Raw genomic sequence first — 56,122 nt, forward strand, 5'->3', positions numbered from 1 at the left:
CGCGGCGAAGTGGTCTGCACGGTGAGCTTCGGCAAGGACGGCGAGAGCGTGGAGGGGCGCGGAGCGTCGTTGCGCATCGCGTTGCTGCGCGCGTTCGTGCGGCAGGCGTTCGGCGATACCGTGGATGACGAATTCATGCGCCGGCCGCAATCGTTGCTGGGGACGCGTGCGGAGGCGATTGGCGAGTCGAGCGCGGTGGCGTCGGTGGAAGATGTGCCGGCGCCGGAGAAGCATATCGGCGATATCGGTTCGATTCCGCGCGTCTGATTGCACGGTCCCGATGCGGGCCGGTTCGAGCGACCGTTTGAGCGGCGAAAACAAAAAGGGCCTTCCGTCTGGAAGGCCCTTCTAAAATGGCGCGGCTGGCAGGATTCGAACCCACGACCCCTTGGTTCGTAGCCAAGTACTCTATCCAACTGAGCTACAGCCGCACGCAAAACGGTACTGCTTCATGTGACTTCAATGCGCTTATGGTCAAGCGCGTGATGTTTTCCTTGATTGACGCGACCGCCAATAATGAAAACATCAGGAAAAAGTGGCGCGGCTGGCAGGATTCGAACCCACGACCCCTTGGTTCGTAGCCAAGTACTCTATCCAACTGAGCTACAGCCGCACGCAGAAGCGGAATTATAGCCAAGCTAATCCAAAAATGGAAGGCTTAATGGGCAAATTCCCGGTTTCCTTCGTAGGAGATGCATGTTCCGCATGGTAACTTGATGTTTTGAAAGCGTGTGTCATCTCGAAACTGGATCTGGATTCGCATCATGAACAAGGCATTTGTCAAAGAGTCGGACGACAGCGACGACGATCTCGAAACCGCGCACCCGGACGTCCCGGCAGGCACGAAGAACTACATCACGCCGCAAGGGCATCAGCGCCTGCGTGACGAGCTCCTGCAACTGCTCGACAACGAGCGTCCCGAGGTGGTCAAGCTGTTATCGTGGGCGGCATCGAACGGCGATCGTTCGGAGAACGGCGACTATATCTACGGCAAGCGGCGCCTGCGCGAGATCGACCGGCGCATCCGTTTCCTGACCAAACGGCTGGACGCAGCGGAAGTGGTGGACAGCAGCAAGCAGGAGAACGTGGACCAGGTGTTCTTCGGCGCGACCGTCGATTACGCCGGCGACGACGGTGAAGTGAAGACAGTGACGATTGCCGGCGTGGACGAGGTGGATCTCGAGCGCGGCTGGGTGAGCTGGATCTCGCCGATGGCGCGTGCGCTGTTGAAGGCGAAGATCGGCGACACGGTCGCGCTGCATACGCCCGCGGGCGTGCGGCAGATCGACATTCTCGACGTGCGCTATCCGCGCTGAGGCGCGTGTGCCGTCCGGTTCAGGACCGCTGCCTGAACCCAGAACGCAAAAAAAGCCGCTCCGAAGAGCGGCTTTTCTACAGCAGTACAGCCGGTGACGCTTAGAAGCGGTGACGCACGCCAACCGTTGCCGAAACCTGGTTCGACGACGACGACATACCCACGCCATTGATCGTCGCGCCGATGGGCAGGCCATCGTCGTCGGTCATGTGCTGGTATTCGCCTTGCAGGTACACGTCCGTACGCTTCGACAGCGCGTAGGCCGTTTGCAGGCTGAACTGATGGAACTTCGGCTTTTCGCCGGCGATACGGCTGTCCGTGTACGTGTACGCGCCTGCGACCGACAGAGCCGGCGTCAGGTTGTAACGGCCGTTGACTTCGTAGTTCGTGAAGCGAACGTGGCTGTCGCCAAGGTTGATGTTGCCTGCGTTCGTTGCGACGTTGTTCAGCGACGTTGCGTTGTCCAGCATCGTCTGCGTGAACACGAAGCCGACCGTTGCCGGGCCGAACGCGTAGTTGATGCCGCCGCCGAAGATGCGTTGACGGCCAGCCGTGAACGGCGAGTTGTCGCTGCCGACTGCGCCAGCGATGTTGTTCGTCGCCGAACCGACGTTGTTCAGTTGCATGTACGCGCCAGCAACGTTCAACGGACCGTAGTTGTACGATGCGCCGACGCTGTAAGCACGGTTATCCGCAAAGCCGCCTGCCTCGTTCGAGAAGCCGTACATCGCGCCCAGCTTGAAGCCGGCGTAGTTGGCGCTCGTGTACTTGATCGAGTTGTTGACGCGGAACGTGTTGTCCAGGTTGTCGTTGTCGAACGGGTGGGCGAACTGCGTGCCGCCGTATTGCGTGCCGGTCAGCGCCAGCGGGCCGACGAAGTCGACGACGGAGTCATACTGACGGCCGAGCGTCACGGCACCGAACTGCGTGCTCGACAGACCGACGTATGCCTGACGGCCGAACTCGCGACCACCTTGGCCGTTCGTGCCGTTCATGATGTTGAAGCCGTTCTCCAACGTGAAGATTGCCTTCAGGCCGCCGCCGAGGTCTTCAGCACCGCGCAGGCCCCAACGGCTGCCGTTGACCGAACCGCTCGTCGCCTTGAAGTTGCTGTGGCCCGTGCCGCCGGCCGTCGTCACGTTGTTGTTCGTGTAGGTGATGCCGGCATCGATCAGGCCATACAGCGTGACGCTGCTTTGCGCATGGGCGGCAGTAGCAAAAACGCCCGTCAGGGCGGCGACCATGAGAGTCTTTTTCATCTTTGTAACTCCGAGAGCAGATTGGGCCCAGGACCCAGCTTTGAGGAAACCTCGTTCCGGCGCGCTGCGAGAGGGCGCGGCCAGAAGAGCTATGCATCGGCAGCCGACACATTTGTTTCCGGACCAGACGAAGTGTAAAGAACGGTGTCACATTGCGTATTCTTCGATTTCCGCAATAAACCATTCTTCCTCGCGCAATGATCGGAAATTCGCTTATTCCTGTTTATTTACAAGGGTTTATGCGCGAATGAAGTCGTAAGGGCTAAAGTGTCAACCGATTGGCGTTGCGCATGAACGACACAAATTGACGCGCAGAAGCAACAGGTCATTTCCGAATTTGGATTGTTGAGAAATCTGAAAGAGAAGTTTGTGATTTATGCAGGTAATTTGTGCGAGGCGCATCGCTATACTGAGTGCTCTGCTTTCCGAAGCAGACTTTTTCGTTGACGGAAAAAGATCTCCAAACTTTGTCAGCGCGACTTCCCAGTCGCGCTTTTTTTTACTGTGCGTCTTTGAAGGCTTGCATGGCGGGTCGTCGCGGGGGCTTGTCCCGTGGGCCTCTCGACGGGGCGTTGATGTTGGGACGGAGAACTCTGCCGGCTGATATCGAGACAAAATTTCCTCTTATCCACGTATTGATCCGGTCAAAGCTTCCAGTCGGCTGATTGCTTAAAACCGATCTTCGTAGGCACGCCTGCCTCATTAATCCTGGATAAAAGCAGATGATTCGGGCGTGGAGAATCCGGCAAGGAATTGCGGCTCTTATCTGGTGATATGTCTTTGTCGAGGAGTCTGGCATTATCTCGTTATTATTCATTAAGCCGAATTGCCATCTGATTTGATTCGCGGATTAAACGAAATGCGATCTGAAATGCAAGGTCAGAGCTTTATAAAGCGGTGTTTCTAGATACCACGGTTTGAAACAAAGAGAATAAGCGGCTTAAGAGACGCATCTGAATCACGTTGGCGGGCGGCACGTTGACCTTGCTGAGGCAGGACGTCCGTGAGGCCGCGGCCCTGCAGGCTGAGGTCCCGCGCGGAGCGCGGCCTCGGCGCGGGCCTCAGCACCCCAGAACCTTCGAGAGCCCGTTTCCACTCGTTATTCGGTCAGCTTGATTGCGGGTTTGCCTCTATTGCCAGCTGATTTATGAAATGGTGATGAATGTTTTGCTTTTCACTGCGGCATTCATCACGCGCCTCAATTACGGCATCGCAAAACGCGGGAAGCGCTTAATTGTCGAATGACATAGGTGCACGGCCAAGGCCAGCCGATGCCCTGCGTTAGAATGGGCAATTCATCCTTTATTTCGCGCCTGCCTGGTCTCGTCAGGCGCACCGCTTTCCGCCGTCCATGATGCACTCCGATTCATCCCGCTTCACGCTCCCGGCCGAACCCATCGTTTTCGTCGATCTCGAGACGACAGGCGGTACCTTCGGCGTCGACCGCATCACGGAGATCGGCATCGTCGAAGTGGGTCCGCAAGGCGTTTCGCAATGGACCTCGCTGGTCAATCCGCAGCGCTCCATTCCCGCGTTCGTCCAGCAGCTGACCGGCATCAACGACGCCATGGTGCGGAACGCGCCCACGTTCGACCAACTGGCCACGAACCTGCTCGAACGGATGAGCGGACGACTCTTCATCGCGCACAACGCCCATTTCGATCACGGTTTTCTCAAAGGCGAGTTCAAGCGCGTCGGACTCCGGTTCGTGCCGGACGTCCTCTGCACAGTGCAGCTCTCACGGGCGGTGTATCCGTCGGAAGCCCGCCACGGTCTCGACGCACTGGTGCAACGCCATGCGCTCGTGCCGTCGGCGCGTCACCGCGCGCTCGCCGACGCCGATCTGCTCTGGCAATTCTGGCAACACCTGCATCGCGCGCACGCGCCCGAGGTCATGCAGGCGCATCTCGAGCGGGTCACGCGCCGGTTCCAGCTTGCGGCGCACATCGACGAGGACACGATCGAGCGCATTCCCGCCGGCTGCGGCGCCTATGTATTCCACGGCGACGACGACGCACCGTTGTACGTCGGCCGAAGCGTACGGTTGCGGCAACGCGTGCGTTCGCATCTGGTCGGGCCGAAGCGCTCGGCGAAGGACTTGCGGCTGGCGTCGCTCGTGCGCCGTGTCGAATACAAGGCGACGGGCGGCGAAATCGGCGCAATGCTTTCCGAAGCACAATGGATCGCGGCTTTGCGGCCGGCTCACAATCGGGTGCCGAAGCCGCGCTCCGGTGAAGCGCGCGGCGCACCCTGGCCGTATGCGGGTGCGATTGCCGTCGAGGAGCGCGACGCCGAGTCGGGACGACGCGTTTGGCATGTCGTGAATCGATGGCAATACCTTGGCTCGGCTGACTCGCTGGACGCAGCGGCTGCGTTGTCGGCGGGCGTCGCGGCGCTTGGCTTCGAATTGACGACCTACCGGATTTTGAGTGAACGCCTCGCACGCGGTCTGCCCGTGACGCCGCTCGACATCCGCCCGCTCGCCGCCGCGTTCTGATCTTCAGTCGACCCCAGCGGTCAACCCACCGCGCCCAGCCCGCCGCTTGCGCAGACATGCGATAGCGCGCGCTCGAGCGGTGCATCCATCGCGGCGTCGTAGCGTGTCAGATGCTTCCATCGCGCGACGCTTTCCGCGAGCCGGACGGGGCAATCGTCCGTGTGCCGAAGCGGTTCGACGTGCGCCAGCGCCGCAATAAGCGAGCGCGTGAGCTGATCGAGCTTCGGGCGCGTGTCCCTCGCGAGATCCGGCGGCGTGCCTTCCGGCGCGGCCTTAAGCTTGCGCCAGTTGGCGAACAGGGCGTTCTGGACGTCCTTGCTCGCTTCGATCTGATCGCGAAAGAAGGCGCGCGCGAATTCAGGATCGACCTGCGCGGCACGCGCTTTCTCTTCGACTTGCTTGAGCAGCGCTTCTTCGCGCGGCGCGTCGGTGATCGCATCGTGATGCGCCCACTTCCAGCGCGCGACCGGTTCCGCCAGCGCGAGACGCTGCGAAACCAATGCGATGACATTGGTGAAGGCGGACTCGTCGCCATCGGCGTGGGCGCTGCCAGGTGCGGCAAGCGCAAGTGCGCACGCAAAAGCGGCGGGAACGAGAAGGGAGAGGGTCGGGCGACGGCGCATCGGCATGAACGAGCAAAAGCGCCAGAATAGCGTACCGCCGACCGGGATCAACAGAGAGGAAGAGGAGGAGTGTCCTGAACAGGCGAGCCGGCATGTGCCGCTCGCCCAAGCATCAACGACGTGGGGAGACCTGGCGCGAGCCACAACCGGACGCGAACGCCCGCCTGCACCGCGCGCGGCGGTCTGTCATTCCCACGACGACTGCGTGATCCAGTGCATCTTTCCTATTTCGACTGGGCAGCGTTGCGCTGTTCGTCGAAAAAAGCCCTGACATGCTCAGGCAATTCGGTCGCGAGAAATTCGACGGCCACCGGATCCTGATCCGGACAAAACACCTTGTCGGGCGTCGGGATTTTCGTCGGTTTTGCGTCCATGATCTCTCTCCTCGATGACTACACTCAAATGCGCCAACCTGATTGATGCGGCTGTTGCGCCGCCGCACACAAGCAGCAGTTAAAACTCGAAATCCTCTCAAAATGCGTTATCGGATGGCTGCCGATTCAACTTGAATCCAATCGATACGGCTAAAGCACAACGCATGATCGTTCGTGTTGCAAAGGGTGGTCCATCGGTAATGCATACTCGCCCTTAAAATCCGGTGCCGCAAAAACTGCGCATTTCAAACCTGCGGCGATATCGCTGTCAGCCGCATGGCGCCTTGCTTGCCGATCCCGCCGGCTCAACCCTTGTCCGACTGTAGCGTTTCCTCTATGGATATAACGATACCGGGAAACCTGCGTTGACGCTCGATGGTGCAGAGCGGAAAATAGCGTGTTGTTGTACGAAGCCGCACATAAAAAGCGAATCAGACGCGCACTCGGACTGAACGTGAAATCGCAAAGGAAGATTCAGCGAAAGACGCGCACGGTCTGAAGTCGGTCGAGCGCACTCGCGAACAACTTCAGGCAATCGTGGCATAGACGTGCTGCACGTGCATCCACCCACTCGTGGGGGTGAAAACGAGTGCAGATGGAGAACCACCGGATAAAGCAAAAAACCCGCGTCACTTGCGTGAACGCGGGTTTTTTTACTGCTGATCTTTTTGGTGCCGGAAAGAGGAATCGAACCCCCGACCTTCGCATTACGAATGCGCTGCTCTACCGTCTGAGCTATTCCGGCATCAGAGAAACAAGATTATAGCGACCGTTTTCTCGATTTGGCAATAGCTCGAATCAAATTTTCTTTTCGTGATGGTAGCGGGTGACGCGATCCACTTCGCTCTTCGAACCGAGGAACACCGCGACGCGCTGATGCAGGCTCGTCGGGACGATATCGAGAATGCGCTGTTCACCATTGGTGGCCGCGCCGCCGGCCTGCTCGACGATGAACGCCATCGGATTGGCTTCGTACATCAGGCGCAGCTTGCCGGGCTTGGACGGGTCGCGCTTGTCGGCCGGGTACATGAAGATGCCGCCGCGGCTCAGGATGCGATGCACGTCCGCGACCATCGAAGCGATCCAGCGCATGTTGAAATCTTCCTTGCGCGCGCCTTCCTTGCCCTCGGTCAGCTCGCCGACATAGCGCTGCACCGGCTCATACCAGTGCCGGCTGTTCGATGCGTTGATCGCGTATTCGCGCGTCTCGACCGGAATCGTCATGTCGCGCTGCGTGAGCACCCACGAGCCGAGTTCGCGATCGAGCGTGAAGCAGTTCACGCCATGGCCGGTCGTCAGCACGAGCACGGTTTGCGGACCGTACACCGCATAGCCGGCCGCGACTTGTTGCGAGCCCGGCTGCATGAACGCCTGTTCGCTCGGTTCCACGCCATCTGGGCAGCGCAGCACCGAAAAGATCGTGCCGATCGACACGTTCACGTCGATGTTGGACGAGCCGTCGAGCGGATCGAAGGTCAGCAGATAGTTGCCCTTCGGATAGCGATTGGGGATTGGGAAGATCTTTTCCATTTCTTCCGATGCCATCGCGGCCAGATTGCCGCCCCATTCGTTGGCTTCGAGCAGGATTTCGTTCGACAGCACGTCGAGCTTCTTCTGCACTTCGCCTTGGACATTCTCGCTGCCGGCGGAGCCGAGCGCTTCGCCGAGGGCGCCCTTGCTCACGTGATAGCCGATCTGCTTGCAGGCCCGCGCCACGACTTCGAGCAGCAGACGCAGGTCGGCGGGCAGATTCTGGTGTTCGCGCTGCTGCTCGATCAGATACTTCGTGAGCGTGGTACGGCTGGAAATGGCGGACATGCGAGGCTCCGTGAGCGTTAGACGAATATTTGCGATTCTAACCGCTCGACCCCGTCGCACCGTATGACAACGCCGGTGTCCATCGGCCAGAAACGAGCAAGGCCGCCGCGCGCCAGGCGGCGCACGACGGCCTTCAGTGAGTCACCGCCCGTCACCCAGCGGCAAAAAACCGTGCCGAAACAGCGCTCAAGCGGCGAGCGCCTTCTCCACGACCTCGCGCACATCGCGCGATTTCGCCTTCGCCGCCACTTCGCTCAGCGCGGCATGCATCTTTTCGCGCAACTGCGGCGTGAAGCGGCGCCACAACTCCAGCCCGCGCGCCAAACGGGCGGCGACCTGCGGATTGAGCGCATCGAGGGCGATCACCTGTTCGGCCCAGAAGGCGTAGCCGGAGCCGTCGGCGGCATGGAACTGCGCCGGATTGCCGCTGCAGAAGCTGAAGATCAGCGAACGCGCGCGGTTCGGGTTCTTGAGCGTGAACGCCTGGTGCTGCATCAGCTTGCGCACGATCTCGATCACGTTGCGGTCCGGTCCGCCACGCTGCGTTGCCTGGAGCGCAAACCACTTGTCGATGACGAGCGCCTCCTTCTCGAAGCGGCGATAGAAGTCGGCCAGCGCGGCGTCGGCGACGGTCGCGTCCGCGCCCTGCGTCGCGCTCGCGAGCAGCAGGGCGGCGAGGGCGGCGGAGCGGTCGGTCATGTTGTTGGCGCTGTCGTACTGCGCCTGCGCAAGGCGGACGGCGTCGGCGGGGTCGTCGAGCTGGCTCAGGTAGGCGAGGGCGAGGTTCCGGAGCCCGCGCTTGCCCGCGTCTTCCGGCACCGGACGGTACTTGCCGGGCGTGCGGTTCGCTTCATACGTCGCGAGCCACTTGTCGCGCAGCTGCGTGGCCAGCCGCCGGCTCATGAAGACGCGCGCCGCGTGCACGGCAGCCGGATCCGACACCGCCATCTGTTCGGCCAGGTAGCTTTCCGACGGCAGCATCAGCGCGAGTTCGCGGAAGGCCGGCGTGAGGGTGGTGTCGTCGAGCAACTGGGCGAATGCTGCAATCACCGCATTGTCGATGGACAGCGCCTCGCCCTGCGCCGCGCGCCCGGCGAGCGCCAGCAGTTCGCGCGTCGCGAGCCGCTGGCCGGCTTCCCAGCGATTGAACGGATCGCTGTCATGCGCGAGCAGGAAGGCGAGTTCCTCGTTCGAATAGTCGTATTCGACGATCACCGGCGCCGAGAAATTGCGCAGCAACGAAGGCAGCGGCGCCTCGCTGACATCGACAAACGTAAAGGACTGCTCGCGCTGGGTGAATTCGAGCACGCGCGTCGTGCCATTCGGCTCCTTCTCGCCTTCCAGACGCAGCGGCAGATCGGCGCCGTTGCGGCCGATCAGGCCGACCGAGAACGGAATCAGCAGCGGACCCTTCTGGGTTTCGCGCGCGGCTTCGGACGCCTCGCCGTAGCCTTGCTTGAGCGACAGCGTATAGCGCTTGCCGGCGGCATCGTAATGCGCGCGCACCGAGACGCGCGGCGTGCCCGCCTGGCTGTACCAGCGCTCGAACTGGGCGAGATCGCGATGATTCGCATCGGCCAGCGCCTGACGGAAATCGTCGCAGGTCACGGCCTGGCCGTCGAAACGCTTGAAATACAGATCCATGCCGCGGCGGAAGCCGTCGCGCCCGAACAGCGTCTGGTACATCCGCACGACTTCCGAACCTTTCTCGTAGACGGTCATCGTGTAGAAGTTGTTGATCTCGACGTAGCTCTCCGGACGCACCGGGTGGGCCATCGGGCCCGCGTCCTCGGCGAACTGCATCTGGCGCAGCACGCGCACATCCTCGATGCGCTTGGTGGCGCGCGCCGCGGCGCTGGCCGCGCCGTCGGCGTCGCCGGCGGCCATGTCGGCGGAGAATTCCTGGTCGCGGAACACGGTCAGGCCTTCCTTCAGGCTCAACTGGAACCAGTCGCGGCAGGTCACGCGGTTGCCCGTCCAGTTGTGAAAGTACTCATGGCCGACCACGGCCTCGATGTTCGAGAAATCGGTGTCGGTGGCGGTTTCCGGGTTGGCCAGCACGTACTTCGTGTTGAAGATGTTGAGGCCTTTGTTTTCCATCGCGCCCATGTTGAAGTCGCTCACCGCGACGATCATGAAGCGGTCCAGATCCAGTTCCAGCCCGAAGCGCTTTTCGTCCCAGCGGATGGAATGGATCAGCGAGTCCATCGCGTGGCGGGTCTTGTCGAGATCCTGCGGTTCGACCCAGACCTGCAGCAGCTTGTCCTTCCCGGATCCCGACTGGATGCGCTCCTCGATGCACACCAGCTTGCCGGCCACCAGCGCGAACAGGTAGCTCGGCTTCTTGAACGGATCTTCCCATTGCGCGAAATGGCGGCCATCCGGCAGATCGCCCTCGGCGATCAGGTTGCCGTTCGACAGCAGCACCGGATACGCGGTCTTGTCGGCGCGCAGCGTGACGGTGTAGGTGGCCATCACGTCCGGACGGTCGAGGAAATACGTAATGCGGCGAAAGCCCTCGGCTTCGCACTGCGTGAAGAAGTTGCCGCTGGAGACATAAAGTCCGGAGAGCGTCGTGTTCTCAGCCGGATTGCAGATGCTCTCGATGCTAAGCTCGAAAGCATCGGACGGCAGACCGCCGAGCGACAGTCCCGCCGCGTGAACCCGGGCATCCGCGTGCGCCGCGCCGTTGACCGTCGCGCTGACGAATTCCAGTTGCTCGCCCATGAGTTCGAGCCGTGCGGCCGGTCCGGCGGCGGCTGCGTCGGGATTGCGGCGCAGCTTCATCGTGTTCCTGACCACGGTGCGCGACGGCGCGAGATCGAACTCGAGCGCGACGGACTCGATCAGGAAGGCGGGTGGCGTATAGTCCTCGCGGCGGATCACTGCGGAAGCGGTCGTGGTAGACATGGCAGGGTCTTCATGTTTGGATTGAACGGCGGCGCCGGCGTCCCGGGTGTGAACGCAGAACGCAGCACGCACGAAGGTCGAACGCACCAACGCGCGCGCGGCTGGTCGAACCATTGTACAAGCCGCCCGAGGATCGTGAACCGGGCGGCATGACGCGTCGCAAACCCCCACAAAACAAGGAGGCTTCCGGTTTGCCCGGAGGCTGCAAACAAACCGGAATGGGTGCTGGAACCCAGTGAGGACGACCATGAACGCGTTTTTCAGATGGACGCTGATACTCGCGGCAACCTGGCTCGCGGGCTGCACGACCTACGTGCAGACCCAGGTGACCGCCTTCTCCGACTGGAGCGGCAACGACACGACCCGCACCTACGCATTCGCCCGCAAGGACGAGCAGCGCAACAGCATCGAACAGACGACGTATGAGACGCTCGTTGCGATGGAGCTCTCCAAGTACAACTTCCGCCAGGTGCCCGAGGCGAGCGCGAACTACCAAGTGGCGATTGCCTACTCGGTCCGCGGCGACACGATGACCGTGCGTCAGCCGGTCTTCTACGATCCGTGGATGTACGGCGGCCCCTGGGGTGGGCCATGGGGCGGGCCGTGGGGCGGCTGGGGACCGGGCTGGGGCGGCTATGGTCCCTGGGGTCCGACAGGCTATGTCGACCAGACCTATCCGGTGTACATCCACGCGCTGCAGATCCGCATGACCGACCGCCAGACCGGCCGTGAAGCCTACAAGGTTACGGCAGTCAACTCGACGGGCGACCCCTCCCTGTACCAGGCCATGCCTTATCTCGTCCGCAGCGCGCTCGCCGATTTCCCGCTCGGCAACGGCACGGTGCGTACCGTTACGCTGCCGATGGGCAAGGACGGCATGCTGAACGAGACGGCGTCCTCGACGAGCTCGAACGAGCGCACGGTCCCGCCGCCCTCTCCTGCACCGGCGCAGAAGACGGTGGAATGATCGCGTGTCCGAAGCAGCAGCCCGGCTGCACGGGCTGCATTTCTGGCGCCGGAAAATTTTGCCGCATGCAACAATGCCCGGCATTGTCGAAAGTGAAAGTCGAACTTTCAGAATCGCCCGCCGGCCTTGACTAAACAGGGAGTTATCGCTGGAAACGACGCCCCGCAATATATGCAGGTTCGCCGAATTAGCGATATATTCCCGGGATGACAAAATCGTGTCCGCCCAATCCCAAAGCCGTTCCTGAGCCCGCCACCTGGGACGCACGGCTTGCCCGACGCCTCGTCACGCCGCTCGTCGGCACACCCGTCACGCCCAACCATCTGACCACGCTGCGCCTCGCGATCGGTCTGGCCGGTGCCTGGTATCTGTCGCTCGGCGAGTTCTGGTTGTGTTCGCTTGGCGCCGCGCTGATCGCGCTGTCGAATCTCGTCGATCACACCGACGGCGAACTCGCCCGCATCAGCGGACAGTCGAGCAAGATCGGCCACCTGTACGACCTCGCGTGCGACGCGCTCGTCACCGTGCTGCTGTTTCTCGGCATCGGCTTCTATGTGGCCGTGCATCATCCGTCCATGCTCGTGCCGGCCCAGTGGCTCGGCGGCCTCGCGGGGGTGGCCGTCGCGCTGATCTTCTTTCTGCGCATGCGCATCGAGTCGATGATCGGCAAGTCCGGCACCAAACAGGCCTCCATGGCAGGCTTCGAGACCGAAGACGTGCTTTATCTGCTGCCGGTCGTCACCCTTCTGAACGGCATGACGCCTTTCCTGATTGCCGCGGCCATCGGCGCGCCGCTGTTTGCCGTCTATGTGGCGGTGGACTATCAGCGCGTCGCCGCGAAACAGCGGCGCGCGCAGGCGTCGCCCGCCAAGGACGGCAACGACTTCCAGGCGGTGAGATGAGCGCAACGGCTTTTCCGGACAACACGGCGGCGCAGCCCGCCGCGGCGGCAACGGTGTCGCGGCGCGACATCGACGCGACGATGAAAACGCGCCTCGCCGCGCTGCCCACCACCGCGCTGCGCGACGAGTATGGCCAGCAGGGTTCGTTTCTGTACATCGAAGACTTCCTGCCGCGCGACTTCACCGAGCGCCTGATCGCCGCCGTGCATGCGGTGACGCCGGCCGTGAACCGCAACTACCTGCCGGGGCACAAGGCGGGCGGCAGCGTGAGCCGCCATACGCTCGACCAGCTCGCGCCGTTCATCGCGGAGCTGTACCGCTCGGAAGCGCTGATCGGATGGCTGGAGTCGATCACCGGCGACAAGCTGCAGGTCTCGCCGCCCGACGACGCCCACGCCTACGCGCTGTATTTCTACACGCGCCCGGGCGATCACATCGGCTGGCATTACGACACGTCGTATTACGAAGGCCGGCGCTACACCTTGCTGCTCGGCGTGATCGACGACTCCACCTGCGCGCTCGAATACGAACTGCACACGAAGACGCCCGGCGTCCCGGACCAGCCGGGTGCGGTGCGTTATCCGCCGGGCGCGTTCGTGTTCTTCGACGGCGACAAGCTGCGCCACCGCGTCACGCCGCTCGGCGAGAACCAGATGCGCGTGTCGCTGACCTTCGAATACGTGACGAATCCGTCGATGCGGCCGTTCCAACGCTTCATCTCGAACATGAAGGATTCGATCGCGTACTTCGGATTCCGCCAGGTCTTCCGCCGCAAGGGCGGCAAGAACGGATCCGCATGAGTCGCGCCGGTACCTTCCTGCTGTCGGCCGGCGTGGTGTTGTTCATCGCGCTGCTCGGCTGGCAAGGCTTCGGTTCCGTGGCGGCGACGCTCGCCGCGGCCGGCTGGGGCCTGGTCGCCGTGGCCGCGTTTCACTTCATCCCGCTGTTCATCGACGCAGGCGCGATCAGCGTGCTGTTCCCGGCGCACGAGCGCAGCGTGGCGCTGCGTGAAGCGCTGCTGGCGCGCTGGGCCGGCGAATCGGTCAACAGCCTGATGCCGGCGGGCCAGATCGGCGGCCCGATGCTGATGGTCCGCTACCTCGCGCAGCGCGGCATGCGCGCGCGCGATGCCGCCGCCGTCATCACCGTCAGCACCACCATGCAGACGGTCGCGCAACTGCTGTTCGCGCTGGTCGGCGTCGTGCTGCTGACCGGCTACGCGACGGGCGGATCGTCGTCGAGCGTGACGATTGCCGTGCTCGCGGTGATCGGCGTGATCGGCCTGATGATCTTCGGCTTCTATCTGGCGCAGCGGCGCGGACTGTTCGGCCGCGCGATGCGCTTCGCCTCCGGCATCGCCGCGAAGTTCTCCGCCAAGCGCGACTGGTCGTCGCTCGTCACGCGCGCCGAAGCCGTCGATGCCGCCGTCCACGAGCTCTATCGCGAGCGCCGCAAGGTGGCGTCGAGCTTCGGGCTGAGCCTGCTTGGCTGGTTCGCCGGCACGGGTGAAGTGTGGTTCGCGCTGCATCTGCTCGGCCATCCGGTCGGCTGGACCGAGGCGCTGATGCTCGAAAGTCTCGGCCAGGCGATCCGCGGCGCGGCCTTCGCCATTCCGGGTTCGCTCGGCGTGCAGGAGGGCGGCTATCTGCTGCTCGCGCGCCTGGTCGGCCTGCCGCCCGAGGCGGCGCTCGCGTTGTCGCTCGTCAAGCGCGCGCGGGAGTTGCTGCTCGGCGTGCCGGGCATCGTCTACTTGCATTTCGTTGAAAAAGGCTGGCAGCGCCGCCGACTCGCGCGCGTGCCGGATATCGACTGAACACCCTCGAAGGGAACAACAACCATGCGCGCAATTATTCTTGCGGCCGGGATGGGTCTGCGCCTCGTGCAGCCCGAAGGCCAGCAGAAGCCCAAGTGCTTGCTGCGTTTCGGCGACGCCTCGCTGCTCGAACGCCATCTGCATTTCCTGAAAGCCGCCGGCGTGACTGAAGTGGTCTTCGTGACCGGCTTCAAGAGCGAGCAGATCGAAGCGGAACTCGCGTCGATCGACTGGAAGCCAGCGAGCGAAGTCGTCGTCAACGATGAATTCACGCTCGGCAGCGTGCTGTCCGTGCATACCGCGCGCGAAGCCATGACGCGCGGCGGCGACGTCCTGCTGATGGACGCCGACGTGCTCTACGACGAGCGCATTTTCGCGCCGCTGGTGGCGGGCGCGAGCGTGAACCGCCTGCTGATCGACCGCGACTTCGAAGCCGGCGACGAGCCGGTGAAGCTGTGCGTCGAAAACGGCGTGCCGGTGGAATTGCGCAAGCAGGTGGCGGCGGGCTTGCAGTACGACACGATCGGTGAATCGGTCGGCTTCTTCCGCTTCGACCACGCGACGGCCACGCGCCTCGCCGAGATCTGCGCCGACTACGTCGCGACCGGCCGCGCGAAGCTGCCGCACGAGGAAGCGGTGCGCGACCTGCTGCTGGAACAGTCCCACGTGTTCGACATCGCCGACGTGACCGGCGCACCGTGGATCGAAATCGATTTTCAGAACGACGTGAAGCGCGCGGCCGACGAAGTCCTGCCGCAACTCAACGCGCTGCATCAGTTTGCCGGAGCCTCCCAACAATGAACGCACCTACCCAAATTCCCGTCGGCTATTCGCGCACGCTGCGCCTGCGCGAGATGCTGCAAAGCAACCGCCTCGAATTCCTGATGGAAGCCCACAACGGCATTTCGGCGCGCATCGCGAAGGAAGCCGGCTTCAAGGCGATCTGGGGCTCGGGCCTGTCGATCTCCGCGCAGTTCGGCGTGCGCGACAACAACGAAGCGAGCTGGACCCAGGTGGTCGACAACCTCGAGTTCATGGCGGACGCGAGCGACCTGCCCATCCTGCTCGACGGCGACACCGGCTACGGCAACTTCAACAACGTGCGGCGCCTGGTGAAGAAGCTGGAGCAGCGCGGCATCGCGGGCGTATGCATCGAAGACAAGCAGTTTCCGAAGACCAACAGCTTCATCAATGGCGAAGCGCAGCCGCTCGCCGACATCGATGAATTCTGCGGCAAGATCAAGGCCGGCAAGGATTCGCAGAGCGATCCGAACTTCTCGATCGTCGCGCGTGTGGAAGCGCTGATCGCGGGCTGGGGCATGGAAGAAGCGCTGAAGCGCGCCGAGGCGTATCGCCAGGCGGGCGCGGACGCCATCCTGATCCACAGCAAGCTCTCCAAGCCGGACGAAATCCTCACGTTCGCGCGCGAGTGGGCGGGGCGCGGTCCGCTCGTCATCGTGCCGACGAAGTACTACAGCACGCCGACCGACGCGTTCCGCCAGGCCGGCATCAGCTGCGTGATCTGGGCGAACCATCTGATCCGCGGCGCGGTTTCGGCGATGCAGGCGATCGCGAAGGAAATCCACGACAGCGAGACGCTCGTCAACGTCGAAGACCGCATCGCGGCGGTCAACGAAATTTTCCGTTTGCAGGACGCGGACGAATACTCGGCCGCCGAGAACATCTATCTGAGCGCGGCAAACGAAAAGCGCAGCGCGGTGGTGCTGGCTGCAAGCCGCGGCGCGGGCCTCGAAGCGCTCACCGAAGAACGTCCCAAGGTGATGCTGCCGGTGGCGGGCAAGCCGCTGCTGCGCCATCTGGTCGAAGCGTTCAAGAAGGAGCGCATCAACGACATCACCGTGGTGGGCGGTTATCGCGCCGACGCCATCGAGAAGGGCGGCGTGCGTCTGGTCGTCAACGAGCGGCATGCGTCGACGGGCGAACTCGCGTCGCTGGCGTGCGCCGCTGAGCACTTGAACGGCGACACCGTCATTTCCTACGGCGACCTGCTGTTCCGCAGCTATATCCTGCGCGATCTGGTGGAGTCGGACAGCGACTTCTGCGTGGTCGTCGATTCGTCGCAGGCGCCGCAGGCAGGTGAGTCCGCCACCGACTTCGTGTACTGCTCGACCGGCGACGACCGCGCGCTGTTCGGCCAGAAAGTGTGGCTGGAAAGCGTGGTCGGCGCGGGACAGAACGCGCAGCCGGGCCGCGCGCCGCAGGGCCGCTGGATGGGTCTCATCAACGTGCGCGCGGGCGCCCGGGAGCGCCTGCTCGCCGCGCTCGGCGAACTGCAGCAGCGGCCGGACTTCGACACCCTCGACATGGCCGCGCTGCTCAACGCGCTGCTGGCGGCGGGCCAGAAGATCGAAGTGCAATACGTGCACGGCCACTGGCGCGGTGTGAACGATCTCGACGACTTCCGCCGCGCGGGCGATTTCGCGCACGGCCAGACGCCGATCGGTACGGACGGCCTGGACAGCACGGAGCGCGCGCGTGATTGAGGCCGCCCAGTTCGTCGAGGCCGCGCGCGCACGCGGTTTCGACTGGTATGCGGGCGTGCCGTGCTCGTATCTCACGCCCTTCATCAACTACGTGCTCCAGGACGCGTCGCTGCATTACGTGTCGGCGGCGAACGAAGGCGATGCGGTCGCGCTGATCGCGGGCGTCGCGCTCGGCGGCGGCTCCGGTGAAACGAAGCGCCGCGGCATCGCGATGATGCAGAACTCCGGTCTCGGCAACGCGGTCAGCCCGCTGACGTCGCTCACCTGGACCTTCCGTCTGCCGCAGTTGCTGATCGTCACGTGGCGCGGCCAGCCCGGCGTGCACGACGAGCCTCAGCACGCGCTGATGGGTCCGATCACGCCGCAGATGCTCGACACCATGGAAATCCCATGGGAACTGTTCCCGACGGAAGCAGAGCAGATCGGCCCGGCGCTCGACCGCGCGACCGAGTACATGGACCGCACCGGCCGTCCCTATGCGCTCGTCATGCAGAAGGGCAGTGTCGCGCCGTACGAACTGAAGACGAGCGGTCTCTCGGGCCTGCGCGCCCATGACGCGCCGGCGCAGGTCGCGCGTTTCGCCGGCGAGCGCGTCACGCGCCACGCCGCGCTGCAACGGGTGATCGCGCATACGCCGCAGGACTCGACCGTCGTGCTGGCTTCGACCGGCTTCTGCGGCCGCGAACTCTACGCGATCGACGACCGCGAGAACCAGCTGTATCTGGTCGGCTCGATGGGCTGCGTCACGCCGATGGCGCTCGGTCTCGCGCTGTCGCGGCCGGATCTGACCGTCGTGGCCATCGACGGCGACGGCGCCGCGCTGATGCGCATGGGCGTCTTCGCGACGCTCGGCGCCTATGGGCCGAAGAACCTCGTGCACCTGCTGCTCGACAACGGCGCGCACGAATCGACCGGCGGGCAGGCGACCGTGTCGCGCGGCGTCGATTTCGCGTCGGTCGCGTCGGCATGCGGCTATGCGCTCGCGCTCGACGGCGACGACATCGGCGTGATCGACCGGCTGTTCGACGCGCAAAATGTTGATGGCGCCCGCTTCGCGCGCCTGTCGATCACCACCGGAACGCCCGCCGACCTGCCGCGTCCGAAGGTCACGCCCGAGGACGTGCGCGCCCGCTTGCAACACCACATTGGAGGCCGTTGATGCTTTTGCTGAATCCGGGTCCTGTCACGCTGAGCGAACGCGTGCGCAAGAGCCTGCTGCAAACCGACCTGTGCCATCGCGAGCCGGAATTCTTCGATCTGCAGGATGAGGCGCGCCGTCGTCTCGTCGCTGCCTACGAACTGGATCCGGCCGTATGGAGCGCCGTGCTGATGACGGGCTCGGGCACCGCTGCCGTCGAAAGCATGATCGCGGGGCTTGTGCCGGAAGGCGGGCGGCTGCTGATCGTGGAGAACGGCGTCTACGGCGAACGCATCGCGCAGATCGCGCAGCAATACGGCATCGAGCATGAAGTCGTGAAGCACGAGTGGATGCAGGCGCCGGACATCGGCGCGATCATCCGCCTGCTCGACAGCAAGACCTTCACGAATCTCGCCATCATCCATCACGAGACCACGACTGGCCGTCTCAACGCGCTCGACCAGTTGTCGCGCGCATGTGCCGAGCGCGGTGTCGGCCTGTTGCTGGATGCGGTGAGCAGCTTCGGCGCCGAGGCCATCGATTTCGACGGCGGCGGCATCGCCGCGATCGCCGCGACGGCCAACAAGTGCCTGCACGGCGTGCCGGGCGCAGCCTTCGTCATCGCGCGCCGGACCGCGCTGGCGCAGGCCGCGAGCCGCACGTACTACCTCGGCATCGCGCGCCTCGCCAAGCTCCAGGATCAGCGCAACACGCCGTTCACGCCGTCGGTTCACGCGTACTACGCGTTGGTCGAGGCCCTGCGCGAGTTCGAGGAAGAAGGCGGCTGGCGCGCGCGGCATCAGCGTTACGCGAGGCTCGCGGAGCAGGTCCGCGCAGGGCTGGCGGCGCTCGGCATCGAGAGCGCGCTGACGCCGGAAGAGTCGTCGGTGGTGTTGCGGGCGTACCGGCTGCCACAGGGCGTCACGTACGAAACGCTGCACGACGCGCTGAAGGCCAAGGGCTTCGTGATCTATGCGGGGCAGGGCGGTTTGTCGAAGGAACTGTTCCGCATCTCGACGATGGGCGCGCTCGATACGGCCGACATGGACCGGCTGATCTCGTCCTTCGTGGAACTGTTGCGCTGAGCGCTGCGTTCCCGGCGATTATTGCTTGCAGAAGATCGCCGTGATGAAAGGCGCGACGTGGTGCACCACTGCGTCGCTGCCTGCCTCGCGCACCTTTTGCGCGACTTCCTCGTCGCCGCCCCAGACGACCGCGCCATACGCCGCGTCGCCGATCGGCTCGCCCTTGCCCTGCTTGAAGAGCGGGTCGTCCTTCTGATACGCCACCAGCGCGTAGACCTTGAAGCCATAGGCCGTCAGCGTCGCGCCTTTCACGGCGCGGAAGGCGTTGATCGAGTTCGACTCGATCCGCATCGGCTTCTTCTCCAGCAGATTGTCGTCCTGCAGCGGCGCGATGAAATCGTGCGGCGTCGACTTGCAATCGAGTTGCGCTTCGAGGGCACGCGCATGGGCGAATGCGCTGAACGAGGCCAGCGCCAGCGATAGCGCAAACGGTGTGATGCGGGCGGCGAGCTTCTTCATGGCGGCGCGGGATCGTGACAGGCTGCACTTTAACGAGAATGCAATAAAAGTGCTTGGACTGTCGAGAGCGCGCGTGACCACACGCCTGGTTCAAACGCGCAACTATTGATACGACATGGTGAAGGTCGCCAGGCCGGCGACCTTTCCTGGCGTGATCGGATTCGCAGTGCGGATGTATCGCACGTTCAACGGGATCGTCATCGGGCCGCCGTTCGCCGTGCCGGCCGACCATTGATTGTTGTTGCCGGCCGCGCTGGAATCGGGCCCGTAAGCGATGGGCGTCGTGCCATTGAGGATCTGCATGCCCACGCCGGATGCCGTCGATCCGCTCCCCAGCGTGAGCACGTTCGACGTATTGGACGGCGTGGTGGCATCGGTCAGGGTGAGATTGACCCGCGTGCCGGCCGAGCAGTTCAGCCCGAGCGCGAACGAGGTGTTGCCCGCCACGGCGCCGCTGCCCGAAAGGCTGGACGGTGAAACGGATGGCAGGGTGACGCCCACGGACGGCGTAGTGATGCTGCAGCCGCGAGCGGTGATGGATGTCGCCCCGCTTGGCGTAATGACCCGAAACGCGTAGCGTCCATTCATGCCGACGTAGAAGTATCCGACCACGTTGGGGCTTCCGGGTCCGGTCGGATTCAGACTGAGCACGCCGGCCTTGACGGGCCCTGTCACGACGAGCTTGACCGTGACCATGACCTGCGAAGGAAAGTAATTGGCGCCCGAATTGTTGGGTAGCGACGGACCGTCGATGGCGGTGTCCATCGTGGCGGTTCCGCTGAGGCCGCCGCCCGATATCGACGACGTATATCCGATGCCCGGCACTGAGGTCGAGCCTGTTCGATTCGGCTGAACGGGACCGGTGATGAGTTGCCAGAAAACGGTGCCGCCATTGCCGCAGTTATCGCTATAGGTGGCGCCGGCGGTGTTCGGGATCGGCCCGCTTACGGTGGCGATGACCGTGCCGACCGGCGCGTTGGCGGGAACGCTGATGGTTGCCGGAAAAGAAACGGATGCGTCTGGAAAGGTTGTAGACGGCGCACAGGCATGCGCGCATTCGGCGCCGATGAGCATGCTGAACATGGCAATAATCGCCGCGGCGAACTTGCGCGCCGTCAGGCTATTGGAACGGCCTTGGCCGAGTACGTGGAACAGCCTGAGTAAATCTTCGGTCTCGATAACTGAAAGCACAGGGGGTCTTCCGGCGAAGCAACGCCTTTTTGTGTTCAACAAGAAAGCGCTGCCAGGCAAGCTCGATACAGCCACCCCTTTTGATGCTGCCCGTCAGGCTTCCACGCAGCCCGAATGTTAAGAAACCGAAACGTTGTCCGCCATCGTACTAATCCGAATGATGCGGACGTTGTCAGGAATGCGCGTCGAGGGCCGCCGTTGCGGCAACGATCTGCGTGAAGCCGCTCTACGCAGCCTTGTCGAGGATGACCGTCTTGCGCCCGTCGCGCGCATGCACGCGCTTGCCGGCGGCATGCGTCTCGAAGACCGCGCGGTCGTCGCCGAGCAGCGCGAACGCGAACAGCAACTCCTCGAGCGACTCGGTGCGCGACGTGCGGCGCGCGAGAAGCGGCGTCGCGTTCGGATCGAGCACGACGAAGTCCGCCTCGCTGCCGGGCGCGAGCGTGCCGATCCGGTCGTCGAGTTCGAGCGCCTGCGCCGCGCCGGTCGTCGCGAGCCAGAACATGCGCGTCGCGGTCAGGTGATGGCCGGTCAGGCGCGCGATCTTGTGCGCGGCGCCCATCGTCTGGAGCATCGAGAACGACGTACCGCCGCCGACGTCCGTTGCCATCGCCACCGGCATGTTGGCTGCGCCGGCCTTCTCGAAGTCGAACAGGCCGCTGCCGAGGAACAGGTTCGATGTCGGGCAGTGCGACGCCACCGCGCCGGTCTCCGCCATGCGTTCGCGGTCGCGGTCGTCGAGATGGATGCAGTGGCCATACACCGAACGGCGGCGCAGCAGCCCGTAGTGATCGTAGATGTCGAGATAGCTCCGATGCCCCGGGAACAGGCTCTCGACCCATTTGATCTCGTCGATGTTTTCCGCCACGTGCGTCTGGATGAACACGTCCTGATGCTGCTGCGCCAGCGCGCCGCACGCTTCGAGCTGCGCTTCCGTCGAAGTCGGCGCGAAACGCGGCGTCAGCGCGTATTGCTGACGGCCGCGTCCGTGCCAGCGCGCGATCAGTTCGGCGCTGTCGTCGTAGCCGGACTGCGCGGTGTCGCGCAGGAACTCGGGACAGTTGCGGTCCATCAGCACCTTGCCCGCGACCATGCGCAGGTCGCGCGACTCGCTTTCCGTGAAGAAGGCCTCGGCGGATTGCTTGTGCACCGTGCAGTACACCAGCGCCGTGGTCGTGCCGCAGGCGAGCAGCTCGTCGAGGAAGAAACTCGCCGTCTCGCGTGCGAGCGCCGGATTCTCGAAGCCGCGTTCGGTCGGGAATGTGTAGGTGTTGAGCCAGGGCAACAGGCCCGGCGCCGGCGACGCGATCATGTCCGTCTGCGGATAGTGAATGTGCGAGTCGATGAAACCCGGCACGATCAGTTTGTCGCGCATCGTGTGGACGATCGCGTCGGCGGCCAGCTGGCCGCGCAGCGACGCATACGCGCCCGCCGCGACCACTTTGCCGTCTTCGACGATCAACAGGCCGTCGGCCTCATACACCGCGCCGTCGGCGGCATGCGCGGGATCTTCCCGGAAAGTCAGCAACTGGGCGCGCCAGGCGGTCTGAGTCATGATGCAACGTCTCCGTTTCTGTGAAGGGACTACAACTGCGAAAGCAGAACCAGGGCAAAGGCCGCGATGATCCACATCGCCGGCTTGACTTCCCGCGCGCGGCCCGTCGCTGTCTTCAGCACGACGAACGCGAGGAAGCCGTACGCGACGCCATCCGTGATCGAATAGGTCAGCGGGATCAGGATCATCGCGAGGAAGGCGGGAATGGCTTCGTCGAACCGCTGCCATTCAATCTTCGTGATCGCTTCCATCATGAACACGCCGACGAGCACGAGCGCGGGCGCGGTGGCGATGGCCGGAATCAGCGACAGCAGCGGCGAGAGGAACAGGAACGGCAGGAAGCACAGGCCGGCCACGACCGCTACCAGCCCGGTGCGCCCGCCCGCCGAAATGCCCGCCGCCGATTCGATATACGCGTTCGCCGGACTAGTGCCGAGCGGCGCGGACACGAGCGCCGAGAACGAGTCGACCATCATCGACTGGCGGATGTTGCGCGGATTGCCGTCCTGGTCGTAGAGCTTGCCGGCTTCGGAGATCGCCATGAAGGTGGAGAGCGCGTCGAAGAACGACGTGAACAGCATCACGAAGATGAACGGCCAGTAGATGAGCTTCAGCGATCCCATCAGGTCGAGCTGGCCGATGGCCGAGAAATCCGGCGCGGCGAACAGGCCGTTCCAGTTGACGAGCGTTTTCGTCGCGATGGCGGCGGGCCAGTAGGCGGTGCCGTCGCCCCACCAGCGGCCGATCGGCAGTGCGATGAGCGTCGTGAACACGATGCCCAGCATCAGCGCGCCCGTGACATTGCGCGCGACCAGGATGGTGGTGACCGCGAGCCCGATCAGGAACGTGATGACGACCGGATTCAGCGATGCCGAATGCACGATCGTGACCGGATCGCTCACCACGAACTTCGCGTTGACGAGGCCGATCAGGCTGATGAACAGCCCGATCCCGCACGACACCGCATGCCGCAGGTTGGCCGGAATCGCATCGACGACGAGCTTGCGCGCGTTGAAGGCCGCGAGCACCGCGAAGATCACGCCGGACCAGAACACGCAGCCGAGCGCGGTCTGCCACGGCATCTTGCCGCCGTGCACCATGACGAAGGCGAACAGCGCGTTCATGCCCATGCCGGGCGCGACGAGCACCGGATTGCGCGCATACAGGCCCATCGCGCAGCTGCCGAGGAAGCTGACGATGACGGTCGCCGTGAGCGCCGCCGGAAACGGCACGCCCGCCTGCGAGAGGATGCCCGGATTGACGACGATGATGTACATCGCCGTGAGGAAGGTCGTGATGCCCGCGACGACTTCGGTCTTCACGCGCGAGCCCGCCGCGCGCACGCCGAAGAAGCGTTCGATGGCGGTCATGTCCCGGTTGGACGTTGCGGTCGTGTCCATGGGCTCACTGCTTCCAGTAGGCATCGAGGCGCGCGATCATGTCGGCGCGCTGCGCATCCGTCACGAACGACGCTTCCAGGCTGTTGCGCAGCAGCGTGTAGACCTCGTGATCGTCGAGCTTCAGTGCATCGACAATCGCGAAGTAGTTCGCGTTGACGTAGCCGCCGAAGTACGCGGGATCGTCGGAATTGATCATCACGGCGACGCCCTGATCGAGCAGGTCCTTCAGCGTGTGCCTGGTCATGTCGTCGAACACGCACAGCTTGAGGTTCGACAGCGGACACACGGTCAGCGCAATGCGCGCATCCGCGAGACGGGCGACCAATGCCGCGTCCTCGATGCTGCGCACGCCGTGATCGACGCGGTCCACTTTCAGCAGATCGAGCGCCTCGTAGACGTAGGACGGCGGACCTTCCTCGCCCGCGTGCGCGACGAGTTTCAGGCCGCGCTCGCGCGCCTTGGCGAACACGCGCTCGAACTTCGACGGCGGATGACCGCGTTCCGATGAATCGAGTCCCACGCCGATCAGCCGGTGCGCGTACCGGTCGAACAGCGGCAGCGCGCTTTCATACGTGGCGAGCGCATCTTCTTCGGGCAGATGGCGCAGGAAACACAGGATCAGCTTCGAGGTGAGGCCGCGCTTCTCGGCATCGGCGAGCGCGCGCTCAATGCCGGCCACCACCGTTTCGATCGGCACGCCGCGTTCGGTGTGCGTCTGCGGATCGAAGAAGATCTCCGTGTGCGTGACGTGATCGGCCAGCGCGCGTTCGACATAGGCGGCCGTCATGTCGTAGAAGTCCTGCTCGTGCAGCAGCACGCTCGCGCCGGCGTAGTAGATGTCGAGGAACGATTGCAGGTCGGTGAAGGCGTAGGCGGCGCGCAGTGCGTCGATGGAGTCGTACGCGAGCGGCACGCCGTTGCGCTGCGCGAGCGCGAAGATCAGCTCGGGTTCGAGCGAGCCTTCGATGTGGATATGCAGCTCGGCCTTGGGCGCGTGCGCGATCTTGTCGGCGAATGTGGGATTCATGGGCTGTTATGGGTTGGGGCTTGTCTTGCGTCCGGGCTCAGACGCTCTGTTGCGACGACGCACGCGCCTGCGTGTTGGCTTCGACCGCTTGCAGCAGCTGGGCGGCTGCTGCGACCGCGATCACCTCGGGCGCCTTGTCGACGATGCCGTCGATGCCGATCGGACACACCATCCGCGCAATGCGCGCCGGGTCGATGCCGCGCGCCACGAGCCGGTGCTCGAACTGCTTCTTCTTCGTGAACGAGCCGATCATGCCGAAGAACGCGAAGTCGCCGCGCCGCAGGATGCACTCCGCCAGCGCCAGATCCACCGTGTGGTTGTGCGTCATCACGAGGTAGTACGCGTTGGCCGGTGCGCGGTCGATGGCTTCGTCGGGGGCGTCGTTTGGCTCGATCGTCACGTTGTCCGGCACGAACTGCGGCGCGGGAAACGCGGCGTCGCGCTCGTCGACCCAGGTCACGTGGCAGGGCAAGGTGGCGAGCACGCGCACGAGCGCCGCGCCCACATGCCCCGCGCCGAACAGCACGACCTGGAAGTCGCGCGGCGCGATGGTCTCGGTCAGCAGCGGTCCGCTCTCGGCGAAACCGGCGCCGTCCCACAGCAGGCAGTCGGCGTCGGCGTCGGCCGCTTCGGGATCGGACAGCATGACGGCATCGGGCTGCGGCGCGAACGAAATGCTGCGCACCGTCGAGAGACCTTGCGCGGTGCGCTTCGCGAGCGTGGTCACCCAGTTCAGGTCGGCGACGTCGAGCCGCTCGAAAGCCAGCACCACCGCGCCGCCGCAGCACTGGCCGAGACTCGGCCCGAGCGCGAAGCGTTCGAGCCGGCGCATGTGCGGACGGCGCATGCCTTCCTTCAGGACTTGCCGGGCGGTCTCGATGGCCTTCCATTCGAGATGACCGCCGCCGATGGTGTAGCGCGCATCCTCGCGCGTGACGATCATCTTCGTGCCTGGCTCGCGCGGCGCGGAGCCTTCGACACGCGCGACCGTCACGAGCACGACGGCATCGCCGTGCGCGAGCAGGTGTTGCAGGTCGTTGAGCCAAACTTGCATCGATGGAGCTCCGGGAAAGGTGTCAGGGTGGCGTGAGGGTGAATCGTCGCAATCCGTAGTTTATCGGGATGGCTCGATGCGCCCACGCGCACGCGGAGACTGCCGGGTGCCGGACGTGCAAGGGCCGGGTGGATGCCGTGCGTGAAAAGACGTGACAGGGGATGCGGATGGTGTGCTTTGTCATGATCAGAAAGACATTGCGGACCCGGCGCGCGTTACGCGGTTGTCGTTCGTTTCGGGGCTGACCGGAAAAAACACGGCTTGCCGGGGCAGAACGGACTGCGCGCACGTAGATCGCCATCCAGACCCGACCTTAGCATCGCAATATCAAAAAAATATTGCCGGCCCCGTATCAAGGGTATGCGGTCGGACTGATGCGTGGCGGAAAAAACGGAGTGGAGCGGGGAGACGGGCGGCGCGAATGCCCCGCCCGGGACAACGAACGGCGGTGGCGGCAGGAATTACCGCGCGGTCGCGCGCAGCTTGCGCTTGAACCGCAGGCTCGCCAGCACCAGCACGAAGATGATCGCGAAGGCGATCAGCGACCATTGCGGCAGCGAGAGGCCGAGGATCGGCGGATACGGGGTTTCGCACAGGCCCGCGACCTTGAACACCTGCGGCAGCCACTGCGCGGGCGGCAGGCTGTCGACGACCGGTTGCAGCGCGTCGAAACCGCAGCTGAAGCCCGGATGCGATTGCACATACACATGCCGCGCGGCCGTGGCGAGCCCGCCGAGCGCCGACAGCGCGACCAGCGTCTCCAGCAGCGCGATGCCGCGCCAGTTGTTGAAGCCCGCGCCGAGGAACGCGAAGACGGCGATCAGCACGAAGAAATAGCGCTGGATGATGCACAGTGGGCAAGGATCCTCGCCGTGATAGAACTGCAGATACAGCGCGCCGCCGACCAGCCCGAGACTGACGAGCCCCAGCAGCACCAGCAGGCGCCGCTCACGCCGCATGACGCGGTCGCCCTGATGCATCGAGAAGTGATGTAAAGAGTTGTTCATTGTTCCGCAACGATTCGAGAAGGAAGTGCCTGAGTTGCGCCGCTTGACGGTGAATTCTAGCGCGAACGCCGCACCCGCGACGACGCGCCGCCGCTTCAGCGCGTCGTGTCGAGTACGGCTTCGACTGCGCGCCCGATGGACAGCAACGCGTCGTCGGCGTTCGGCGCGCCAGCCAGCATCAGGCCGACGGGCGCGTCGCCGCGCGGGTGACACGGCAGCGACAGGCCGCAGGCATCGAGGAAATTGAAGGTGGTCGGATTGCGCAGGATGAGCGCGTTGGTCCGCGTGAAGAGGTCGTCGTCGGCGTCCAGGTCGGCAATGCGCGGCGGCAGCACCGGCACGGTCGGGCAGATGATGGCGTCGAAACGCTGCCAGAGCGTCGTGCGCGCTTCCTCGATCATCGCGGCGCGGGCCTCGCACAGGTCGATGTAATCGGCGGCGCTTGCCGCTTCGGCGCGCTTCAGGCGGGCCAGCACGCGCGGATCGTAATCCGCGCCGCGTTCGGCCATCAGCTTCCGGTGCCAGGCAAAGGCTTCGATCGCGACCAGCGGATAACGGTTGATCTCCGGCAGCCGGTCGAGCGGCGCGAAACGCACGTCTTCGACCACCGCGCCCGCCGCCGCCAGATGATCGATGGCCGCGGCGACCGCGCCGGCGACCGGCGCCTCGACGCCGTCCGTCACGTAGTTCGTCAGCACGCCGAGGCGCACGCCATCGAGCGGACGGGCGGCGGGCACGCCGGGCTCGCGGCCCGCGAGAATGCGGTCCACCAGCGCGCAGCAGGCCACCGAGACGCCGATCGGTCCGAACGAATCGAGTGTGCGGGAGAGCGGAATGCCGCCTTGCTTCGGGATGCGGCTGGCGGTGGGCTTGAAGCCGGTGATGCCGCACAGCGCCGACGGAATGCGGATCGAGCCGCCGGTGTCGGTGCCGAGCGCGACGGCCGCCATGCCGTCCGCGACCGAGGCCGCCGCCCCCGACGACGAGCCGCCCGCGATGCGCGCATCGCCCGGCACGTCGGCGCGCCACGGCGAATGCGGCGTGCCGTAGTGCGGGTTGAGCCCGAGGCCCGAGAACGCGAACTCGCTCATGTTGGTGCGGCCGATCAGCACCGCGCCCGCGCGGCGCAGGCGGGCGACCGCCACGGCGTCGGCGCGGGCGGGCGCGGCGTCGTTCAGCGCGGTCGAGCCGGCGCGCGTCACCTGGCCTTCGATATCGAAGAGATCCTTGATGGACACCGGAATGCCGGCCAGCGGCGACAGCACGGTGCCGGCGCGGCGCAGCGCGTCGTGGGCGTCGGCGGCGGCGCGGGCCTGGGCGGCATCGACGTGCAGGAAGACGGTCGAGCCCTGGCCCGCGGGATCGGCGATCCGTTCCAGGGCCGTCTCGACCAGCGCGCGGCTGGTCGTGCGGCCGGCGTGGAGATCGGCGGCGAGTTGGGCGAGCGGAGCGAACTGGGGCGAAGGGCTGGGCATGAGGTGGCGGCGGCAGGGCCGTTCGCGATGCGCCTTCGACCGGCCCGGCGCTTCGCATCGGCGTGAATGGACGGGCGCGGAGTCTTGCTTGCAGTGCCTGCGGCTCCGGCGCCCGGAGTGGCTGTCATTCTAAGCCAGCAAGGTAAGAAATACGCGTCCTCGAGCCTCGCCGCCGCCCGTCTTTCCTTCAGAGCGTGCGCGAGAAGCGCTGCGCGCCGGTCTGTCCCAGATAACGGTCGAATACCGACGCGACATTGCGCACCAGCATGCGTCCCGCGGGCAGGACCCGAAGCGCGTCGCGCGAGAGTTCGATGAGACCGTCGTCGGCCATCGGCGCGAGGCGTTCGAGTTCGTCCGCGAAGACCGCCGGAAACTCGATGCCATGCGCCTGCGCGACGTCATCGAAACGCAGCTCGCCGCCGCACATGACGCGCATGATGAGGTCGCGGCGCAGTTGATCGTCGGGCGAGAGGCGCACGCCGCGCGCGATCGCAAGCGTGCCCGCATCGATCGCCGTTGCGTAGTCGGCGAGCGTGCGCGCGTTCTGCGCATAGACGTCGCCGACCTTGCCGATCGACGAAGCGCCGATGCCGATCAGATCGCAATCCGCCTGCGTGCTGTAGCCCTGGAAGTTGCGCTGGAGCGTGCCCGCCGCGTGCGCGCGGGCGAGTTCGTCGTCCGGCAGCGCGAAGTGATCCATGCCGATGTACACATAGCCCGCCTCGCTCATGCGCGCGATCACGCGTTCGAGGATCGCGAGGCGCACGGCCGGCGACGGCAGCGCGCTGGCGTCAATGCGCCGCTGCATCTTGAAGAGGTCCGGCAGGTGCGCGTAGCCGAACACGCTGACGCGATCCGGCCGCATCGCGATGAGGGCGTCGAGCGTGCGCGAAAAGCTCTCGACGCTCTGATGCGGCAGGCCGTAGATGAGATCGGCGCTGACCGAGCGGAAGCCGTGCCGGCGGGCGGCATCGAGCACACGCTCGGTCAGCGCGCGCGGCTGGATGCGGTTGACGGCGCGCTGCACGCGTTCGTCGAAGTCCTGCACGCCGAGGCTCATGCGGTTGAAGCCGAGTTCGCGCAGCAGCGCGACCGTGTCCGCCGAGGCCTCGCGCGGATCGATTTCGATCGAATATTCCGCGCGCTCGTCGGGCACGAGATTGAAGTGCGCGCGCGTGGCGGCCATCAGTTCGGCCATCTCGTCGTGCGCGAGGAAAGTCGGCGTGCCGCCGCCCCAGTGAAGCTGCGTGACGGGGCGCGCGGGATCGAACAATGCCGCTTGCAGCGCCAGTTCGCGCTTCAGGCGGTCGAGGTAGGGCCGGGCATGCGCGCGGTTCTTCGTCGCGACCTTGTTGCAGCCGCAGTAGAAGCAGACGGTGTCGCAGAACGGGATGTGCAGGTACAGCGACAGCGCTTCGTGCGGCTGGCCGCGGCGGGCGGCCGCGTGGTAGTGCGCGGGGTCGAAGGTGTCGGTGAACTGCACGGCGGTTGGATACGACGTGTAGCGCGGCCCGCGAGCGTCGTAGCGGGCGAGCAGGTCGGGGCGGAAGAACGGAACGGCGGATGTCATGGCGGGCCTCTGGAATCCGTTCGAGTGTAGGGCGGCGTCGGGCGCCGGACGTGCGCGCCAGGGTCGCAGAACGGCACGCCCGGTTTGACGAAGCGCAAGACAAGGCGTGGGACAATGCGGCTTTCGCGTTTTCGTGTTCCCGCGTTTCCTTATCGCCATGTCGATCGACTCTTCGCCTCACGCGTGCCGCGAGGGCTGCGGTGCGTGCTGCATCGCGCCTTCCATTTCCAGCCCGATTCCGGGCATGCCGCAAGGCAAGCGTGCGGGCGAGCGCTGCGTGCAGCTCGGCGATGACCTGCGCTGCGCCATCTTCGGCGATCCGCGCAGGCCGTCGTGCTGCAGCGGCTTGCAGCCTTCGGCGGAGATGTGCGGCGAGTCGCGCGAATTTGCACTTCGGTGGATCGAAACGCTCGAACGGGATACGCAGCCCCGCGCGACGCAACTGTCCCGCTGATCGATGGTCCAAAATCTGCACCGCGCCATCCGGCGCAACGCATCGAAGAACCCAGCACTGGAGGAATACGCATGACGCACACCGTCGCGCCGCTGCGGCGCCGGTTCGTGCTGGCAGCGCTGTCGCTGCCCACGCTCGCTCTCACATCGACCGCCCGCGCGGCGTCGAACTCCATCTTCCCGTTCATTCCGGATCACTACACATTTTCGACGCAGCAGGTCCAGGAAGCCGTAGCCCGCAAGTTCCCGCTGCAACGCACGGCCTCGCAGATTTTCGATGTCGTGCTGAGCAATCCGGTCGTCGGCATGGCGCCGGATCGCAATCGCGTGACGGTGCGCGTCGATGCGCGTCTCGCGACGCCCTTCATGCCCAATCCCGTGGCCGGCACGTTCACGCTGTCCACACAACTGGCCTACGATGCCCCCAGCCGTTCGGTGATTCTCGTCGCGCCATCCGTTGACGATGCGCAGTTCACGGGTGACGCCGGGCAGTACAACCAACAGATTGCATCGGTCGGTGCGCAGCTCGCGGCCCAGCTGCTCGACCGCTATCCGATCCACACCTTCAAGCCGGAAGAACTCCAGTTCGCCGGAGTGTCTTACGAACCCGGTACAATCACAGTCCTTACAAACGGCATACGTGCGCAGATCGTCGAGAAGTAAGCCGACATCCGCCTGTACGGTGCTTGACAAACAACAGCTGTATCGGCGAACAAGGGCTGCGGATGGACTGGATACTGATGATGAAGGCGCTCGTTCTGGGCGTCGTGGAAGGCTTGACCGAATTCCTGCCGGTTTCAAGCACGGGGCATCTGATCGTTGCTGGCAGTCTGCTGAATTTCACCGACGCGCAATCGAAGACCTTTGACGTCGTCATCCAGTTCGGCGCGATTCTCGCCATCTGCTGGGAATATCGCGCGAAGATCGGCTCGGTCGTGATCGGGCTGCCGAGTCGCCCCGATGCGCGGCGCTTCACGCTCAACGTCATCATCGCGACCGTTCCGGCCATCGTGCTGGGCTTGCTGCTGGAAAAGCACATCAAGGCGGTGCTGTTCTCGCCGGTGCCGGTGTCGGTGGCGCTGATCGTGGGCGGCATCGTGATTCTCTGGGCCGAATCGCGCCAGCGGGAACGCGCCGTGGCGCCGCGTGTGACCTCGGTCGACGAACTCGCCTATGCCGATGCGCTCAAGGTCGGTCTCGCCCAGTGCTTCGCGCTGATCCCCGGCACGTCGCGTTCGGGGGCGACGATCATCGGCGGCATGCTGTTCGGTCTCGAACGGCGCGTCGCCACGGAATTCTCGTTCTTCCTCGCCATCCCGATCATCTTCGGTGCGACGCTCTATGAGATGGCCAAGTACTGGCGCACGCTGACCGTCGGCGATATCGGCTTGTTCGCGATCGGGCTCGTGGCGGCGTTCATCAGCGCGTTCGTGTGCGTGCGCTGGCTGCTGCGCTATGTCGCCTCGCACGACTTCACGGCGTTCGCGTGGTACCGCATCGGCTTCGGATTGCTGATCCTGATCGTGGGCTACAGCGGCGGGCTGAGCTGGGCCGACTGAATCCCGTCGCGCGATAAAAAAAGCCACGGCATGCCGTGGCTTTTTTGCGTTCAACGACGCCGGAACATCAGGTCCCACACGCCGTGTCCAAGGCGCAGTCCGCGCCGCTCGAACTTCGTGACCGGGCGGAAGTCCGGACGCGGCGCGTAGCCGTCGGCGGTGTTCTCGAGCGCGGGTTCCGCCGAAAGGACTTCGAGCATCTGTTCCGCGTAGTTCTGCCAGTCGGTCGCGAGATGCAGATAGCCGCCCGGCTTCATGCGCGAGACAAGCAGCGCGACGAACTTCGGCTGGATCAGGCGGCGCTTGTGGTGACGCGCCTTGTGCCACGGATCGGGGAAATAGATGTGCACGCCGTCGAGGCTGTCCGGCGCGATCATGTGCTCGAGCACTTCCACGGCGTCGTGCTGCAGGATGCGGATGTTGCCGAGTCCTTGCTCGCCGATCAGCTTGAGCAGCGCGCCGACGCCCGGCTCGTGCACTTCCACGCCGATGAAGTCATCGCCGGGACGCACGGCTGCGATCTCCGCTGTCGTCGCGCCCATGCCGAAACCGATCTCCAGCACGCGCGGCGCCTCGCGGCCGAAGAGGGCGTTCCAGTCCGCCGCTTGCGGCGCGTAGGGCACGACGTAGCGCGGACCGAGTTCGTCGAGCGCGCGCTGCTGTCCTATCGATACGCGGCCCGCCCGCGTGACGAAACTGCGGATGCGCCGGTGCCGGAGCGTCGAGGGATCGTCGGCGGAGGCGGGAAGGTCGGGGGCGCCGTCGGCGGCTTCGTTCTCGGGATCTTGATTCATGACGAGGCAATGCTGGAAATCAAAAAGCCGCCCGAGTGTGACACTGGAGGCGGCTTTTGCCGGGTGTTCTGATGTGGTTGGTGCTGAGAAACCTGGAGCGGGCGATGGGAATCGAACCCACGTCTGTAGCTTGGGAAGCTACGGTAATGGCCATTATACGACGCCCGCTTGAGCCGGAGCTTGAGCACGCAATTGTAAGCGCAACGCCTTCGCAGGCGCAATTGCGCGCGCCGCTCAGATCCCGAACAGCGTCATCGATACCGCCACGCGCGTCACCACCATCAACAGCACCTGCACGATGACGAACAGCAGGATCGGCGAAAGGTCGATGCCGCCGAGCCGCGGCAGGATGCGCCGCAGCGGGTCGAGGAACGGCGCGGTGATCTGGAAGAGCAGCGGCATGGCCGGCGATTGCGGGTTGAGCCACGACAGCAGCGCCATCAGGATCGTCATCCAGATGATGAGGTTCAGCGCCCACTTGATGACGGTCAGCACGGCGACGAGCGCGAGCATCGGCAGCATGAGCGTCGGGTCGACGCCGGCGAGCACGACCATCAACATGACATAGACAGCGGCGGCGATCAGCGCCGCGAGAATGCTGGCCCAGTCGATCTTGCCGCCCGGCAGGATCTTGCGCAGCGGCAGCACGATCCAGTTGGTGGCCTGCATCACGGCATTGGAAACCGGGTTGTAGGGCGGCATGCGCACGACCTGCATCCATGCGCGCAGCAGCAGCGCCGCGCCGAACAGGGTGAAAACGGTGCTGAGCAGAAAACGGGCGATCTCGCCGAACATCTCGGGTCCTCTTGTTTGCGTGTGCAGCGTGGCGGCTGCGTCGGGTCGACTGAAAGAAGCTTGAAACGAACGATGCCAGGGACTAGCGATGGCGCCCGCATCTCCGTGCGCGGCGGGCACAGGCGCCGGCTGCGGCAGCGGGGCGCACGCTCGCGCGGCGCGATTCGGGATGCTTGACCTTGATCATTGTTCGTTCTCGGGACGGGAGTGTTTTACCAGGCTGTCGCGAGCCGCCATCGTCCGACGCGGCGCGCGACGAGTCTCACTACTCGCCAGCTCCCGCTGGGCGGACCCAGAAACATCGCGACTTCCTGTTCATGGCGACTTGATTTCCCCGCCCACCGGGCCTGCTCGGTGGGGCGCCGGTCGTCACCTTAACACGGCTGCCGTCCCGATTGGGGACGGCCAAGCGCCTGCGCCGGCGACGACATTGTCATTTCATCGGCAGTCGAATGAAAGCAAGTCGTAAATTTCTTATTTGCGGCTGATTTGCCCGCGTGTTGCGGTTTCGACACGCGGGTCGACAGCGCGCGTCACGCAATGCTGGCAGGATAGACTGCATAAAGTGAAACGGACGCGGAGCGGTGCGTCCGATGTTCGACGGCCCATAGTGCAATGCACATTTGCGGGCCAGAACGGCATGGATTCTGCTGAATGTGGTCAAGCCCACGTGGTTGCCGGTGTTGAGTTCCCTGGCGTACGAAGTGAGCGAGGACATCGCGAAATACTAAAGAGAAGAAGGATTCGACCGAAGAGGCAGGCGCAACCGGCCTTCAACCTCTTCCACAGGTTTCATTCGCTACGTTCGGAGGTTGCCATGAGCATTTTTTCGTACCGGAAGCATCTGCGTTTCCTGAGCCAGACCCAGCGCCGCTGCTGGTGGGATCAGAAGAAGCGCCTGACGCCCCGTGTCGTCATCAGCGGCGCCTATGTGCCGCCCAATGTCACGCGCGAGTTCGCTTATGTGAAGGTGGGTTGAGCGCGCCACGACCGACGCTTTTGCGACCGCACATCGAAGCCCCGTCGACGACGTTCGACGGGGCTTTTTCGTTGATTTGTAATCAGACGTTACGCATTCTTTCCGCGCCGCGGTTGCGCGTCTTCGCGTGTGCGTCGGGAACCGCTTCGGTGGGCGATTTCACCCGATCGGCCAATTCGCGCGCAACTTCAGCCTTCGAATCAGCGTTAAGGAACTTGCAATTTGCAACAAATGGTCTCAGCGATAAATGTGCATTTTCGTTAAATTCGTTTCATACCGTCGCTCATGTTCCGCGCAAGCCGGAAACAATGCGAAGCGGCGAGGAGAACGAAAGTGAAAAAGCTCGGTAGTGTGTTGGTGGCCGGCGCGCTCGGCGTCGGCTTCATGAGTGCGGCTCACGCGCATGTGTCGATTGGCGTCGGCATCGGGGTGCCGGCCTATCCGGTTTATGCCGCGCCGCCCGCGCCGGTGTATGTGGCGCCGCCGCCGCCGGTCTATGTCGCGCCGCCGCCGGTGGTCTATGCGCCGCCGCCCCCGGTGGTCTATGGCGGTTACGGCTATTACGGCCGGCCGTATTACCGGCACCATGGTTACTACCGGCACGGTCCGGGCTACTACCGTTATTGAGCCAGCCCGACCACCAGCCTGAACAAGGGCGATGCGTTTCACAGCGCATCGCCCTTGTTGTTTCCGGCACCCGGGGCAGGGCGGCATAAACTGGGACAATGCCCTTTCTTCCCCGCACAGGTTGCCGCCGATGACCTCCCTTCCCGCACCCACCTACGATGACGTCGCCGATGCCGCCCGGCGCCTCGAAGGCTTCGCGCATCGCACGCCGGCCCTGACGTCGCGCACCGCTGACGACATCGCCGGCGCCTCGCTCTTCTTCAAGTGCGAAAACTTCCAGCGCATGGGCGCGTTCAAGTTCCGCGGCGCGTGGAACGCGCTGTCTCACTTCGACGACCGCCAGCGCGCGGCCGGCGTCATCACTTACTCATCGGGCAATCATGCGCAGGCCATTGCGCTGTCGGCGCGGCTCGCGGGCATACGCGCGACCATCGTCATGCCCGAGGACGCGCCGGCCGCAAAAATGGAAGCGACGCGCGGCTATGGCGGCGAAGTCATCACCTACGACCGCTATACGCAGAACCGCGAGGAGATCGGCCGGCAACTCGCCGACGAGCGCGGCATGACGCTCATTCCGCCCTACGACCATCCGCACGTGATCGCGGGCCAAGGCACGGCGGCGAAGGAGCTGATCGAAGAAACCGGGCCGCTCGACTATCTCTTTGTATGCCTCGGCGGCGGCGGGCTGATCGGCGGATGCGCGCTCGCGGCGGCCGCGCTGGCGCCGGATTGCAAGGTGATCGGCGTCGAGCCGGAAGCGGGCAACGACGCGCAACAGTCGCTTGCGCGCGGCGAGATCGTGACTATCGACGTGCCGCGCACCATCGCCGATGGCGCCGCGGCCACGCATGTCGGCGCTTATAACTTTCCGATCATCCGCGAGCACGTGGAGCGCATCGTCACGGTGAGCGATGCGCAACTGATCGAGACGCTGCGCTTCTTCGCCCAGCGCATGAAGATGGTGGTCGAGCCGACGGGTTGTCTCGCGGCGGCGGCGGTCCTGCAGAAGATCGTGCCGGTCGAGGGCAAGCGCGTGGGCGTGATCGTGTCCGGCGGCAATGTCGATCTCGCGAAGCTCTCGCAGTACCTTGCCTGAAGGCAGGATCAGCTTGCCGCGTGCACGATCAAGTCTCGATATCCATTGACGATCACGCTGTACGCGAAGTACGCGAAGAGCACCGCCGACATCACATGACACGCGCGCAGCAGCCGCGTGCCGGCGCGTTTGCGGCCGTGGCTGGCCAGCGTGCAGATGAAGAGTGTCCAGGCGAGGCCGCCGCAGAAGAAGCCGGTCAGGAAAAGGGACGCGCTGACCGCGCTGGTTGCGCCCGCCTTGGCGATGAGCGCGCCGCCGACGGCCGCGAACCACAGGATCGCGCTAGGCGACGACACTGCCAGCAGGCAGCCGCGCACGAAGCTCTTCCAGTGCCGGGGACGCGGCACGGCGAGATCCGCCTCGCCTTCGACGGGCGGCGCGGAGGCCGGATCGAGCGCCTCGCGCGCCATCTTCCACGTGAGGAACAGTAGCACGATGGCGCCGCCGATCCACACCACCCAGCGCACGGCAGGGAACTGCAGCAGCGCCGCCATGCCGAGCAGCGCGAGTGCGGCATAGAACAGATCGCCGAAACAGGTGCCGAGGCCGAGCACGAGCCCCGGCCTGAAGCCGTGCGACAAAGTCAGCGAGATGATCGCGACGTTGGCGATGCCGATATCGAGGCACAGCGACAGCGACAGAAAAAATCCGTCCGACAGCAACGACCACGCGTGCATGTTCAAGCCTGATGGGAATGCAGCGTGAAGCGCACGTCGAGCTGGCCGGTCGGCACGCCCATGGTGTTGCGCACGACCGGTTGACGGAAGGCGGCGAGGGCGTCGCGTTGCTGCTGCGTGCCGATGCCGAGCTGATCGAGCACGTGCACGACGACCGCGTTCAGCACCGTGGTATTACCGTCCTCGACCTTGATCGCGATGCCGAGCGTGCCGTGCCCGCGCCGCACGCCGATCGCATAGCACGCATCCGCGCCGGTCTTGCCGACCAGGGTGCCGTCGAAGGCCTGCATCAGCAGCGTGCAGAAACGCCCTTTGCCCGCGACGAGTTCGGGATGCGCCGTCATCGCCCGGTGGATGCGTGCGAGCGGTGTGTCTTGCGGCGCATCGGCGATCGTCATGAAGAGCCGCGCGAGATGCGCGAGCGGGAAGGCGGGCGTCGGCAGGTTGCAGCCGTCGATGGCCCATTGCACTTCATCCTCGGGCAAGCCGGCTGCGTGCGCCATCGTGCGTCTCACGTGCGCCTGCAAGGGATGGCCGGGCAGATGATAGTCGGCGAGCGCGAGGCCCAGCGCGCGGGCGCCCGCGAGCATGCCGGCGTGCTTGCCGGAGCAGTTGCTGCACACGGCGGTCGGCGTGAAGCCGCGTTTGATCCAGTCGCGCTGCACGGCGTCCGAGATCGGCGGATGACCGCCGCAACGCAAGTCGCTCTCGCTCGCCTGCGCCTTTGCGAGCATCGCGCGCACACGTTCGATATGGCGCGGCTCGCTACTGTGCGACGCGCACATCAGCGCGAGCTCTTCCTCCGTGAAGCCGAAGCGTTCGAGCGCGCCGGTCTCGATCACGGCAAGCGCCTGCGCCGGCTTCGCGGCCGAGCGCGGCAAGGTGATGCGCTGCGGATCGCCGAACAAATGCACGAGCCGGCCATGCGCATCGACCACGGCGACGTGCGCCGCATGCGTGTTCTCGACGATGCCGCCCCATAGAGCGTCGCGGCGAGCGCGCTCATGCGTCGAGCCCGAGTTCGGCCCACAGCCCGTCGACGCGGCGTTTCACTGCCTCGTCCATCACGATGGGACGGCCCCATTCGCGGTTCGTCTCGCCGGCCCACTTGCTGGTGGCGTCGAGGCCCATCTTCGAGCCGAGGCCCGCCACCGGCGACGCGAAATCGAGGTAGTCGATCGGCGTGTTGTCGACCATGACGGTGTCGCGCGTGGGATCAACGCGTGTTGTGATCGCCCAGATCACTTCCTTCCAGTCGCGCACGTTGACGTCCTCGTCCACCACGACGATAAACTTCGTATACATGAACTGGCGCAGGAAGCTCCACACGCCGAACATCACGCGCTTGGCGTGTCCCGGATAGCTCTTCTTCATCTGCACGATCGCCATGCGATAGCTGCAGCCCTCGGGCGGCAGATAGAAGTCGGTGATCTCGGTGAACTGCTTCTGCAGCAGCGGCACGAAGACTTCGTTCAGCGCGACGCCGAGCACGGCCGGTTCGTCGGGCGGCTTGCCGGTATAGGTGGAATGAAACAGGGCGTCGCGCCGCATCGTGATCTTCTCGACCGTGAAGACCGGGAACCACTCCTGTTCGTTGTAGTAGCCGGTGTGATCGCCGTAGGGGCCTTCGAGCGCGTGCTCGTAACGGGCGGCGGCGCCCGTCGAGGGACGCGGCGGCGCGCCGGCGGGCACGGGCGGGAGATCGCCGTCGTGCGGATGGATGAAGCCTTCGAGCACGATCTCCGCGCGCGCCGGCACCTGCAACGAGTCGACGCCCGGCGTCAGGCACTTCGCCAGCTCGGTGCGCGAGCCGCGCAGGAGCCCCGCGAACTGATATTCGGACAACGAGTCCGGCACCGGCGTGACGGCGCCGAGGATGGTTGCCGGATCCGCGCCGAGGACGACGGCGACCGGATACGGCTTGCCCGGGTTCGCCAGCGCGAACTCGCGGAAATCGAGCGCGCCGCCGCGATGCGCGAGCCAGCGCATGATGAGCTTGTTGCGCCCGAGCAGTTGCTGCCGGTAGATGCCGAGATTCTGGCGCGGCTTGTTCGGTCCGCGCGTGACCGTGAGGCCCCAGGTGAGCAGCGGTCCGGCGTCGCCGGGCCAGCAGGTCTGGATCGGCAGGCGATAGAGGTCCACGTCCTGGCCTTCCCACACGACTTCCTGGCAGGGCGGCGCGCTCACCGATTTCGGCGCCATGTCCCAGACCGCCTTGGCCAGCGACAGCAATTTGCCGGCGTCCTTCAGGCCTTTCGGCGGCTCGGGTTCCTTCAGCGCCGACAACAACCGGCCGACGTCGCGCAGCGAACCCAGCGCGGCGACGTCGCCGCCGAGGCTCGTATCCGCACTGCCGGGCGCGTCCGTTTCGATGCCCATGCCCAGCGCGACTCGCCGCGTGGTGCCGAAGAGGTTGGCCAGCACGGGCATCGTGTGGCCGGTGGGCGCTTCGAACAGCAGCGCCGGGCCGCCTGTACGCAGCACGCGATCCGAGATTTCGGTGATTTCGAGAACGGGGGAGACGGACTGCCGGATGCGGCGCAATTCACCGAGCGCTTCAAGGCGGGCGGTGAAGTCGCGCAAGTCTTTGTATTTCATCGATGCTCGCAGGTGATCTCGGGACGCCCGCGGAGCCGGTCTGCACGGAGCGGGACGGCTGCGCGCCATGGCGATTGTCGATTTTACCTGTGCTCGCGTCGGTGCGTTGGGGGACATTCAGCGAAAAGCAGTGTCGACGGCAGCGAAAACGCGCTTTTCGGGCGCTGAACACTGTTCAATATAACTGTAAGTAATTGAAACGGAAGTCTATAGCATTGACGGATCATTAAACCCTGCTAGAATCGCTTGGCATCCAAAGCAGGTTTTGAAACTTTTTACCGCTGCCTCAGGTCTTTACAGACGCACATGCGTCGCCTGCGCCGAACCTGCCCGGCGACTCATGGCTGTTGGTTGTCACTGCCGGCGTTTCCACGCCGGTTTTTCGCGTGGAAGGTCATCTGCGCACTCAGGGCATGCAGTACGTGCCGCGCAACCCGGTGTTCATGCCGGTTCGGCCTTCCAGACGGCGCATGCCGTATCCCCGATGCCGCTTACGCTTGCCAAGAGCGAGCGGTGTCTGATTTGCGCTTTTGATATGGGCTTTATTCATATTCATCTGCGCTAATCATGCAACATTGGGAGCATCGATGAACGCTTGGTTATCGTGGGGTTCCGACACCCGCGCCGCGCAACTGGTGCGCATCGCGCTGCGTCGTGGACGCCGTTTGAGTCACCATCTCTTCAGCCTGGTCGGCGGCGTCGCCGTCATCACGGCGTTGTCGCTGTGGCTGCTGCCTTCGTGGCGCACCACGCTCGCCGCAAAGGTCATGCCTTTCGTGTCCGCCGCCGTGCAGGCCGGTCCGGCTCGCCTGCTCGCGGGGCAGCCGCTGCCGCCGTTCTCGGCCGTGCATCGCCCGGCGAACGACGCGATGCTGCCGGTGAACCTGGCCGTGAACAAGGCCAGTGCCGCTGACGCGCCCGCCGCGAACGGCAAGGCGCCCGCCGCGGTCACGCCGTCGCTTGGCGCGGCTGCCAGCGACGACGACAGCACCCGCCAGCTGACCGGCGGTATCAGTCTCGCTGTTTCGCCGAACGGTCTCGATCCGCGCACCATGCCGTCCGTCGGCATGCTGGCGAGCCTGATCCCGGCGCAACGCGTCGTGGCCGATGCGCGCGACGACCGTGTACTGGTTTCCACGCGCGAGCAGAAGCTCGTCGCGAGCTTCATTGCGCGGCGCTATCGCGTGGCGGAAGAGCCGGTCACCGAGCTCGTGCGCGCAGCGTTCGACACAGGCCGCGAAGTCGGGCTCGATCCGCTGCTGCTGCTCTCCGTGATGGCGATCGAATCGGGCTTCAATCCGTATGCCGAAAGCGGCGTCGGCGCGCAGGGTCTGATGCAGGTGATGTCGAAGGTTCACTCCGACAAGTTCCAGTACTTCGGCGGCTCGCACGCGGCGCTCGATCCGCTCGCGAACATCAAGGTCGGCGCGCTCGTGCTGAAGGACTGCATCGCGCGCGGCGGTTCGGTGGCGGGCGGCCTGCGCTTCTACGTCGGTTCGACGACGCAGGACGACGGCGGCTACGGCGCCAAGGTGCTGGCCGAGCGTTCGCGTCTGCGCGACGTCGCACGCGGCCGTAACGTGCCGATCAATGCCCCGCAGGCGCCGGTCCAGCCCGCGCCCAAGCAGGTGCTGGCTTCCGCCGCGCCCGAAAAGCGCGTTCACGTGACGATCGATACGTCGAAGAAGCAGGGCGCGCAGGACGATGGCGACACGGAAACGAAGCACGTCGCATCGGCGGAATTCGGCGCCTGATTACTGCTGCAAGCGTCTGACCAATAAAAATGGGCACCCGAGGGTGCCCATTTTTCATTTGGCCAGCTTGATGTGTTCAGCGGCCGAACAAGGATCCCAGCCGCGCCACCGCCTCTTCGAGCTTTGAGTAGGCGGTTGCATACGACAGACGCAGATAGCGCTGCGGCGCATGAAACCCGAAATCCGTGCCCGGCACGAGCACCACGCCCGCGTCATGCAGCATCGCGTGCGTGAGCGCGTCGCTGTTGCCGGCGGCGGGATGGTGCACCGTGGCGGTATCCGCGTAGACGTAGAAGGCGCCGTCCGGCACCACCGGCACGCCGAAACCGAGCGAGCGCAGCGCCGGCACGATGTAGTCGCGCCGCCGTTTGAATTCGCCCCGGCGAGCCTCGTAGATCGCGAGCGTCTCGGGCGCGAAGCAGGCGAGCGCCGCATGTTGCGCGAGCGCCGACGCGCAGATGAACAGGTTCTGCGACAGTTTTTCGAGCGCGCCGACCATCGCGTGCGGCACGACGAGCCAGCCGAGCCGCCAGCCGGTCATGTTGAAGTACTTCGAAAAGCTGTTGACCGTGACGACGTCGTCGCCGAAGGAAAGGGCGGACACGGGTTTCGCGTCGTAGCTCAGCCCCTGGTAGATCTCGTCGACGATGGTAAAGCCGCCGCGCGCACGCACCGCGCCGATGATCCGCCGCAGTTCGTCCGGTTCGATCGACGTGCCCGTCGGGTTCGACGGCGACGCCAGCAGCACGCCGCGCGTCTTGTCGGTCCAGTATTCCTCGACATGCGCGGCCGTCAGCTGGAAGCGTTCGGCTGGACCGCTCGGAATCAGCACCGGCTTGCCGTCCGCGGCCGACACGAAGTGCCGGTTGCACGGATAGCAGGGGTCGGGCATCAGGACTTCGTCGCCGTGATCGACCAGCGCCATGCACGCGAGCAGCAGCGCCGCCGACGCGCCCGCCGTCACGACGATGCGCGCCGGATCGATGTCGAGGCCGAAGGCATCGCGGTAATGCTGCGCAATGGCCTCGCGCAGCGCGTGGATGCCGAGCGCATTGGTGTACTGCGTGACGCCGCGCGTGAGGGCGTCGGCGGCGGCGCGGGTGACGGGCTCGGGCGCGGTGAAATCCGGTTCGCCGATGCTCATGTGGATGATGTCGCGGCCGGCGCGTTCGAGCACCTGGGCCTGCTTCATCAGCTCCATCACGTAGAACGGCTCGATGGCGCCGACCCGCGACGCCAGTCTCACCAGCGGCTCCGCAGCGTGGTTCATTTACGCTCCGCGTCCGCGCGCCTGCGCCTCGGTGGGTCGCATGGCGACGGCGAGCTTGTCGAGCACGCCATTGACGTACTTGTAGCCGTCCGAGCCGCCGAAGGTCTTCGTCAGCTCCACCGCTTCATTGATGACGACGCGATACGGCACGTCGATGTGATGCTTGAACTCGAAGGCCGCGACCAGCAGCACCGCGCGTTCGACCGGCGACAACTGGTCGATCGGCCGGTCCAGACACGGCTGCAACTGCTCGGACAACGTGTCCGCTTCCTTGATCACGCCGTGCAGGATGGCGTCCAGGTGTTCCTGGTCGGCCTTGTCGAAACCCTGCGTGGAACGCAGCTGCGCGTCGATTTCACCGGCGGGCGCACCGGACAGCAGCCATTGATAAAGCCCTTGCGTCGCGAGCTCGCGCGAACGGCGTCGTGCGCTCTTCATGCGCGGTCCTCGTCTTCTTCGTCTTCGTCTTCTTCATCGCCGCCGAGCTGCTCGAGCGCGACGGACAGATTCGCCATTTCAACCGCGACGCGCGCGGCATCACGACCCTTTTCGGTCATGCGCGCGACGGCCTGCTCGTCGTTCTCGGTCGTGAGCACCGCGTTCGCCACCGGAATGCCGAAGTCGAGCGCGATGCGCGAAATGCCCGCGCCGTTCTCGTTCGACACCAGTTCGAAGTGATAGGTCTCGCCGCGCACGACGCAGCCGACCGCGATCAGCGCGTCGAACTGGCCGGACTCGGCCAGCTTTTGCAGCGCGAGCGGAATTTCCAGCGCGCCGGGGACGGTGACGAGCAACACGTCTTCGCCGATCACGCCGAGACGCTCCAGTTCCTCGATGCACGCGTCGGCGAGGCCGTTGCACACCGGTTCGTTGAAACGCGACTGCACGATGCCGATGCGCAGGCCGTCGCCGTCGAGGTTCGGCTGATATTGTCCGATTTCCATGAATTGGATCCGTTGGTTCTGTTGGAGAGGGGCGGCGCCTTAAGGGCGTCAGGCCTTGGCGTCAGGCCGAGCGCAGCTGCGCGACGGACGGCTCGACGGGCGCGGCGGTCGCGGGGCAGCCGGGCATCGGAATGAAGCCCGTGACCTCGAGCCCGTAGCCCGACATGCTGCCGAGCTTGCGCGGATTCGAGAGCACCTGCATCTTGCCGACGCCGATGTCGCGCAGGATCTGCGCGCCGATGCCATAAGTCTTGAAGTCGATCGGCCGGCGCTGCAGCTCCTTGGCCTTCTGCTGCTGGTCGAACGCCTCGAACACAGCCACGAGATGTTCCTTCGTGTCGCCGCAATTGAGCATGACGATGGCGCCGAGATCGCGCGCGGCGATTTCCTTCATCGCGGCGTCGATGGTCCACGAGTGCATGGAGGCATCTATTTCGAGCAGGTCGAGCACCGAGAGCGGTTCGTGCACGCGCACCGGCGTTTCCTGTTCGGGACGCGGCGTGCCGCGCACCAGCGCGATGTGCGGCGAATGCGTGGGCTCGTCGCGATACAGGATGGCGCGGAACGGGCCGTGCGCGGTCTGCATGGTGCGCTCGGAGACCTTCTCGATGATCGATTCGGTGCGGCTGCGATAGTGGATCAGGTCGGCAATCGAGCCGATCTTGATGCCGTGCTGCTCGCCGAACTCGATGAGATCCGGCAGGCGGGCCATTTCGCCGTCGTCCTTGATGACTTCGCAGATCACGGCGGCCGGCGTGAGGCCGGCGAGCGCGGTGAGGTCGCAGCCCGCTTCCGTGTGGCCGGCGCGGACCAGCACGCCGCCGGGCTGCGCCATGATCGGGAACACATGGCCGGGCTGAACAATGTGTTCGGCGCGCGCGTCCGGCGCGACCGCCGCCTGAATGGTCCGGGCGCGGTCCGAGGCCGAAATGCCGGTGGTGACGCCCTCGGCGGCCTCGATGCTGACCGTGAATGCCGTGCCGTACTGCGTGCCGTTGCGCTGCGTCATCAAGGGCAGGTTGAGCTGCTGGCAGCGCTCCTGGGTGAGCGTCAGGCAGATCAGGCCGCGGCCGTATTTCGCCATGAAGTTGATGGCTTCGGGCGTGACGAATTCGGCGGCGAGGATCAGATCGCCTTCATTCTCGCGATCTTCTTCGTCGACGAGGATCACCATCCGGCCGGCTTTCAGTTCAGCGATGATCTCAGGAGTGGAGGCGAGCGACATGATGACGTCCCGTAAGGGTCCGGTTCGGGGAAAGGGCGTATTTTACGCCACGCCTGCCACACGGGCGGCGAAATCCACGGGACGGCGGACGGGAAATTTCCTAGGCCATTCGGACGAATGGTGCATGCGCGCCGGGCCTGAGAGACTGGCTGGACCTCAACTCTCACGGCGTAACAACTATGATCAGCATGAAGCACAGGAACGGACCGCAGGCACAGACCGCCACGGATCCGGCACTTTCCCCGGATCGCGCGGCGGTGCGCATCACGGATTATTTTGAGGCGCGGCTGCTCGAAATCGAGCGGCAGTGGATCGAGGCGGGTAATGCGGAGGCGTTCGACCTTCTGATCGAACGCCTGGACAGGGAAGTGCTTCCCCAGCTCAGGAGCGCGCCGCGCATGGGGCGCGATGTGTCCGGCGAGATTCCGGAGCAGTTCGAAGCGACGCTCTGCGTGGGTTATCTCGTCGAGATGCTGGAGCGGGCGAGGGCGGCGGGCGGCGAACTGTTTGTGCACGAGTTCGGCGACGCACCGTCCGGGGAATATGCGCTGCTCTACCTGCTCGCGCAGGAGACGCTGTACCTGGTGTCGATCCGGGAGACGGGCTCCGGCGTCACGCAGCGCTCATCATCCGTTCCACATAGCGCGCAATCAGATCGATCTCCAGATTCACCTGGGTGCCCGCCTTGAGCGTGCTCAGCGTCGTGACTTCGACGGTATGCGGGATCAGGTTGATCGAGAACTCGCTGCCGTCGGGGCGGTCGGTGACGGCGTTGACGGTGAGGCTCACGCCGTTCACCGTCACCGAACCCTTGTAGGCCAGATACTTGCCGATGTCCTTCGGCGCGACGATGCGCAACTCGTGCGATTCGCCCACCGGCTCGAATTTCGAAACGACGCCCAGGCCGTCCACGTGTCCTGAAACGAGATGGCCGCCCAGGCGGTCGTGCGCGCGCAGGGCTTTTTCCAGGTTCACGCCGGCGCCGGCCTCGCCGAGGCCGACCGTCTTGTTCAGGCTTTCGCGCGACACATCGACATCGAAGGACTTGGGCGTTTTCTGGATCACCGTCATGCAGGCGCCCTGAATGGCAATGCTGTCGCCGAGTTCCACGTCGCTCAGGTCTAGCCCGCCGGCCGCGATCGTCAGGCGCACGCCCGCGTCCTGCGCGCCGAGCGGCGTGACTTTTTCGATGCGGCCCATTGCCGCGACAATTCCTGTGAACATCTGGAGCGTTCCTTTTGAATCAGAAAACGGAATCAAAAACCGGGAGACCGGGGTGCCGTCAGCTTGCCACGTTGGCTTCGGCGAAGCGCGCCAGAATGCGCAAATCATCGCCCAGACGGTCGATGCGATGAAATTTGAGATGCGGGCGCGCGTCGAGCGTGGCGGGCGGCGCGAAGTCGAACATGCCGGGCGCGCTGCCGAGCAGGCTCGGCGCGAGATAGACCAGCAATTCGTCGACGCAGCCTTCGCGCAGCAGCGAGCCGTTCAGCTTGTGGCCCGCTTCCACGTGCAGTTCGTTGATGCCGCGATCCGCGAGCGCCGTGAGCATGGCGGGAAGATCCACCTTGCCGCGCTCGTTCGACGACTCGATCAGTTCCACGCCCTTGTCGCGCAGCGCGGCGGCGCGCGCGGGATCGGCGTCGGCGGCATGGAAGATCCATGGCGGCGCGCCGTCGAGAATGCGGGCTGCGAGCGGCACGTCGAGACGGCTGTCGATCAGCACGCGCTGCGGCTGGCGCGGTGTATCCACCGCGCGCACCGTCAGTTGCGGATCGTCTTCGCGCACCGTGCCGATGCCGGTGAGTATGGCGCAGGCGCGGGCGCGCCACGCGTGGCCGTCGGCGCGGGCGTCCTCGCCGGTGATCCACTGGCTGTCGCCGGACGGCAGCGCGGTGCGGCCGTCGAGCGTGGCCGCGACTTTCATGCGCACCCAAGGCCGGCGCCGCGTCATGCGCGACACGAAGCCGATGTTCAGTTCATGCGCTTCGTTCGCGAGCAGTCCGCAGCGCACGTCGATGCCCGCATCGCGCAACATGGTGAGACCGCGCCCGGACACCGCCGGATTCGGATCTTCCATCGCGGCGATCACCTTCTCGACGCGCGCGTCGATGAGCGCGTGGGCGCATGGCGGCGTGCGCCCGAAATGACTGCACGGTTCAAGCGTCACATAGGCCGTGGCGCCGCGCGGGTCCTTGCCGCGCGAGCGCGCGTCCTTCAGCGCGCGAACCTCGGCGTGATCCTGACCGGCCGGCTGCGTGAACCCCATGCCGATCACTTCGCCGTTCTTGACGAGCACGCAGCCCACACGCGGGTTCGGCGTCGTCGTGTACATGCCTTTCGAAGCGAGCGCGAGCGCGCGCTCCATGTGCGTGAAGTCGGTTTGCGAGAACATCGGCGGGGCCCGGCAGCGTCAGGCCGACAGCGACGCGAACGCGCCGCGCGCGGCATCGAGCGTCGCGCCGATCACGGCGTCGTCGTGTGCGCTCGACACGAAGCCCGCTTCGAATGCCGACGGCGCGAAGTACACGCCCGCGTCGAGCATGGCATGGAAGAAGGCGTTGAAGCGCAGCGTGTTGCCTTGCTGGATCTGCGCGAAACTCGCCGGCACCTGCTCGGAGAAATACAGGCCGAACATGCCGCCGATCGAGTCGGCGCAGAACGGAATCCGGGCCTCGCGCGCGGCGGCCGTCAGGCCGTCGACGAGCTTGCGGGTCTGCTTCGCCAGGTCGTCGTAGAAGCCGGGGCGCTGGATCAGGCGGAGGGTTGCAAGGCCGGCGGCCACCGCAATCGGATTGCCGGAGAGCGTGCCCGCCTGATAGACGCCGCCCAGCGGCGCGAGATGGGCCATGATGTCGCGCCGCCCGCCGAAGGCCGCCGCCGGCATGCCGCCGCCGATCACCTTGCCGAGACACGTGAGGTCGGGCTTGATGCCGTAGACCTCTTGCGCGCCGCCGAGCGCCACGCGGAAGCCGCACATCACTTCGTCGAAGATCAGGACCGCGCCGTATTCGCTGCAGCGTTCGCGCAGCGCGTTCAGGAATTCAGGCGTCGCGCGCACGAGATTCATGTTGCCGGCCACCGGCTCGACGATCACCGACGCCACTTCCGCGCCGAAGGCCTTGAACGCCTCGTTCAATTGCTCGACGTTGTTGTATTCGAGCACCGTGGTGTGCTTTGCGATGTCGGCCGGCACGCCTGCCGAAGTCGGATTGCCGAACGTGAGCAGGCCGGAACCGGCTTTGACGAGCAGGCTGTCGGCGTGGCCGTGATAGCAGCCTTCGAACTTGATGATGCGGCTGCGGCCCGTGAAACCGCGCGCCAGGCGCAGCGCGCTCATGGTGGCTTCCGTGCCGGACGACACCATGCGCACCTGTTCGATCGACGGCACGAGCTTGCAGATCTCCTCGGCAATCTCGATTTCGGCTTCGGTCGGCGCGCCGAACGAGAAACCCTGCGCCAGCACGCGCTGCACAGCTTCGAGCACGTCCGGGTGAACGTGGCCGAGGATCATGGGACCCCACGAGCCGATGTAGTCGATATAGCGCTTGCCGTCCGCATCCCAGAAATACGGGCCTTGTGCGCGCTCGATGAAACGCGGCGTGCCGCCTACCGAGCGGAACGCCCGCACCGGCGAGTTCACGCCGCCCGGAATGGTTCGCTGTGCGCGTTCGAAGAGTGCTTGATTCTTGGACATGGATGGAAGCCTGCGCTGAAGGTGAATGCGGGAGCCGCGCCGGAACGGCCGCGCGCCGGGCGGGCGCTGGCCCGCGGAACGCGCGATCCGACGCGAAAAACGGTGCTGAAATTGTACCGGAGTCGTTGCGACCAGGCCGGGTCGGGGCCTGGCCGTTGACGGGCATCAAGCGGGCTTGCGGGCCGTGCGGGCGCGTGTCCTGCGCGCGGTGGGCGCGGGTTCGGGAGCAGGCGCGGAAGGGGCTGGCGTGATTTGCGGCGGCGGCATGGGAGGCCGCGAGCGCCGCCCGGTGCGCTCGGTCCAGCGCTTTTCCAGCGCGCCTTCGGCCATCGGCTTGATGAGCGTGCCGGACATTTGCGCGTCCCAGGTCTGCACCGAGAAGGGATGGGCCCGCAGTTCGTCGCGCGTGACGACCACCTGCTCGTGCGCATCGACGAGCCAGTCATAGACGAAGTCGATGCACAGCCGATAGCCCCGCTTGCTGCCGACGTCCGGCACCTCGTAGGGCGCGCGCGTGACATACCCCGACGCGAACACGCCCTTCGGCTCCTGCGCCACCCGGTGCACGAACACGCGATCGCCCGGCAGCAGACCGCGCGCCGTGCCGCAGCCCCAGACATCGGCGACGGCTTCCCCCGCGCTCACCCGGCGCGCCAGGTCAGGCAGTTCAGGCCATGGCCACTTCTTGGGGCTCCAGATCAGCAGGAAGGCGGTCATCGGGGCGGTGCGTCGAGTGAAGAAGGAAGCGTCGAGCTTAGCGCACGGCGCGGTTCAGGGCCGGATCATGACAAAGCGTCGCGTACAATGACCTTTCTCTTGCGCGGCCGAAAGCCGCACCGCTTCCACCTTTCCCGTCCTGCGAACCTCATGTCCGACACCTCCCGGCGCCGGCCCGACGGCCGTTTGATTCTGCTGCTCGGCGCGCTCGCCGCCTGCGGTCCGCTGTCGATCGACATGTATCTGCCGAGTCTGCCCGCGCTGGCGGCGTCCTTCGGCACGAGCCCGGCCGCGGCGCAAAGCACGCTGACCAGCTTCATGTTCGGCTTTTCGTTCGGCATGCTGCTCTATGGCCCGATGTCCGACGCCTATGGCCGCCGGCCCGTCCTGCTCGGCGGGATTGCGCTGTATGCGCTGGCGAGCATTGCGTGTGCGGCGGCGCTTTCCATCGATGCCCTCGTGCTCGTGCGCTTCCTGCAGGCGCTGGGCGCGGGCGCGGCCTCGGTGCTCGCGCGCGCCATTGCCCGCGACGCGCACGCACCGGCCGACGCCGCCCGCGTACTGTCGATGCTGTCCATCGTCACGTCGATGGGCCCGCTGCTCGCGCCGCTGATCGGCGGGCAACTGATCTTGCTGGGCGGCTGGCGCGTCGTGTTCATCGCGCTGACGCTGTTCGGGCTGACCTGCGCCGTGACCGCCTTCCTGCGCGTGCCGGAAACCTGGCCGAAGGAGAAGCGCGCGAGTTCGGCGTTGGCCAAGTCGTTCGCCGCCTACCGGCACCTGCTCACCGATCCGGTCACCTGGGGCCACATGATCTGCGGCGGCATGGCCTTCGCGTCGATGTTCGCGTACATCACGGCCACGCCGTTCGTCTACATCGACTACTTCCATGTGAAGCCGCAGTTCTACGGCTTCCTGTTCGGGCTCAACATCGTGGGCATCATCGCGGGCAATGTGCTCAACACGAAGTGGGTCGGCCGGGTGGGCGCCATGAAGATGATCTCGGCGGCCTCGTTCGTGAGCGTGGCCGCGGCGCTCGCGGTGGCGCTGGTGTCGCTGACGGGGGGGGGCGGCCTGTGGTCGATCGTCGTGTGCCTGTTCTTCGTGGTCGGCGTGGTCGGGCTGCTCTCGGCCAATTGCACGACCGAACTGATGCACCGCTATCCGCACAACGCAGGCGCGGCCGCCGCCGTGTTCGGCGCAATGCAGCTGGCGCTCGGCGCGCTGTCGAGTCTCGCCGTCGGACTATTTCACGATGTCTCGCCGCACGGCATGGGCATCGTGATCGGCGTGAGCGGGGTGCTGACCTTCGCCGGGCGCACGCTGGTGCTGCGTTCGCACGCGGCGCCGGTGAAAGTGTGAGCCGCGTGCTGCCGTTCAGGTCGACAGACCCACTCGCGCCGCGAGGAACGTGAAAGCGGCGGCTTCCGTTCGCGCCACGGCGTCCGGCTCCACGCCAGCGCCGTGACCGCCTTCGCCGGTTTCCGCGTACCAGACTTCCGGATGTCCTTGCGCCTGCATCTTCGCCACCATCTTGCGGCCGTGCGCGGGATGCACGCGGTCGTCCATGGTCGATGACGTGAACAGCGCCGGCGGATAGGCGGTCTGCGCCGCCACCTTCTGATAGGGCGAGTAGGTCATCAGGAAGCGCAGGTCGTCGGGGTTGTCGGGATCGCCGTATTCGTCGATCCACGACGCGCCTTGCAGCAACTGATGAAAGCGCGCCATGTCGAGCAGCGGCACTTCCGAGAGCACGGCGCCGAACAGATCCGGACGCTGCACCATGCATGCGCCCACAAGCAGGCCGCCATTGCTGCCGCCGCGGATGGCCAGCTGCTTGCTGGATGTGAGGCCCGAATCGATGAGCGCCTGTGCGACCGCGATGAAATCGTCGAAGGCGATCTGCCGTTTTTCGCGCAAGGCCGCCTGATGCCACGCCGGTCCGAACTCGCCGCCGCCGCGAATGTTCGCCATCGCGTACAGCCCGCCGCGTTCGAGCCAGGCGATGCCGGTCGTCGCGTCGTACGCCGGATCCAGCGCCACTTCGAAGCCGCCATAGCCGTACAGCAGGCAGGGACGTGCGGCGGTGTTCGTCTCGACGTCGCGTCCGATCAGCCAATACGGAATGCGCTCCCCGTCCGGCGCGATGGCGTGCCGGCGCACGGCGGACATGCCACTGGCGTCGAACTGCGCGGGCAGGCGGGCGAGCAACTGCCACGGCGCGTCGCTTGCGAGATCCGCGTGATACAGCGACGGCGGCACCAGGAAATGTTCGGCATCGATAAGCACGGTGTCGTCGCGTTCGGGGTCGATGCCTGACACATACGCATGGCTGGTCTCCGGCAGCGCAAACTCACGCGTCTGCCAGGCTTGCCCGCCGTCCGCAGGCGGTTGCATCAACGTGACGCGCGGCTCGCCGTCATCCATTGCCGAGACGATCAGCCAATTTTTCGTGAAGTCGATTCCCGCCAGCACCCGACGCTCGGACGGCGTGTACAGGACGGTGAATTGCCGCGAACCCTCGAGGAATGCATCGCGGCGGATGACGGTGAGCGTGCCGGGCGCATGGCGGCGGCCGCCCGCGTTCCAGTACTTGCGCGGCGTGACGAAGAGCCAGCCGTGCCAGTGGGTCATCTCCGCATGCGCGGGCAACTCGTACTGGCGCCACTCGCCGGAGGTTTCGTCCAGCCAGTAGTTCAACGTGTCGAAGAAGCTGGTCGAGCGCGAGGCATGATGCAGCTTTTCGATCGGGAGATAGTCCACGCCCGCCGAAACGTCACGCCGTTCGCCTTCGAACACGACCGGCGCATCGGCGAGCGGCGTGCCGCGTGACCAGCGCCGCGCCTGGCGCGGAAAACCCGACGTGGTGAGCGCGGGATTCGGGTTCGTCCGGCTGTCGTCCCAGCCGACATAAACCGTATCGCGGTCGATCCACGAGATGTCGTGCTTGCCGACTTCGGGCAGGCAGAAGCCGTCCGTGACGAAGCTCTTCGTCTCGATATCGAACTCGCGCACCACGAGCGCGTCCGAGCCGCCGGGCGACAGGCTCACCAGCGCGCGATCGTAGGTCGGGTAGAGCAGGTCGAAGCCGGCGAGCGCCCAGCGCGTGTCGTCGTCCTCGCGCGTATTGACATCGAGGGCGTCGATATCCAGCACGGTTTCCCATTCCGGCGTGCCGGCGAGCCACGCGCTCCACGGCGTGCGCCGCGTGATGCCGAGCGGATGCGCGTCGTCCTGCCAAGTGTTGTAGCCCCATTCGTTATAACGCGTGCACACGACGATGCGGTCCTGCGACGTGTACACCGCTTCCAGCCGGGCGGCGAGCGCATGCGCGTCGGGCGTCGCGCCGAAGGCGGTTTCCGTGCGGCGGTTCTGGGCTTCGACCCAGGCTTGCGCGCGCGGATCGTCGAGGGCTTCGAGGCCGATGAAGGGATCGGCGCCTTCGGACGCCGGCCAGGCGAGTTCGGGATGCGAGGAGAGAAAGGGCATGCGGGGTGCGAAGGTTCGGGTGACGAAAAAGGGATTGTGCCAGCCACGCCAGACAAACGATGCTTCGACCAGGCGAGCGCGGGGCATGGCCGTTCTCGCTTTCAGGTGACATCGACCTTCGAAAGCTTCAACCCGTCGAGCATGGAAGGCAATCCGAAATGTCCGGAAAATTGTTTCGATATTGGCCGCCATTCCAGCGTTCAACCCTCGACAGCCGTTCAATCCCGAACATCAAAAAAAAACGCCACGGCGAACCGTGGCATCCAGGCTGCCTTCGAGCGCTGACCTCAAGCCAGCCGCTCTTCCGTCTGCGGATCGAACAGCACGGCCTTCGAGACATCGAACAGCAGCGTCATGTTCGACAGCGGCTGCGGATTCGACGCCGGGTGCACGCGCGACACGATACGCTTGCCGTTCACCTGCGCGAACACCAGCGTGTCCGGCCCGGTCGGTTCGATCACGTCGACGCGCACGTCCACCGGCTGCAAGCTCGTGTCGGAGACATCGTGCGCGCTGCGCGAATCGGTGATGCGTTCCGGACGCAAGCCGAGGATCACGTCCTGACCCACCTTGCCGCGCAGACGGCCCGCATCGAAGGGCAGGTTCAGCACCTTCTGTGCGACGCCGGTGTCCAGTTGCAGACCGACGCCCGCTCCCGCTTCCACCAGCTTGCCGGTGATGAAGTTCATCGGCGGCGCGCCGATGAAGCCCGCCACAAACAGATTCGACGGCGAGTCGTAGATCTCCTGCGGCGCGCCGAACTGCTGCACGACGCCGTCCTTCATCACGGCGATGCGATCGCCCAGCGTCATCGCCTCGATCTGGTCGTGCGTCACGTATACGATCGTCGTGCCGAGGCGCTGGTGCAGCAGCTTGATCTCCGAACGCATCTCGATGCGCAGCTTCGCATCGAGGTTGGAGAGCGGTTCGTCGAACAGGAACATGACGGGGTCGCGGGCCAGCGCGCGGCCCATCGCGACGCGCTGACGCTGGCCGCCCGACAGCTGGCCTGGCTTGCGGTCCAGCAGATGACCGATCTGCAGCGTCTCCGACACGCGGTCGACAATTTTCTTCTGCTCGTCCTTCGGCACCTTGCGGATGTTGAGGCCGAACGAGATGTTGTCGCGCACGCTCATCGACGGGTAGAGCGCGTAGGACTGGAACACCATCGCGATATCGCGGTCCTTCGGCGAGAGGTCGTTGACCGTCTTGCCGTCGATCATGATGTCGCCCTTGGTGACCGTCTCGAGCCCCGCGATCATGTTCAGCAAGGTCGATTTGCCGCAGCCCGAGCCGCCCACGAGAATCAGGAACTGACCGTCCTCGATGTCGATGTTGACGCCCTTGAGAACCGGCACCCCGTTCGGGTAGGTCTTGTACACGTCACGGATGGAAAGGCTTGCCATGTGAATCCTCTATGTAGTCTCTTCAACAGGGAATCGCGCGATTGCGGCGATCAACCCTTCACCGCGCCGGCCGTCAGCCCGCGCACGAAATAACGTCCTGCGATCATGTAGACCAGGATGGTCGGCAGCGCGGCGATGATCGCGCCCGCCATGTCGACGTTGTATTCCTTCACGCCCGTCGACGTGTTCACCAGGTTGTTCAGCGCCACCGTGATCGGCATGGAGTCGACGCCCGAGAACACGATCCCGAACAGGAAGTCATTCCAGATCTGCGTGAACTGCCAGATCAGGCACACCATGAAGATCGGCAGCGACACCGGCAGCAGGATCTTCGTGAAGATCGTGAAGAAGCCCGCGCCGTCGATGCGCGCCGCCTTCACCAGCTCGGCCGGAATGCTCACGTAGAAGTTGCGGAAGAACATCGTCGTGAACGCGATGCCGTAGATCACGTGAACCAGCACCAGGCCCGTGGTCGTGTTCGACAGGCCGAGGAAGCCTTGCAGTCGCGCCATCGGCAGGAGAATGGCCTGGAACGGGATGAAGCAGCCGACCAGCAGCATCGTGAACAGGCCATCCGCGCCGCGAAAGCGCCAGTGCGTGAGCACATAGCCGTTGAACGCGCCGATGAACGACGAGATCAGCACGGCCGGAATCACCATGCGCACCGAGTTCATGAAGAACGGCTGCATGCCGTCGCAGCGCACGCCGGTACAGGCTTCCTGCCAGGCCTTGACCCACGGCGCGAAGGTGAAGTGCGTCGGCGGCGTCAGCAGGTTGCCGGTGCGCAACTGGTCGAGATCCTTGAAGGAGGTCGACAGCATCACGTAGATCGGGAACAGGAAGTAGAGCGCGAAGAGAATCAGCACCGCATAGATGACGGCGCGGCTCAGGGTCATCTTAGGCTGCATTGCGGGTGCTCCTCGATTCGAGATACATGAGCGGCACGAGCACCGCGACGACCGTGGCGAGCATCATCATCGACGACGCCGCGCCGACGCCGAGCTGCCCCCGGTTGAACGAGAACGTGTACATGAAGATGGCCGGCAGCGAGGAGGAGGTGCCCGGACCGCCCGCCGTCAGCGCGACCACGAGGTCGAAGGTCTTGATCGTGATGTGGCAGAGGATCAGCAGCACCGAGAAGAACACCGGGCGCATGCTCGGAATCACGATCTTGCGATAGAGGGTCGGCAGCGTCGCGCCGTCCACTTGCGCGGCCTTGAAGATTTCGGCGTCGACGCCGCGCAGGCCCGCGAGGAACAGCGCCATCACGAAGCCGGTGGATTGCCACACCGCCGCGATCACGACGCAGAAGATGGCCTTGTCCGGATCGCCCAGCCAGTTGAACGAGAAGCTCGTCCAGCCCCAGTCGTGGAACACCTTTTCGAGTCCGAGACCCGGGTTCAGGATCCACTGCCACGCGGTGCCGGTCACGATGAACGAGAGCGCCATCGGATAGAGAAAGATGGCGCGCAGCGCGCCTTCGTTGCGGATCTTCTGGTCGAGCAGGATGGCCAGGAACAGCCCGAGGATCACGCAGATCGCGATGAACGGAATGCCGAACCAGCCGAGATTGGCGGCGGAGGTCCACCAGACGTCGTTGGCGAAGAGCTGCTTGTAGCGGTCGAAGCCCGCGAAGTCGTAGCGCGGCATCAGCCGCGACTCGGACAGCGAGAGATAACCCGTGATGGCGATGAAGCCGTACACGAACACGAGGGCGATCGCGACGCTGGGCGCGAGCACCAGCTTCGGGATCCAGCGATCGGCGAGCGCCGACGTGGGCGGCGCGCGACGCGGCGGGTTTTGCGGTTTCTTGTCCGCGGTAAGGGAGGCAGTCACGACTCGACTCCTGGAAAATGCGCCGACGCTCGGTGCGTTCTGTCGCACTTTTCTTCTGGCGCCTGTGGCGGAATGGCTATGCTTCGGCGGAAGCAAACGGCGCTGCTTGCAGCTGGCGTGATGCGGTTGAGGCAGATGCTTGTTCGTGGAAGCGGCGCGCCCGAATGAGCGCGCCGCTTCGGAGTGCAGCTGACTTACTTCGTCTTGGCGGCGTTCGCGAGCGCAGCCACCGCGCTCTTCGAATCCTGCGACGAATTCATGAA

51 protein-coding genes, 4 tRNA genes and 1 pseudogene (2 of these 56 only partly in view) are annotated in these 56,122 nt (G+C 65.1%); 20 read left to right on the plus strand and 36 right to left on the minus strand.

The window, feature by feature from the left end:
* Window positions 1–267 carry the 3' portion of a phage protein NinX family protein gene (locus tag QCE83_RS03270; RefSeq protein WP_309807592.1) on the plus strand. 225 nt of this gene lie to the left of the window's left edge, so the window shows 267 of its 492 coding nt (coding positions 226–492); its start codon lies off the left edge, out of view; its stop codon occupies window positions 265–267.
* Window positions 268–354: 87 nt separating this feature from the next.
* On the opposite strand, the gene QCE83_RS03275 is transcribed toward QCE83_RS03270, so the two are convergent.
* Both QCE83_RS03275 and QCE83_RS03280 read right to left on the minus strand, forming a co-directional pair.
* Window positions 355–431: transfer RNA gene (locus QCE83_RS03275), tRNA-Arg, on the minus strand.
* Between the two features lie 105 nt (window positions 432–536).
* A tRNA-Arg gene (locus QCE83_RS03280) sits at window positions 537–613 on the minus strand.
* 151 nt (window positions 614–764) lie between these two features.
* Here QCE83_RS03280 and greB point away from each other — a divergent pair.
* A complete protein-coding gene (gene greB, locus QCE83_RS03285; RefSeq protein ID WP_309807594.1) occupies window positions 765–1,316 on the plus strand; it encodes a transcription elongation factor GreB in 552 nt (183 codons plus the stop codon).
* Between the two features lie 100 nt (window positions 1,317–1,416).
* Here greB and QCE83_RS03290 read toward each other — a convergent pair whose 3' ends face one another.
* Window positions 1,417–2,574 (minus strand): porin, encoded by a 1,158-nt coding sequence (locus tag QCE83_RS03290; RefSeq protein ID WP_309807595.1) that lies wholly within the window; start codon window positions 2,572–2,574, stop codon window positions 1,417–1,419.
* A gap of 1,354 nt (window positions 2,575–3,928) precedes the next feature.
* On the opposite strand from QCE83_RS03290, the gene QCE83_RS03295 reads away from it, so the two are divergent.
* Window positions 3,929–5,071 (plus strand): exonuclease domain-containing protein, encoded by a 1,143-nt coding sequence (locus QCE83_RS03295; RefSeq protein WP_404984713.1) that lies wholly within the window; start codon window positions 3,929–3,931, stop codon window positions 5,069–5,071.
* 20 nt (window positions 5,072–5,091) lie between these two features.
* On the opposite strand, the gene QCE83_RS03300 is transcribed toward QCE83_RS03295, so the two are convergent.
* The 5 genes from QCE83_RS03300 to pepN form a co-directional block, all read right to left on the minus strand.
* A complete protein-coding gene (locus tag QCE83_RS03300) occupies window positions 5,092–5,694 on the minus strand; it encodes a chorismate mutase (protein ID WP_309811428.1) in 603 nt (200 codons plus the stop codon).
* 224 nt (window positions 5,695–5,918) lie between these two features.
* Entirely contained in the window at window positions 5,919–6,068 is a 150-nt protein-coding gene (locus tag QCE83_RS03305) for a hypothetical protein (RefSeq protein WP_309807597.1), read from the minus strand.
* Between the two features lie 669 nt (window positions 6,069–6,737).
* A tRNA-Thr gene (locus QCE83_RS03310) sits at window positions 6,738–6,813 on the minus strand.
* A gap of 53 nt (window positions 6,814–6,866) precedes the next feature.
* Entirely contained in the window at window positions 6,867–7,886 is a 1,020-nt protein-coding gene (locus QCE83_RS03315; RefSeq protein WP_309807598.1) for a class 1 fructose-bisphosphatase, read from the minus strand.
* Between the two features lie 186 nt (window positions 7,887–8,072).
* Window positions 8,073–10,796 (minus strand): aminopeptidase N, encoded by a 2,724-nt coding sequence (gene pepN / locus QCE83_RS03320; protein ID WP_309807599.1) that lies wholly within the window; start codon window positions 10,794–10,796, stop codon window positions 8,073–8,075.
* A 247-nt stretch (window positions 10,797–11,043) separates the two neighbouring features.
* Between pepN and QCE83_RS03325 the strand changes: the two genes are divergently transcribed.
* From QCE83_RS03325 to QCE83_RS03360, 8 genes are all read left to right on the plus strand, one after another.
* Window positions 11,044–11,763 (plus strand): DUF4136 domain-containing protein, encoded by a 720-nt coding sequence (locus QCE83_RS03325; protein ID WP_309807600.1) that lies wholly within the window; start codon window positions 11,044–11,046, stop codon window positions 11,761–11,763.
* A 206-nt stretch (window positions 11,764–11,969) separates the two neighbouring features.
* Window positions 11,970–12,665 (plus strand): CDP-alcohol phosphatidyltransferase family protein, encoded by a 696-nt coding sequence (locus tag QCE83_RS03330; RefSeq protein ID WP_309807601.1) that lies wholly within the window; start codon window positions 11,970–11,972, stop codon window positions 12,663–12,665.
* Window positions 12,662–13,465, plus strand: coding sequence for a 2OG-Fe(II) oxygenase (locus QCE83_RS03335; protein WP_309807602.1), 804 nt, complete (start codon window positions 12,662–12,664; stop codon window positions 13,463–13,465). Before QCE83_RS03330 ends, QCE83_RS03335 begins: the two co-directional genes overlap by 4 nt.
* The gene (locus tag QCE83_RS03340) at window positions 13,462–14,478 is read left to right on the plus strand and encodes a flippase-like domain-containing protein (RefSeq protein ID WP_309807603.1); all 1,017 of its coding nucleotides are present in this window, start codon (window positions 13,462–13,464) and stop codon (window positions 14,476–14,478) included. The genes QCE83_RS03335 and QCE83_RS03340 overlap by 4 nt, the downstream gene beginning before the upstream one ends.
* Window positions 14,479–14,502: 24 nt before the next feature.
* The gene (locus tag QCE83_RS03345) at window positions 14,503–15,279 is read left to right on the plus strand and encodes a phosphocholine cytidylyltransferase family protein (RefSeq protein ID WP_309807604.1); all 777 of its coding nucleotides are present in this window, start codon (window positions 14,503–14,505) and stop codon (window positions 15,277–15,279) included.
* Complete coding sequence (gene aepX, locus QCE83_RS03350; RefSeq protein WP_309807605.1) at window positions 15,276–16,982, plus strand: phosphoenolpyruvate mutase; 1,707 nt, start codon at window positions 15,276–15,278, stop codon at window positions 16,980–16,982. The genes QCE83_RS03345 and aepX overlap by 4 nt, the downstream gene beginning before the upstream one ends.
* A complete protein-coding gene (gene aepY / locus QCE83_RS03355; RefSeq protein ID WP_309807606.1) occupies window positions 16,975–18,141 on the plus strand; it encodes a phosphonopyruvate decarboxylase in 1,167 nt (388 codons plus the stop codon). The genes aepX and aepY overlap by 8 nt, the downstream gene beginning before the upstream one ends.
* Window positions 18,141–19,205 (plus strand): 2-aminoethylphosphonate aminotransferase, encoded by a 1,065-nt coding sequence (locus QCE83_RS03360; protein WP_309807607.1) that lies wholly within the window; start codon window positions 18,141–18,143, stop codon window positions 19,203–19,205. The genes aepY and QCE83_RS03360 overlap by 1 nt, the downstream gene beginning before the upstream one ends.
* Window positions 19,206–19,223: 18 nt before the next feature.
* On the opposite strand, the gene QCE83_RS03365 is transcribed toward QCE83_RS03360, so the two are convergent.
* The 9 genes from QCE83_RS03365 to hemN all read right to left on the minus strand — a co-directional run bounded on the left by QCE83_RS03365 (window position 19,224) and on the right by hemN (window position 29,943).
* The gene (locus QCE83_RS03365) at window positions 19,224–19,664 is read right to left on the minus strand and encodes a hypothetical protein (RefSeq protein ID WP_309807609.1); all 441 of its coding nucleotides are present in this window, start codon (window positions 19,662–19,664) and stop codon (window positions 19,224–19,226) included.
* 102 nt (window positions 19,665–19,766) lie between these two features.
* A complete protein-coding gene (locus QCE83_RS03370; protein ID WP_309807610.1) occupies window positions 19,767–20,855 on the minus strand; it encodes a fimbrial protein in 1,089 nt (362 codons plus the stop codon).
* A gap of 226 nt (window positions 20,856–21,081) precedes the next feature.
* Window positions 21,082–22,410, minus strand: a complete 1,329-nt coding sequence (gene guaD, locus QCE83_RS03375) for a guanine deaminase (protein ID WP_309807611.1) — start codon at window positions 22,408–22,410, stop codon at window positions 21,082–21,084.
* A gap of 29 nt (window positions 22,411–22,439) precedes the next feature.
* Window positions 22,440–23,810 (minus strand): NCS2 family permease, encoded by a 1,371-nt coding sequence (locus tag QCE83_RS03380; protein ID WP_309807612.1) that lies wholly within the window; start codon window positions 23,808–23,810, stop codon window positions 22,440–22,442.
* Between the two features lie 4 nt (window positions 23,811–23,814).
* Entirely contained in the window at window positions 23,815–24,837 is a 1,023-nt protein-coding gene (locus QCE83_RS03385; protein ID WP_309807613.1) for an adenosine deaminase, read from the minus strand.
* 37 nt (window positions 24,838–24,874) lie between these two features.
* On the minus strand, window positions 24,875–25,891 hold the full coding sequence (xdhC, locus tag QCE83_RS03390; protein WP_309807614.1) for a xanthine dehydrogenase accessory protein XdhC: 1,017 nt from the start codon (window positions 25,889–25,891) through the stop codon (window positions 24,875–24,877).
* 461 nt (window positions 25,892–26,352) lie between these two features.
* The gene (locus QCE83_RS03395; RefSeq protein ID WP_309811433.1) at window positions 26,353–26,871 is read right to left on the minus strand and encodes a disulfide bond formation protein B; all 519 of its coding nucleotides are present in this window, start codon (window positions 26,869–26,871) and stop codon (window positions 26,353–26,355) included.
* Between the two features lie 122 nt (window positions 26,872–26,993).
* Window positions 26,994–28,373: an amidase gene (locus tag QCE83_RS03400; protein WP_309807616.1), complete on the minus strand. Its 1,380-nt coding sequence runs from the start codon at window positions 28,371–28,373 to the stop codon at window positions 26,994–26,996.
* A gap of 187 nt (window positions 28,374–28,560) precedes the next feature.
* On the minus strand, window positions 28,561–29,943 hold the full coding sequence (gene hemN / locus QCE83_RS03405; protein ID WP_309807617.1) for an oxygen-independent coproporphyrinogen III oxidase: 1,383 nt from the start codon (window positions 29,941–29,943) through the stop codon (window positions 28,561–28,563).
* Between the two features lie 157 nt (window positions 29,944–30,100).
* Here hemN and QCE83_RS03410 point away from each other — a divergent pair, with 157 nt between their 5' ends.
* From QCE83_RS03410 to QCE83_RS03420, 3 genes are all read left to right on the plus strand, one after another.
* Entirely contained in the window at window positions 30,101–30,397 is a 297-nt protein-coding gene (locus QCE83_RS03410; protein ID WP_309807618.1) for a YkgJ family cysteine cluster protein, read from the plus strand.
* Window positions 30,398–30,468: 71 nt separating this feature from the next.
* Window positions 30,469–31,059, plus strand: coding sequence for a DUF1439 domain-containing protein (locus QCE83_RS03415; RefSeq protein WP_309807619.1), 591 nt, complete (start codon window positions 30,469–30,471; stop codon window positions 31,057–31,059).
* Window positions 31,060–31,121: 62 nt separating this feature from the next.
* Window positions 31,122–31,955 (plus strand): undecaprenyl-diphosphate phosphatase, encoded by an 834-nt coding sequence (locus tag QCE83_RS03420; RefSeq protein ID WP_309807620.1) that lies wholly within the window; start codon window positions 31,122–31,124, stop codon window positions 31,953–31,955.
* 50 nt (window positions 31,956–32,005) lie between these two features.
* Here QCE83_RS03420 and trmB read toward each other — a convergent pair whose 3' ends face one another.
* From trmB to QCE83_RS03435, 3 genes are all read right to left on the minus strand, one after another.
* Window positions 32,006–32,749, minus strand: a complete 744-nt coding sequence (gene trmB / locus QCE83_RS03425) for a tRNA (guanosine(46)-N7)-methyltransferase TrmB (protein ID WP_309807621.1) — start codon at window positions 32,747–32,749, stop codon at window positions 32,006–32,008.
* A 93-nt stretch (window positions 32,750–32,842) separates the two neighbouring features.
* Window positions 32,843–32,917: transfer RNA gene (locus QCE83_RS03430), tRNA-Gly, on the minus strand.
* Window positions 32,918–32,983: 66 nt separating this feature from the next.
* Window positions 32,984–33,544, minus strand: a complete 561-nt coding sequence (locus QCE83_RS03435; protein WP_309807622.1) for a YggT family protein — start codon at window positions 33,542–33,544, stop codon at window positions 32,984–32,986.
* A gap of 817 nt (window positions 33,545–34,361) precedes the next feature.
* On the opposite strand from QCE83_RS03435, the gene QCE83_RS03440 reads away from it, so the two are divergent.
* The 3 genes from QCE83_RS03440 to QCE83_RS03450 all read left to right on the plus strand — a co-directional run bounded on the left by QCE83_RS03440 (window position 34,362) and on the right by QCE83_RS03450 (window position 36,246).
* Window positions 34,362–34,523: a hypothetical protein gene (locus tag QCE83_RS03440; protein WP_309807623.1), complete on the plus strand. Its 162-nt coding sequence runs from the start codon at window positions 34,362–34,364 to the stop codon at window positions 34,521–34,523.
* Between the two features lie 333 nt (window positions 34,524–34,856).
* The gene (locus QCE83_RS03445) at window positions 34,857–35,150 is read left to right on the plus strand and encodes a hypothetical protein (protein WP_309807625.1); all 294 of its coding nucleotides are present in this window, start codon (window positions 34,857–34,859) and stop codon (window positions 35,148–35,150) included.
* Window positions 35,151–35,280: 130 nt separating this feature from the next.
* A complete protein-coding gene (locus QCE83_RS03450) occupies window positions 35,281–36,246 on the plus strand; it encodes a threo-3-hydroxy-L-aspartate ammonia-lyase (RefSeq protein ID WP_309807627.1) in 966 nt (321 codons plus the stop codon).
* Window positions 36,247–36,254: 8 nt separating this feature from the next.
* On the opposite strand, the gene QCE83_RS03455 is transcribed toward QCE83_RS03450, so the two are convergent.
* From QCE83_RS03455 to ubiD, 3 genes and pseudogenes are all read right to left on the minus strand, one after another.
* Window positions 36,255–36,923, minus strand: coding sequence for a LysE family transporter (locus tag QCE83_RS03455; RefSeq protein WP_309807628.1), 669 nt, complete (start codon window positions 36,921–36,923; stop codon window positions 36,255–36,257).
* Between the two features lie 2 nt (window positions 36,924–36,925).
* A pseudogene (locus QCE83_RS03460) lies at window positions 36,926–37,929 on the minus strand (asparaginase).
* A complete protein-coding gene (gene ubiD / locus QCE83_RS03465) occupies window positions 37,926–39,521 on the minus strand; it encodes a 4-hydroxy-3-polyprenylbenzoate decarboxylase (RefSeq protein WP_309807629.1) in 1,596 nt (531 codons plus the stop codon). The pseudogene QCE83_RS03460 and the gene ubiD overlap by 4 nt, the downstream one beginning before the upstream one ends.
* A gap of 587 nt (window positions 39,522–40,108) precedes the next feature.
* On the opposite strand from ubiD, the gene QCE83_RS03470 reads away from it, so the two are divergent.
* The gene (locus QCE83_RS03470; RefSeq protein WP_309807630.1) at window positions 40,109–41,275 is read left to right on the plus strand and encodes a transglycosylase SLT domain-containing protein; all 1,167 of its coding nucleotides are present in this window, start codon (window positions 40,109–40,111) and stop codon (window positions 41,273–41,275) included.
* A 76-nt stretch (window positions 41,276–41,351) separates the two neighbouring features.
* Here the strand turns inward: QCE83_RS03470 and QCE83_RS03475 are convergent, their stop codons facing one another.
* From QCE83_RS03475 to ribBA, 4 genes are all read right to left on the minus strand, one after another.
* Entirely contained in the window at window positions 41,352–42,545 is a 1,194-nt protein-coding gene (locus tag QCE83_RS03475) for a pyridoxal phosphate-dependent aminotransferase (RefSeq protein ID WP_309807633.1), read from the minus strand.
* Window positions 42,546–42,983, minus strand: a complete 438-nt coding sequence (nusB, locus tag QCE83_RS03480) for a transcription antitermination factor NusB (RefSeq protein WP_309807634.1) — start codon at window positions 42,981–42,983, stop codon at window positions 42,546–42,548. It lies immediately after the preceding gene.
* The gene (ribH, locus tag QCE83_RS03485; RefSeq protein ID WP_309807635.1) at window positions 42,980–43,489 is read right to left on the minus strand and encodes a 6,7-dimethyl-8-ribityllumazine synthase; all 510 of its coding nucleotides are present in this window, start codon (window positions 43,487–43,489) and stop codon (window positions 42,980–42,982) included. The genes nusB and ribH overlap by 4 nt, the downstream gene beginning before the upstream one ends.
* 61 nt (window positions 43,490–43,550) lie before the next feature.
* Window positions 43,551–44,714: a bifunctional 3,4-dihydroxy-2-butanone-4-phosphate synthase/GTP cyclohydrolase II gene (ribBA, locus tag QCE83_RS03490; protein ID WP_309807636.1), complete on the minus strand. Its 1,164-nt coding sequence runs from the start codon at window positions 44,712–44,714 to the stop codon at window positions 43,551–43,553.
* Window positions 44,715–44,893: 179 nt separating this feature from the next.
* Between ribBA and QCE83_RS03495 the strand changes: the two genes are divergently transcribed.
* On the plus strand, window positions 44,894–45,403 hold the full coding sequence (locus tag QCE83_RS03495) for a hypothetical protein (RefSeq protein WP_309807637.1): 510 nt from the start codon (window positions 44,894–44,896) through the stop codon (window positions 45,401–45,403).
* Here QCE83_RS03495 and QCE83_RS03500 read toward each other — a convergent pair.
* The 4 genes from QCE83_RS03500 to QCE83_RS03515 all read right to left on the minus strand — a co-directional run bounded on the left by QCE83_RS03500 (window position 45,327) and on the right by QCE83_RS03515 (window position 49,128).
* A complete protein-coding gene (locus tag QCE83_RS03500; RefSeq protein ID WP_309807638.1) occupies window positions 45,327–45,938 on the minus strand; it encodes a riboflavin synthase in 612 nt (203 codons plus the stop codon). The two genes, QCE83_RS03495 and QCE83_RS03500, sit on opposite strands and share 77 nt — an antisense overlap.
* A 58-nt stretch (window positions 45,939–45,996) precedes the next feature.
* Complete coding sequence (gene ribD / locus QCE83_RS03505) at window positions 45,997–47,109, minus strand: bifunctional diaminohydroxyphosphoribosylaminopyrimidine deaminase/5-amino-6-(5-phosphoribosylamino)uracil reductase RibD (protein ID WP_309807639.1); 1,113 nt, start codon at window positions 47,107–47,109, stop codon at window positions 45,997–45,999.
* Between the two features lie 18 nt (window positions 47,110–47,127).
* A complete protein-coding gene (gene hemL, locus QCE83_RS03510; protein ID WP_309807640.1) occupies window positions 47,128–48,411 on the minus strand; it encodes a glutamate-1-semialdehyde 2,1-aminomutase in 1,284 nt (427 codons plus the stop codon).
* A gap of 165 nt (window positions 48,412–48,576) precedes the next feature.
* Complete coding sequence (locus tag QCE83_RS03515; protein WP_309807641.1) at window positions 48,577–49,128, minus strand: hypothetical protein; 552 nt, start codon at window positions 49,126–49,128, stop codon at window positions 48,577–48,579.
* A 150-nt stretch (window positions 49,129–49,278) separates the two neighbouring features.
* On the opposite strand from QCE83_RS03515, the gene QCE83_RS03520 reads away from it, so the two are divergent.
* Window positions 49,279–50,490, plus strand: a complete 1,212-nt coding sequence (locus QCE83_RS03520; RefSeq protein ID WP_309807642.1) for a Bcr/CflA family multidrug efflux MFS transporter — start codon at window positions 49,279–49,281, stop codon at window positions 50,488–50,490.
* Between the two features lie 15 nt (window positions 50,491–50,505).
* Here QCE83_RS03520 and QCE83_RS03525 read toward each other — a convergent pair whose 3' ends face one another.
* The 5 genes from QCE83_RS03525 to QCE83_RS03545 all read right to left on the minus strand — a co-directional run.
* Window positions 50,506–52,617, minus strand: a complete 2,112-nt coding sequence (locus tag QCE83_RS03525) for a prolyl oligopeptidase family protein (RefSeq protein WP_404984716.1) — start codon at window positions 52,615–52,617, stop codon at window positions 50,506–50,508.
* 287 nt (window positions 52,618–52,904) lie between these two features.
* Window positions 52,905–54,023, minus strand: coding sequence for a sn-glycerol-3-phosphate ABC transporter ATP-binding protein UgpC (locus QCE83_RS03530; protein WP_309807644.1), 1,119 nt, complete (start codon window positions 54,021–54,023; stop codon window positions 52,905–52,907).
* Window positions 54,024–54,073: 50 nt separating this feature from the next.
* Entirely contained in the window at window positions 54,074–54,931 is an 858-nt protein-coding gene (locus QCE83_RS03535; protein ID WP_309807645.1) for a carbohydrate ABC transporter permease, read from the minus strand.
* Window positions 54,921–55,859: a sugar ABC transporter permease gene (locus QCE83_RS03540; protein WP_309807646.1), complete on the minus strand. Its 939-nt coding sequence runs from the start codon at window positions 55,857–55,859 to the stop codon at window positions 54,921–54,923. Before QCE83_RS03540 ends, QCE83_RS03535 begins: the two co-directional genes overlap by 11 nt.
* 194 nt (window positions 55,860–56,053) lie before the next feature.
* Window positions 56,054–56,122 carry the final stretch of an ABC transporter substrate-binding protein gene (locus tag QCE83_RS03545; RefSeq protein WP_309807647.1) on the minus strand. Its footprint extends 1,185 nt past the window's final position, so only the last 69 of its 1,254 coding nucleotides appear in the window; the start codon falls outside the window, past its right edge; the stop codon is at window positions 56,054–56,056.

This window comes from Caballeronia sp. LZ034LL, from assembly GCF_031451215.1.
In the GTDB taxonomy this organism is placed as follows: domain Bacteria; phylum Pseudomonadota; class Gammaproteobacteria; order Burkholderiales; family Burkholderiaceae; genus Caballeronia.

Excerpts from the sequence above, each read along its gene's own strand:
- greB (WP_309807594.1), top strand. The coding sequence starts at position 765 with ATGAACAAGGCATTTGTCAAAGAGTCGGACGACAGCGACGACGATCTC.
- QCE83_RS03290 (WP_309807595.1), bottom strand. The coding sequence starts at position 2,574 with ATGAAAAAGACTCTCATGGTCGCCGCCCTGACGGGCGTTTTTGCTACT.
- QCE83_RS03295 (WP_404984713.1), top strand. The coding sequence starts at position 3,929 with ATGCACTCCGATTCATCCCGCTTCACGCTCCCGGCCGAACCCATCGTT.
- QCE83_RS03300 (WP_309811428.1), bottom strand. The coding sequence starts at position 5,694 with ATGCGCCGTCGCCCGACCCTCTCCCTTCTCGTTCCCGCCGCTTTTGCG.
- QCE83_RS03305 (WP_309807597.1), bottom strand. The coding sequence starts at position 6,068 with ATGGACGCAAAACCGACGAAAATCCCGACGCCCGACAAGGTGTTTTGT.
- QCE83_RS03315 (WP_309807598.1), bottom strand. The coding sequence starts at position 7,886 with ATGTCCGCCATTTCCAGCCGTACCACGCTCACGAAGTATCTGATCGAG.
- pepN (WP_309807599.1), bottom strand. The coding sequence starts at position 10,796 with ATGTCTACCACGACCGCTTCCGCAGTGATCCGCCGCGAGGACTATACG.
- QCE83_RS03325 (WP_309807600.1), top strand. The coding sequence starts at position 11,044 with ATGAACGCGTTTTTCAGATGGACGCTGATACTCGCGGCAACCTGGCTC.
- QCE83_RS03330 (WP_309807601.1), top strand. The coding sequence starts at position 11,970 with ATGACAAAATCGTGTCCGCCCAATCCCAAAGCCGTTCCTGAGCCCGCC.
- QCE83_RS03335 (WP_309807602.1), top strand. The coding sequence starts at position 12,662 with ATGAGCGCAACGGCTTTTCCGGACAACACGGCGGCGCAGCCCGCCGCG.
- QCE83_RS03340 (WP_309807603.1), top strand. The coding sequence starts at position 13,462 with ATGAGTCGCGCCGGTACCTTCCTGCTGTCGGCCGGCGTGGTGTTGTTC.
- QCE83_RS03345 (WP_309807604.1), top strand. The coding sequence starts at position 14,503 with ATGCGCGCAATTATTCTTGCGGCCGGGATGGGTCTGCGCCTCGTGCAG.
- aepX (WP_309807605.1), top strand. The coding sequence starts at position 15,276 with ATGAACGCACCTACCCAAATTCCCGTCGGCTATTCGCGCACGCTGCGC.
- QCE83_RS03360 (WP_309807607.1), top strand. The coding sequence starts at position 18,141 with ATGCTTTTGCTGAATCCGGGTCCTGTCACGCTGAGCGAACGCGTGCGC.
- QCE83_RS03365 (WP_309807609.1), bottom strand. The coding sequence starts at position 19,664 with ATGAAGAAGCTCGCCGCCCGCATCACACCGTTTGCGCTATCGCTGGCG.
- guaD (WP_309807611.1), bottom strand. The coding sequence starts at position 22,410 with ATGACTCAGACCGCCTGGCGCGCCCAGTTGCTGACTTTCCGGGAAGAT.
- QCE83_RS03380 (WP_309807612.1), bottom strand. The coding sequence starts at position 23,810 with ATGGACACGACCGCAACGTCCAACCGGGACATGACCGCCATCGAACGC.
- QCE83_RS03385 (WP_309807613.1), bottom strand. The coding sequence starts at position 24,837 with ATGAATCCCACATTCGCCGACAAGATCGCGCACGCGCCCAAGGCCGAG.
- xdhC (WP_309807614.1), bottom strand. The coding sequence starts at position 25,891 with ATGCAAGTTTGGCTCAACGACCTGCAACACCTGCTCGCGCACGGCGAT.
- QCE83_RS03395 (WP_309811433.1), bottom strand. The coding sequence starts at position 26,871 with ATGCATCAGGGCGACCGCGTCATGCGGCGTGAGCGGCGCCTGCTGGTG.
- QCE83_RS03400 (WP_309807616.1), bottom strand. The coding sequence starts at position 28,373 with ATGCCCAGCCCTTCGCCCCAGTTCGCTCCGCTCGCCCAACTCGCCGCC.
- hemN (WP_309807617.1), bottom strand. The coding sequence starts at position 29,943 with ATGACATCCGCCGTTCCGTTCTTCCGCCCCGACCTGCTCGCCCGCTAC.
- QCE83_RS03410 (WP_309807618.1), top strand. The coding sequence starts at position 30,101 with ATGTCGATCGACTCTTCGCCTCACGCGTGCCGCGAGGGCTGCGGTGCG.
- QCE83_RS03415 (WP_309807619.1), top strand. The coding sequence starts at position 30,469 with ATGACGCACACCGTCGCGCCGCTGCGGCGCCGGTTCGTGCTGGCAGCG.
- QCE83_RS03420 (WP_309807620.1), top strand. The coding sequence starts at position 31,122 with ATGGACTGGATACTGATGATGAAGGCGCTCGTTCTGGGCGTCGTGGAA.
- trmB (WP_309807621.1), bottom strand. The coding sequence starts at position 32,749 with ATGAATCAAGATCCCGAGAACGAAGCCGCCGACGGCGCCCCCGACCTT.
- QCE83_RS03435 (WP_309807622.1), bottom strand. The coding sequence starts at position 33,544 with ATGTTCGGCGAGATCGCCCGTTTTCTGCTCAGCACCGTTTTCACCCTG.
- QCE83_RS03440 (WP_309807623.1), top strand. The coding sequence starts at position 34,362 with ATGAGCATTTTTTCGTACCGGAAGCATCTGCGTTTCCTGAGCCAGACC.
- QCE83_RS03450 (WP_309807627.1), top strand. The coding sequence starts at position 35,281 with ATGACCTCCCTTCCCGCACCCACCTACGATGACGTCGCCGATGCCGCC.
- QCE83_RS03455 (WP_309807628.1), bottom strand. The coding sequence starts at position 36,923 with ATGCACGCGTGGTCGTTGCTGTCGGACGGATTTTTTCTGTCGCTGTCG.
- ubiD (WP_309807629.1), bottom strand. The coding sequence starts at position 39,521 with ATGAAATACAAAGACTTGCGCGACTTCACCGCCCGCCTTGAAGCGCTC.
- QCE83_RS03470 (WP_309807630.1), top strand. The coding sequence starts at position 40,109 with ATGAACGCTTGGTTATCGTGGGGTTCCGACACCCGCGCCGCGCAACTG.
- QCE83_RS03475 (WP_309807633.1), bottom strand. The coding sequence starts at position 42,545 with ATGAACCACGCTGCGGAGCCGCTGGTGAGACTGGCGTCGCGGGTCGGC.
- nusB (WP_309807634.1), bottom strand. The coding sequence starts at position 42,983 with ATGAAGAGCGCACGACGCCGTTCGCGCGAGCTCGCGACGCAAGGGCTT.
- ribH (WP_309807635.1), bottom strand. The coding sequence starts at position 43,489 with ATGGAAATCGGACAATATCAGCCGAACCTCGACGGCGACGGCCTGCGC.
- ribBA (WP_309807636.1), bottom strand. The coding sequence starts at position 44,714 with ATGTCGCTCGCCTCCACTCCTGAGATCATCGCTGAACTGAAAGCCGGC.
- QCE83_RS03495 (WP_309807637.1), top strand. The coding sequence starts at position 44,894 with ATGATCAGCATGAAGCACAGGAACGGACCGCAGGCACAGACCGCCACG.
- QCE83_RS03500 (WP_309807638.1), bottom strand. The coding sequence starts at position 45,938 with ATGTTCACAGGAATTGTCGCGGCAATGGGCCGCATCGAAAAAGTCACG.
- ribD (WP_309807639.1), bottom strand. The coding sequence starts at position 47,109 with ATGTTCTCGCAAACCGACTTCACGCACATGGAGCGCGCGCTCGCGCTC.
- hemL (WP_309807640.1), bottom strand. The coding sequence starts at position 48,411 with ATGTCCAAGAATCAAGCACTCTTCGAACGCGCACAGCGAACCATTCCG.
- QCE83_RS03515 (WP_309807641.1), bottom strand. The coding sequence starts at position 49,128 with ATGACCGCCTTCCTGCTGATCTGGAGCCCCAAGAAGTGGCCATGGCCT.
- QCE83_RS03520 (WP_309807642.1), top strand. The coding sequence starts at position 49,279 with ATGTCCGACACCTCCCGGCGCCGGCCCGACGGCCGTTTGATTCTGCTG.
- QCE83_RS03525 (WP_404984716.1), bottom strand. The coding sequence starts at position 52,617 with ATGCCCTTTCTCTCCTCGCATCCCGAACTCGCCTGGCCGGCGTCCGAA.
- QCE83_RS03530 (WP_309807644.1), bottom strand. The coding sequence starts at position 54,023 with ATGGCAAGCCTTTCCATCCGTGACGTGTACAAGACCTACCCGAACGGG.
- QCE83_RS03535 (WP_309807645.1), bottom strand. The coding sequence starts at position 54,931 with ATGCAGCCTAAGATGACCCTGAGCCGCGCCGTCATCTATGCGGTGCTG.